51 protein-coding genes and 1 pseudogene (2 of these 52 running past the window's edge) are annotated in these 57,671 nt (G+C 62.0%); 33 read left to right on the top strand and 19 right to left on the bottom strand.

The genetic code is table 11. The features are described 5' to 3' along the window. Positions 1-213, top strand: the end of a protein-coding gene (locus tag ACERJA_RS14745; protein ID WP_373609019.1) for an AAA family ATPase. Its footprint begins 792 nt before the window's first position; only the last 213 of its 1,005 coding nucleotides appear in the window; its start codon lies off the left edge, out of view; its stop codon occupies positions 211-213. A gap of 84 nt (positions 214-297) precedes the next feature. After that, positions 298-741 (top strand): acyl-CoA thioesterase, encoded by a 444-nt coding sequence (locus tag ACERJA_RS14740; RefSeq protein ID WP_373609018.1) that lies wholly within the window; start codon positions 298-300, stop codon positions 739-741. Positions 742-749: 8 nt separating this feature from the next. On the opposite strand, the gene ACERJA_RS14735 is transcribed toward ACERJA_RS14740, so the two are convergent. Then, on the bottom strand, positions 750-2,147 hold the full coding sequence (locus ACERJA_RS14735; protein WP_373609017.1) for a hemolysin family protein: 1,398 nt from the start codon (positions 2,145-2,147) through the stop codon (positions 750-752). A 100-nt stretch (positions 2,148-2,247) separates the two neighbouring features. On the opposite strand from ACERJA_RS14735, the gene ACERJA_RS14730 reads away from it, so the two are divergent. The 3 genes from ACERJA_RS14730 to ACERJA_RS14720 are packed head-to-tail and all read left to right on the top strand — an operon-like array spanning position 2,248 to position 3,719. Then, positions 2,248-2,568 (top strand): glutaredoxin family protein, encoded by a 321-nt coding sequence (locus tag ACERJA_RS14730; RefSeq protein ID WP_373609016.1) that lies wholly within the window; start codon positions 2,248-2,250, stop codon positions 2,566-2,568. After that, positions 2,568-3,077 (top strand): redoxin domain-containing protein, encoded by a 510-nt coding sequence (locus tag ACERJA_RS14725; protein ID WP_373609015.1) that lies wholly within the window; start codon positions 2,568-2,570, stop codon positions 3,075-3,077. The genes ACERJA_RS14730 and ACERJA_RS14725 overlap by 1 nt, the downstream gene beginning before the upstream one ends. Before the next feature lie 54 nt (positions 3,078-3,131). Then, positions 3,132-3,719: an L-threonylcarbamoyladenylate synthase gene (locus tag ACERJA_RS14720; RefSeq protein WP_373609014.1), complete on the top strand. Its 588-nt coding sequence runs from the start codon at positions 3,132-3,134 to the stop codon at positions 3,717-3,719. Here the strand turns inward: ACERJA_RS14720 and ACERJA_RS14715 are convergent. Further along, complete coding sequence (locus tag ACERJA_RS14715; RefSeq protein WP_373609013.1) at positions 3,716-4,396, bottom strand: hypothetical protein; 681 nt, start codon at positions 4,394-4,396, stop codon at positions 3,716-3,718. The two genes, ACERJA_RS14720 and ACERJA_RS14715, sit on opposite strands and share 4 nt — an antisense overlap. 126 nt (positions 4,397-4,522) lie before the next feature. Then, entirely contained in the window at positions 4,523-5,113 is a 591-nt protein-coding gene (locus tag ACERJA_RS14710; RefSeq protein ID WP_373609012.1) for a conditioned medium-induced protein 4, read from the bottom strand. Between the two features lie 182 nt (positions 5,114-5,295). Between ACERJA_RS14710 and ACERJA_RS14705 the strand changes: the two genes are divergently transcribed. Then, positions 5,296-7,494, top strand: coding sequence for a heterodisulfide reductase-related iron-sulfur binding cluster (locus ACERJA_RS14705; RefSeq protein ID WP_373609011.1), 2,199 nt, complete (start codon positions 5,296-5,298; stop codon positions 7,492-7,494). Positions 7,495-7,615: 121 nt separating this feature from the next. Here the strand turns inward: ACERJA_RS14705 and ACERJA_RS14700 are convergent, their stop codons facing one another. Both ACERJA_RS14700 and ACERJA_RS14695 read right to left on the bottom strand, forming a co-directional pair. Then, entirely contained in the window at positions 7,616-8,350 is a 735-nt protein-coding gene (locus ACERJA_RS14700) for a type 1 glutamine amidotransferase (RefSeq protein ID WP_373609010.1), read from the bottom strand. A 197-nt stretch (positions 8,351-8,547) separates the two neighbouring features. Further along, the gene (locus ACERJA_RS14695) at positions 8,548-8,832 is read right to left on the bottom strand and encodes a hypothetical protein (protein WP_373609009.1); all 285 of its coding nucleotides are present in this window, start codon (positions 8,830-8,832) and stop codon (positions 8,548-8,550) included. 395 nt (positions 8,833-9,227) lie between these two features. Here ACERJA_RS14695 and ACERJA_RS14690 point away from each other — a divergent pair, with 395 nt between their 5' ends. Then, entirely contained in the window at positions 9,228-10,385 is a 1,158-nt protein-coding gene (locus tag ACERJA_RS14690) for an MFS transporter (protein WP_373609008.1), read from the top strand. An 8-nt stretch (positions 10,386-10,393) separates the two neighbouring features. Here the strand turns inward: ACERJA_RS14690 and ACERJA_RS14685 are convergent, their stop codons facing one another. The 5 genes from ACERJA_RS14685 to ACERJA_RS14665 all read right to left on the bottom strand — a co-directional run bounded on the left by ACERJA_RS14685 (position 10,394) and on the right by ACERJA_RS14665 (position 16,364). Continuing rightward, positions 10,394-11,167 (bottom strand): alpha/beta fold hydrolase, encoded by a 774-nt coding sequence (locus ACERJA_RS14685; protein ID WP_373609007.1) that lies wholly within the window; start codon positions 11,165-11,167, stop codon positions 10,394-10,396. Between the two features lie 85 nt (positions 11,168-11,252). Further along, positions 11,253-12,521 (bottom strand): ArgE/DapE family deacylase, encoded by a 1,269-nt coding sequence (locus ACERJA_RS14680; protein WP_373609006.1) that lies wholly within the window; start codon positions 12,519-12,521, stop codon positions 11,253-11,255. 173 nt (positions 12,522-12,694) lie between these two features. Continuing rightward, positions 12,695-14,209, bottom strand: coding sequence for a tripartite tricarboxylate transporter permease (locus ACERJA_RS14675; protein WP_373609005.1), 1,515 nt, complete (start codon positions 14,207-14,209; stop codon positions 12,695-12,697). After that, on the bottom strand, positions 14,206-15,123 hold the full coding sequence (locus tag ACERJA_RS14670; RefSeq protein ID WP_373609004.1) for a hypothetical protein: 918 nt from the start codon (positions 15,121-15,123) through the stop codon (positions 14,206-14,208). Before ACERJA_RS14670 ends, ACERJA_RS14675 begins: the two co-directional genes overlap by 4 nt. 224 nt (positions 15,124-15,347) lie before the next feature. Beyond that, positions 15,348-16,364, bottom strand: coding sequence for a Bug family tripartite tricarboxylate transporter substrate binding protein (locus ACERJA_RS14665; protein WP_373609003.1), 1,017 nt, complete (start codon positions 16,362-16,364; stop codon positions 15,348-15,350). A gap of 219 nt (positions 16,365-16,583) precedes the next feature. On the opposite strand from ACERJA_RS14665, the gene ACERJA_RS14660 reads away from it, so the two are divergent. Continuing rightward, positions 16,584-17,888 (top strand): ArgE/DapE family deacylase, encoded by a 1,305-nt coding sequence (locus ACERJA_RS14660; RefSeq protein ID WP_373609002.1) that lies wholly within the window; start codon positions 16,584-16,586, stop codon positions 17,886-17,888. A gap of 103 nt (positions 17,889-17,991) precedes the next feature. On the opposite strand, the gene alaS is transcribed toward ACERJA_RS14660, so the two are convergent. Next, a complete protein-coding gene (gene alaS, locus ACERJA_RS14655; RefSeq protein ID WP_373609001.1) occupies positions 17,992-20,766 on the bottom strand; it encodes an alanine--tRNA ligase in 2,775 nt (924 codons plus the stop codon). Between the two features lie 215 nt (positions 20,767-20,981). On the opposite strand from alaS, the gene ACERJA_RS14650 reads away from it, so the two are divergent. Next, positions 20,982-22,427 (top strand): sensor histidine kinase, encoded by a 1,446-nt coding sequence (locus ACERJA_RS14650; protein ID WP_373609000.1) that lies wholly within the window; start codon positions 20,982-20,984, stop codon positions 22,425-22,427. A gap of 26 nt (positions 22,428-22,453) precedes the next feature. On the opposite strand, the gene ACERJA_RS14645 is transcribed toward ACERJA_RS14650, so the two are convergent. Next, positions 22,454-25,543 (bottom strand): replication factor C small subunit, encoded by a 3,090-nt coding sequence (locus ACERJA_RS14645; RefSeq protein WP_373608999.1) that lies wholly within the window; start codon positions 25,541-25,543, stop codon positions 22,454-22,456. Between the two features lie 269 nt (positions 25,544-25,812). Here ACERJA_RS14645 and ACERJA_RS14640 point away from each other — a divergent pair, with 269 nt between their 5' ends. From ACERJA_RS14640 to ACERJA_RS14620, 5 genes are all read left to right on the top strand, one after another. Continuing rightward, on the top strand, positions 25,813-26,889 hold the full coding sequence (locus ACERJA_RS14640; protein ID WP_373608998.1) for a polymer-forming cytoskeletal protein: 1,077 nt from the start codon (positions 25,813-25,815) through the stop codon (positions 26,887-26,889). A 69-nt stretch (positions 26,890-26,958) separates the two neighbouring features. Then, entirely contained in the window at positions 26,959-27,207 is a 249-nt protein-coding gene (locus ACERJA_RS14635; protein WP_373608997.1) for a ubiquitin-like small modifier protein 2, read from the top strand. A gap of 40 nt (positions 27,208-27,247) precedes the next feature. Beyond that, positions 27,248-27,784 (top strand): redoxin domain-containing protein, encoded by a 537-nt coding sequence (locus ACERJA_RS14630; RefSeq protein WP_373608996.1) that lies wholly within the window; start codon positions 27,248-27,250, stop codon positions 27,782-27,784. A 3-nt stretch (positions 27,785-27,787) separates the two neighbouring features. Continuing rightward, a complete protein-coding gene (locus ACERJA_RS14625; protein ID WP_373608995.1) occupies positions 27,788-28,201 on the top strand; it encodes a GNAT family N-acetyltransferase in 414 nt (137 codons plus the stop codon). A gap of 66 nt (positions 28,202-28,267) precedes the next feature. Continuing rightward, positions 28,268-28,627 (top strand): hypothetical protein, encoded by a 360-nt coding sequence (locus ACERJA_RS14620; protein ID WP_373608994.1) that lies wholly within the window; start codon positions 28,268-28,270, stop codon positions 28,625-28,627. A gap of 5 nt (positions 28,628-28,632) precedes the next feature. Here ACERJA_RS14620 and ACERJA_RS14615 read toward each other — a convergent pair whose 3' ends face one another. The 3 genes from ACERJA_RS14615 to ACERJA_RS14605 all read right to left on the bottom strand — a co-directional run bounded on the left by ACERJA_RS14615 (position 28,633) and on the right by ACERJA_RS14605 (position 31,967). Next, positions 28,633-29,979, bottom strand: coding sequence for a tryptophanase (locus ACERJA_RS14615; RefSeq protein WP_373608993.1), 1,347 nt, complete (start codon positions 29,977-29,979; stop codon positions 28,633-28,635). Positions 29,980-30,107: 128 nt separating this feature from the next. Beyond that, positions 30,108-30,644: a hypothetical protein gene (locus tag ACERJA_RS14610; RefSeq protein ID WP_373608992.1), complete on the bottom strand. Its 537-nt coding sequence runs from the start codon at positions 30,642-30,644 to the stop codon at positions 30,108-30,110. Positions 30,645-30,788: 144 nt separating this feature from the next. Beyond that, positions 30,789-31,967 (bottom strand): aspartate kinase, encoded by a 1,179-nt coding sequence (locus ACERJA_RS14605; protein WP_373608991.1) that lies wholly within the window; start codon positions 31,965-31,967, stop codon positions 30,789-30,791. Positions 31,968-32,124: 157 nt separating this feature from the next. On the opposite strand from ACERJA_RS14605, the gene ACERJA_RS14600 reads away from it, so the two are divergent. The 16 genes and pseudogenes from ACERJA_RS14600 (at position 32,125) to ACERJA_RS14525 (ending at position 49,562) form a co-directional block, all read left to right on the top strand. Beyond that, on the top strand, positions 32,125-32,562 hold the full coding sequence (locus ACERJA_RS14600) for a hypothetical protein (RefSeq protein ID WP_006065350.1): 438 nt from the start codon (positions 32,125-32,127) through the stop codon (positions 32,560-32,562). Between the two features lie 260 nt (positions 32,563-32,822). Then, positions 32,823-33,305, top strand: coding sequence for a ubiD operon protein (locus ACERJA_RS14595; RefSeq protein ID WP_373608990.1), 483 nt, complete (start codon positions 32,823-32,825; stop codon positions 33,303-33,305). Further along, on the top strand, positions 33,306-34,814 hold the full coding sequence (locus ACERJA_RS14590; RefSeq protein WP_373608989.1) for a UbiD family decarboxylase: 1,509 nt from the start codon (positions 33,306-33,308) through the stop codon (positions 34,812-34,814). Next, positions 34,811-36,202, top strand: coding sequence for a prenyl carboxy-lyase (locus ACERJA_RS14585; RefSeq protein ID WP_373608988.1), 1,392 nt, complete (start codon positions 34,811-34,813; stop codon positions 36,200-36,202). The genes ACERJA_RS14590 and ACERJA_RS14585 overlap by 4 nt, the downstream gene beginning before the upstream one ends. 4 nt (positions 36,203-36,206) lie before the next feature. Beyond that, a pseudogene (locus ACERJA_RS14580) lies at positions 36,207-36,869 on the top strand (M48 family metalloprotease); the annotation flags it as partial. A gap of 260 nt (positions 36,870-37,129) precedes the next feature. Then, positions 37,130-38,812: an acyl-CoA synthetase gene (locus ACERJA_RS14575; RefSeq protein WP_373608987.1), complete on the top strand. Its 1,683-nt coding sequence runs from the start codon at positions 37,130-37,132 to the stop codon at positions 38,810-38,812. A gap of 87 nt (positions 38,813-38,899) precedes the next feature. After that, positions 38,900-40,066: an acyl-CoA dehydrogenase family protein gene (locus ACERJA_RS14570; protein ID WP_373608986.1), complete on the top strand. Its 1,167-nt coding sequence runs from the start codon at positions 38,900-38,902 to the stop codon at positions 40,064-40,066. Between the two features lie 2 nt (positions 40,067-40,068). Continuing rightward, a complete protein-coding gene (locus tag ACERJA_RS14565) occupies positions 40,069-41,853 on the top strand; it encodes an acetyl-CoA carboxylase biotin carboxylase subunit (protein WP_373608985.1) in 1,785 nt (594 codons plus the stop codon). 2 nt (positions 41,854-41,855) lie between these two features. Beyond that, positions 41,856-43,637 (top strand): acyl-CoA carboxylase subunit beta, encoded by a 1,782-nt coding sequence (locus ACERJA_RS14560; RefSeq protein ID WP_373608984.1) that lies wholly within the window; start codon positions 41,856-41,858, stop codon positions 43,635-43,637. Between the two features lie 38 nt (positions 43,638-43,675). Next, positions 43,676-44,143 carry a MaoC family dehydratase gene (locus ACERJA_RS14555; protein ID WP_373608983.1) on the top strand — a complete coding sequence of 156 codons (468 nt, stop codon included), beginning with the start codon at positions 43,676-43,678 and terminating at the stop codon, positions 44,141-44,143. Positions 44,144-44,398: 255 nt separating this feature from the next. Continuing rightward, positions 44,399-45,724: an ABC transporter substrate-binding protein gene (locus ACERJA_RS14550; protein WP_373608982.1), complete on the top strand. Its 1,326-nt coding sequence runs from the start codon at positions 44,399-44,401 to the stop codon at positions 45,722-45,724. Positions 45,725-45,737: 13 nt separating this feature from the next. Beyond that, on the top strand, positions 45,738-46,664 hold the full coding sequence (locus ACERJA_RS14545) for a branched-chain amino acid ABC transporter permease (protein WP_373608981.1): 927 nt from the start codon (positions 45,738-45,740) through the stop codon (positions 46,662-46,664). After that, complete coding sequence (locus tag ACERJA_RS14540; RefSeq protein ID WP_006065362.1) at positions 46,661-47,689, top strand: branched-chain amino acid ABC transporter permease; 1,029 nt, start codon at positions 46,661-46,663, stop codon at positions 47,687-47,689. Before ACERJA_RS14545 ends, ACERJA_RS14540 begins: the two co-directional genes overlap by 4 nt. Then, positions 47,686-48,444, top strand: coding sequence for an ABC transporter ATP-binding protein (locus ACERJA_RS14535; protein ID WP_373608980.1), 759 nt, complete (start codon positions 47,686-47,688; stop codon positions 48,442-48,444). The genes ACERJA_RS14540 and ACERJA_RS14535 overlap by 4 nt, the downstream gene beginning before the upstream one ends. 1 nt (position 48,445) lies before the next feature. Further along, complete coding sequence (locus tag ACERJA_RS14530; protein WP_373608979.1) at positions 48,446-49,174, top strand: ABC transporter ATP-binding protein; 729 nt, start codon at positions 48,446-48,448, stop codon at positions 49,172-49,174. 1 nt (position 49,175) lies between these two features. Next, a complete protein-coding gene (locus tag ACERJA_RS14525) occupies positions 49,176-49,562 on the top strand; it encodes a MaoC family dehydratase N-terminal domain-containing protein (RefSeq protein WP_373608978.1) in 387 nt (128 codons plus the stop codon). Positions 49,563-49,696: 134 nt separating this feature from the next. Here ACERJA_RS14525 and ACERJA_RS14520 read toward each other — a convergent pair whose 3' ends face one another. Further along, positions 49,697-50,602 carry an amidohydrolase family protein gene (locus ACERJA_RS14520; protein WP_373608977.1) on the bottom strand — a complete coding sequence of 302 codons (906 nt, stop codon included), beginning with the start codon at positions 50,600-50,602 and terminating at the stop codon, positions 49,697-49,699. Positions 50,603-50,721: 119 nt separating this feature from the next. Next, on the bottom strand, positions 50,722-52,290 hold the full coding sequence (locus ACERJA_RS14515; RefSeq protein ID WP_373608976.1) for a DNA-directed DNA polymerase II small subunit: 1,569 nt from the start codon (positions 52,288-52,290) through the stop codon (positions 50,722-50,724). Between the two features lie 141 nt (positions 52,291-52,431). Here ACERJA_RS14515 and ACERJA_RS14510 point away from each other — a divergent pair, with 141 nt between their 5' ends. Beyond that, positions 52,432-53,418 carry a S26 family signal peptidase gene (locus tag ACERJA_RS14510; protein WP_373608975.1) on the top strand — a complete coding sequence of 329 codons (987 nt, stop codon included), beginning with the start codon at positions 52,432-52,434 and terminating at the stop codon, positions 53,416-53,418. 280 nt (positions 53,419-53,698) lie between these two features. Here the strand turns inward: ACERJA_RS14510 and ACERJA_RS14505 are convergent, their stop codons facing one another. Beyond that, on the bottom strand, positions 53,699-54,154 hold the full coding sequence (locus ACERJA_RS14505; protein WP_006065369.1) for a hypothetical protein: 456 nt from the start codon (positions 54,152-54,154) through the stop codon (positions 53,699-53,701). Between the two features lie 81 nt (positions 54,155-54,235). After that, the gene (locus tag ACERJA_RS14500) at positions 54,236-55,840 is read right to left on the bottom strand and encodes a Cdc6/Cdc18 family protein (protein WP_373608974.1); all 1,605 of its coding nucleotides are present in this window, start codon (positions 55,838-55,840) and stop codon (positions 54,236-54,238) included. A gap of 1,085 nt (positions 55,841-56,925) precedes the next feature. On the opposite strand from ACERJA_RS14500, the gene ACERJA_RS14495 reads away from it, so the two are divergent. Together ACERJA_RS14495 and ACERJA_RS14490 are read left to right on the top strand one after the other, a co-directional pair. Then, positions 56,926-57,564, top strand: a complete 639-nt coding sequence (locus ACERJA_RS14495; protein ID WP_373608973.1) for a GTP-binding protein — start codon at positions 56,926-56,928, stop codon at positions 57,562-57,564. 6 nt (positions 57,565-57,570) lie between these two features. Then, positions 57,571-57,671, top strand: partial view of a DUF2073 domain-containing protein gene (locus ACERJA_RS14490; RefSeq protein ID WP_373608972.1) — the start only. 301 nt of this gene lie beyond the right edge of the window; 101 of the gene's 402 nt are visible here — the first part of the coding sequence; the start codon lies at positions 57,571-57,573; its stop codon lies off the right edge, out of view.

Below are 57,671 nucleotides of genomic sequence, written 5' to 3'. Positions count from 1 at the left end.
AGAAAAGCCCTAGACGACCTGCTCGTCGACGAGGGATTAGACGGCGAGGAAGTCCTCGATGCGATCCTCGAGGTGGCTCGCAAACGATATCAGGGCGACAAGCTGGCTCGCATGCACCGCCTCGCAGCTGATGTCGAGTTTGAGATGCACGAGGGCTCGAGCGACCGGATTCACGTCTCGCATCTGTTGGCGGAGCTGGGCCGGGACGCCTGAGAGGCGGTCGATCGGTGACGACTCGCTTGCGGAGCTACAACTCGAGTAGGTGTTTTCTTGATGCTCTCCTGTGAAGAGGTGGCTATGCCAACTATCCTGGAAACACATATCCAGAATCGATTCCGTGTCCAGCCGAATCACGCGAACAACAACGACACGCTCCACGGTGGCAACCTTATGAAGTGGTTAGACGAGGTCGGCGCGATGTCGGCGATGCGCTTTGCCGGCGAGACCTGTGTCACCGCCCGCGTCAACGAACTTGACTTCGAGCGCCCGATCGGGATCGGCGATACGGCATTAGTTGAGGCGTTCGTCTACGACGCCGGGCGAACGAGCGTCCACGTCGGCCTTCGAGCCTGGCGTGAAGAGCCCAGAAGCGGTGAAATGGAACGTACGACCGAGTCATCGTTTACCTTTGTCGCGATTAACGAAGACGGCTCCGCGGTCCCGGTTCCGGAGCTCACTGTCGAGTCCGACCGGGGACGAGAGCTGCAAGCGCGGATGCTCGAAGTCGAAGACAGCTCATGAACGCGCGGTCAGTCTCGAGTCACTGATCCCTCATCAGCGTCGGGGTCCCCGTCGGCCGCTGGCTCGGGTGGCTCCTCGAGTTTCCGCAGTCGGGCTTTCATGATTCGGGTGTTCTCGACGGTTTCAACGGTGATGCGGACGCCGTCGTAGGTGATCTCCTCGCCTTCCTCGACGAGCCGTCCCGCACGGTTGAAGATGAAGCCGGCGATGGTCTCGAACTCCTGCCCTTCGGGGAGATCGATATCGAGCGCCTCGTTGACGTCTTCGATGTTGACTTCGCCACGGACGATAACGGTCCGCTCGTCGAGTTGCTCGACCGGTTCTTCCTCGCCGGTTTTCAGGATCTCGCCGACGATCTCCTCGATCATGTCCTCGACGGTCACCAGCCCTTCGGTCGTCCCGAACTCGTCGATGACGATCGCCATATGCATCCGATTTTCGCGCATCTCGGTCAGCAGTTCGTCGACGTTTTTCGACTCGGGGACGTGCAGCGTCGGCTGGATGAGATCCTCGAGGCACAGGTCTTCGGCCTCAGTTTCGCCATAGTTGAGATCACGCACGAGATCTCGGATGTGGACAACCCCCTGAACGTTGTCGAGGCTCCCCTCGTAGACCGGCACGCGGGCGTGGCCGCTCTGGATACAGGTCTCGATCGCTTCGTCGATCCCGGCGTCTTTGGGGACCGCCGTCATGTCCAGTCGGGGGGTCATCACCTCCTTGACGATCGTGTTGTTAAACCGAAAGATGCGTGTGAGCATCTCGTGTTCCTCCTCTTCCAAGACGCCCTCGCGCTCGCCGGATTCGATCATCTCCTGGATCTCATCGCGGGTAACGTAGGGGGATTCGATCGCCCCTGTCGAGCCAGTGAGTTTGTTGACCTGCCGGGTGAGGTAATCAAAGAGGACGATCAGCGGGTAGAGCAGATACTCCGTGGCTTTCAGCGGTTTCGAGATTCGAACTGCCCACGACTCGGTGTTCTCGACCGCGTACGACTTGGGTACGCTCTCACCGAAAAGGAGCACGAGCGCGGTGATCCCGAACGTCGCCAGCAACACCCCGACCAGTCCGCCGAAATGGAGCGACAGGATCGCCGTCGCGATCGAGGACATCGCGATGTTGACGATGTTGTTGCCGACCAGAATCGTCACCAGCAGTCTGTGGGGATCGTCTTTGAGCGATTTTACCAGCTCTGCCCCCGCCACACCGTCCTCAACCATTCCCTCGAGGCGGTGTTTCGGCAGATTAAACATCGCGATCTCCGAAGAGGAGAAGAATCCGGAGAGACCAATAAGAACCGCCACCGCGATCGCACCGAAAACCGTCACTGTCGACCGATCGAACTCGAGGCCCACGACTGGAACCTCGTAGACGGCAACCACGACCTCGAGGAGCGGAGATAACGCCATTGATATCGTGCCTTGTAGCCGAATCGGTTAACAGTTTACCATTATCCCTCGAACTCGCCGACGACGACACGCTTACCCGCCTGTTTGCCCAATGAATGGTATGGGAGCACTCGACAGCGCAGCCAGCGACGCGCCGATCACATTCTACCGACTGCAGGCCTGTCCGTACTGCGAACGTGTGACCCGGCTGCTCGAGGCGTACGACCTCGACTACACGTCTCGGTTCGTCGAACCACTCCACTCAGATCGAGACGTCGTCAAACGCGTCGCTGGCGTCCGCACCGTGCCCGTCATCGTCGATGCGCGGACTGGTGTGACGATGGCCGAAAGTGGGAATATCGTCGACTATCTCGAGACGACCTACGGCGAGGGAACGGCCATCGCCGAGACAGTGGCCGTTGCCAACGGCGGTGATGAGTAATGCCGGAGTTCGAGGCCGTCGATCTCGGCCCCACCGACCATCCAACGGCCGGAGACGAGGCGCCCGAGTTCACTCGGCCACTGGTCACCGACGAGTTCTGGCAGGATCAAACGCTCTCTGAACTCGTCGCCAACGGACGGACGATTCTCGTGTTCACGCCGATGATCGGCTCGTTCGTCGGCAAGTACGTCTGGGACGAACTCACCGAACGGGGGTGGGCCGACTGCGACGAGCAGGTCGTCGGCGTGACGGCGTCGACACCGTATGCGATTTCGAGGTTCATCGACGAGAACGACGCCCCGTTCACGCTCTTTGCAGATCCCGCCAACGGGGTCGCCGACGACTACGGCATCGCCCACGCGCTCGACGGGATGACCGGAATCAGCGAGCCTCGCGTGGCGTTCTTCGCGGTCGGCGAAGACTGCACTGTCGAGGCCGCGTGGGTCGCAACCGAGTGGCCCGAGTTCCCCGATTACGACGCCCTCGAGGAGCGTCTCGGCCTCATATAACTGTCTCGAGCGGTCGCGATACGCTTTTGTCGGTGACCGGCCGATCTGTACCAAATGAATGCTCTCGAGCGTGCAGCAGCCGCGATCAACGACGGGAAACTCGTTGTCTACCCCACGGAGACGGTCTATGGGCTCGGGGCAGATGCGCTCGATCCCGACGCAGTCGACGCCGTCTTCGAGGTGAAAGGACGGGACCGATCAAAGCCGATCTCGTTTGCCGTGCCCTCGGTGCCGTCGGCACTGAGATACGTCCGCGCGACCGACCGCGAACGCCAGTTCATGGCCCGGTTCCTCCCCGGACCGGTAACGGTACTCTGTCGTCGTCGAGAGTCCATTCCAGCTGAACTTACGGCCGGCCGTGACCGAGTCGGCGTTCGAGTGCCGGATCACGACCTCGCGCTCGCGCTCTGTGAACGCGCCGGCACCCCGATCACCGCGACGAGTGCGAACGTCAGCGGACAGGGGAGCGTTCGCACACCCGAGGCCCTCGATCCGGCAATTCGCGAAGCCGCCAGCGTGGTTCTCGAGGCGGGCGAAACCCGGGGTACCGAAAGCACCGTCGTCGATCTCTCGACGGCGACGATCCACCGCCGCGGAGCGATGGCCGACGAAATCGAGGCATGGCTCGAGCGCCGGTGTTAGAACCCAAGCAACGACCGGAGCGTCCGTGTTCGAACGCCACACTCGCTGGCGAACTCACAGGCGTCACATTTCGAACGGTTGCTGGTCCGCGCCGGTGGCCCATCGAGTTCCCGAACCGTCCGGAGCGCTCGCCGGTACCGTGCTTTCCGGCGTGTCGTCAGGTCGACCGACCGAACAACGCCGTAAGCAGGATACTCGAGCCAGACACGCTCGACCGATTGCTGGTGTTCCCAGGCGATCGCTTTCGCGGCCGCGACGGCATAGACTGACTGTGGCTCCCAGACACCCTGTTCGGGTGGCTTCCCAGCCGAAATCAGGGCTGGCTCGAGGGGGTCTGTGAGGACCTTGTGGACGATGCCACGACAGCGGCGTCCAGTTGCGAGGACGTTCCGATCGCGAGGGGTACAGAGTCGTTCCCAGTGGCCACCGTCGGTGAGGCGCTGGCGAGTCGTCTCGAGTTGCTCGCGATACCGGACGGCGCTGACGGCGATCGGTTCGGACTCGAGTGCGCTGGCTGGTGTCCCGAGTAACGCCTCATAGCGCGTCGCAAGGTCGCGAATCGCCTCGACTTCCGGCGGTGGCTCGCGGTCGGCGTCGCGTGTTCGCTGGTAGTAACACTTTCGCGGACAGTACGCGGCCGTCCGGAGGTCGCTAAACGAGATCTGGGCTCGAGACACGGGCCGTCTGGCCGCCCGATTAGATAAAAACTCTCGTGTCCGACGGCAGCCGGTGTCTCCAGAAAGCGCCAACGACTGTCTCGAGTGGGCCAGCGGTGCACGCAGCCGGTTTCGAAAATCAGCGAGCTAGAACTCGACGTCCGTTTCCATGCCCTCGGTGGCGTCCTCAAGGCCGTCCTCGCGGACGTCGGTCGCCATTCGCTCGGAGAGGTCGGCATCCGCGAGAATGCTGTCGAACTCGTCGCGGTAGCGGTCGTTTGCCGCTCGCGATTCGTCCTGGGCCATGGCGACACGCCGATAGCGTCGAATTTTGGCTTCGCTGACGTTGTACTCGTCGGCAAGCGTGGCATTGTCTTCCTCGCGGTCACGGATTGCCGCGAGGTCGACCTCGTCGGCATCTGCCTCGTCGATGAGGTGGAGTGAGAGCCGTGCCTCGAAAATTTCGTCGGCGTCGACACCGATGTCGGCGGCGATTTCGTCGTCGCTTTCGTCCTCGTAGAAGGCTTTGGCGACCGTAATGAGGTCGTCGTCCGACAACGGCGTCTCGAACTCGTATCGGTCTCGCATCTGTGCGACGATGTTCTCGAGACGTTCCGCGGTCGTTCGCTCGTCTCGCTCGAGCGAGCCGCGGGTGTCTTCCTGTGATTCAGTGACCGTTTCCTCGCCGTCGGTGACGTCAGTGAAGATATCGCGGAGTTGCTCAGTTTTTTCGTTCATGGGTGGACACTCCCGGTGGGTGGCTATTTAAGCCTGTTGCCAGATAGCGTGGGGGGTAGCGAACCAGACATTGAAAACAATTATAAACTTGAAACTATAGACAGGTTTTCGCAAGAAGGCGTAGTGATTGGCTACCGAAGGGTGTGACAAGAACTAAGTCACATCCCACCACGTCATTGTATATGAACATCATAGCACAGACAGAGGTGGGGAGAGAAACCTACCTGGGGATCGGAAGCACCGGCTATGCGGTGTTCTATCTCCTCGTCGCAATCACACTTGCCGTCTTCGCCTACGGTATCTACCGGCGGTTCAGTCGGTACACCGACGGTGATGACGACCCGTTCGCACGACTCGACGAGTTGCCGTCTCGAATCGTCAGCGCAGCCAAGATCGTCCTCTCGAACGAGAAGCAGTTCAACCGGGATCTCTACGGCGGTCTAATGCACTCGTTTATTCTCTGGGGATTCCTGACCCTGCTGATCGCGACGACGATCATCGCCGTCGAACAGTACGGCACGGAACTGCTCTTCGGCATCGCGTTCTGGCAGGGCGACTTCTATCTCGCCTACCAGTTCATGGTCGACGCGATGGGACTGCTGTTTGTCGTCGGGATCGGGATGGCGATCTATCGTCGCTACTGGGTCCGAAATAAGCGTCTCTGGGGCCGTCACACCTCCAGCGAAGACGACATCTTCATCTGGACGCTGTTCGGCCTCGGTGTTGGTGGCTTCCTCCTCGAGGGGCTTCGCATCTACATCACGGGGATGCCCGAACACGAAGTGGTCAGCTTCGTCGGCTACGGGCTGGCGTTGCTGTTCGGTGCGGTTGGCCTGCCGACGACGGAGGCCGCGCTGAGTGCGAACTACACGGCGACGGAGAATCTCGCGTTCAACGCCGAGACGCTCCACTGGCTCTCCTGGTGGTCGCACTCGCTGCTCGCGCTGTTCTTTATTGCGTGGATCCCCTACGCCAAGCCGTTCCACATGCTCTCTTCGTTTGCGAACGTCGTCGTTCGCGACGAGAAAGCCGGCGCTCGGCTGCCGAACGTCCCCGCCGATCTGGACGCGACCAACGCCGAATCCATCGACGATTTCACCTGGAAGGAACTGCTCGATCAGGACGCCTGTACCAAGTGTGGCCGCTGTTCGTCGGTCTGTCCGGCCAAGGCCTCCGACCGGCCGCTTGATCCACGTGACGTCATCCTCGACCTGAAAAAGTACCGCGAAGAGCTCGACGCCGGCGGCGAGGAACAGCCGATCATCGCCGACGGCGGCACGAGCGTCATCAATACGGAGACGATGGAGTCCTGTATGGCCTGTATGGCCTGTATGGACGCCTGTCCCGTCGAGATCGAACACCTCCAGTCGTTTACCCGACTCAACCGTCAGGCGACCGACCAGGGAGATATCTCGAGTTCGATGCAGGACGTCTTCCAGAACGTCATGCAAAACGGCAACACGTTCGGGGACTCGCCGCGTAACCGTGGCGACTGGACCGACGACCTCGAGTTCGACGTGGCCGACGCCCGCGAAGAGACGGTCGACTACCTCTGGTACGTCGGCGACTTCCCGAGCTACGACGAGCGCAACAAGCAGGTCGCCCGCTCGCTGGCGACGATTCTCAAGGAAGCTGATGTCAGCTTCGGGATCCTCTTCGACGACGAGAAGTACGACGGCAACGACATCCGCCGTGTCGGCGAAGAGTTCCTCTACGTCGAACTCGCTGGCCACCACGTTGAGACGTGGGACGACTGTGAGTTCGACACGATCGTCTGTACCGATCCTCACTCCTACAACACGTTCAAAAACGAGTATCCGGAGGTCGACTTCGAGGAGTTCGCCGACGACCCGATGATGCCCTTCGAGTACGAGGAGTTCTGGAACGACGACGGCGAGATCGAGGTCTACCACTGGACCCAAGCGGTCGAAGAGCTCGTCGCCGACGGCAACCTCGAACTCACCGGGACTGAACTCGACTACACCGTCACCTACCACGATCCGTGTCACCTTGGCCGATACAACGACGAGTACGAGGCCCCGCGTGAGCTGATCAAAGCGACGGGCTGTACGCTCGATGAGATGCCCCGCAACCGCGCCAACGCCTTCTGCTGTGGCGGTGGTGGTGGTGGCCTCTGGATGGACTTCGAAGAGGAACCGAAGCCGAGCGAGGAACGCATCCGGGAGGCACTCGAGGACACCGACGCCGGCCCCGACGTCGAGAAGTTCGTCGTCGCCTGTCCGATGTGCATGACGATGTACGAAGACGGTCGTAAAACGGGCGGCTACGAGGACGAGATCGAGATCGTTGACGTCGCCGAACTCATCATCGAAGCGATCGGCAAAGCCGACGAGGCAAGCGTCGAAGTTGCAGCCGACTGAGACGGTCTGACTCGGGTTTCACTGCCGCTGTTGCTCGTTTTGTCGACTCGGTTCGAGAACACCTCACCCAGCGTCGACGTCACAGAACCGCCGCCGGCTGCGACTCAGGAAAAAGTGCCCGCTAGTCGGACGAACCAACGGACGGGGACTGCACATCCGACTCGGCGGCCACATCGGCTGTATTCACTTCGCGAACGAACTCGAGGAAGTTCTCGAAGACGAGTTTCGCCTCGCAAGCTTGTTGGTAGTTATCCTGGGTAATCTCCTCGAGGACGGAGTCGCGGCGCTCGTCGGAGAGCTCTTTGCGGTGGACGAGTTCGCGGGCCGTCTTCGGGTCGTATTCGGGATGGAACTGGACACCAAAGACGCGATCCTTTCGGAAGCCGTGGTTGGAGTACTGGTTCGTCGCGAGCGGCTCTGCACCGGGGGGAAGCTGTGAGACTTCGTCGGAGTGGCTCGTGAAGGCCGTGAACGACTCGTCGATGCCGTCGAACAGCCGCGACTCGCCGAAGTGTTCGATCTCGCTGTACCCGACCTCGTAAACACCCATATCCTCGACGGTGCCGCCGAGAACGTCCGCAAGCAGCTGGTGTCCCCAACAGACGCCGAGAAACGGTATATCGCGCTCGATTGCGTCACCGACCCATTCTTTCGTGGCCTGAATCCACGCTTCATCCCAGTACACCGACGATCGAGAGCCGGTGACGACGGCTCCATCGTACTCGAAGCCGTGTGGCACCTCGCCCTCGGTTGCGTTGAACTCCGACAGCGAGGCGTCGAGTTCGCGCCGGAAGTTCCGTGTTGTGTTCTGATCCTGATGAGCTGCGTTCAGGACAGCGATACGGAGCTGACTCATTGCTCTGTACTGGCAACTCAGGATGGATAGGCTTTCTGCCACGAGCCGACGTTGCCGCAACCACGAACAGCACAATGAGTCCGTCCTCGAGTCGACTCTCGAATTCGAGACAATAGTAATAACACGACAGACGGACTTTCGTCCGTCGGGTCCGGCGCGACGAGCGTCACACCGGGCATTCGGGATAAGAGCCCGTCTCAGTCAGCACTGGACGTGAGCGGACTGCAGGTGGGACACGTCTGTGGATCCTCACAGTCGAGCGTCGCGGGGTCCTCGGCTTCGGGCGGCGCAGTTGTGGCGTGTTCGTGGTCCATCGGTCTCTGTCCCGCGGCGTAGGTGCTCGTTCCGGGCTGGGTGTTGGTTATCGAGTAGAGCCCATCTCTCGACCGGGTATCAGCATAGATGCCGTGCTGGACCGGTTCTTCCGTGCGGTTCGACAGTGTGTCGAACAACGCTCTAACGTACTCTGATAGCCCAGTCATTTGTGTTCATAGTACGATTGAGTCTCTATTCAACTAAATGCTTCGGTCGCATGTCGGCCCAGTCGACTGTCTGCGCCCATCTATCGTGACAGAACCCTCCTCGATGGCCGTACGCCCAAATCTATCCACACAGAGACGTCAGCCGCTGTGCAGCCCTGGTTGAACGACCTCAAAAATGAGAGCGCGAAATGACGGTCGAATACTCGAATTCGAGACGGTATCACGTGCGTGTAGCCGTCGATCTCTCATCGGAGATAGCGTCCAGCGGCTGCGAGCGGAACTTTGGGGCGTGGACTCGAGAACACAGCGCTGGCACATCGCCTCGAGTCGTCTCCAAACGCACAGGTTCGGTTCAGTTTCGGAACGCTTGAGAGCCACTGTTTAAAATAGCAGTCGTGGCCCGCGCCCGACTCCTCGCATCCCTCTGTGGACTCGTCTTTCTCGTCAACCTCGCCAGAATCATCTTCGCGCCGCTTTTGGACGTCTTCATCAGCGAGTTCGCGATCGGTGAGGGGACCGCTGGCCTCATCGTGACCCTCGCCTGGATCGGGAGCGCCTCGCTGCGGCTTCCGACCGGCTGGTTGCTCACGAAAGTCCCGCGCCATCAGGTCGTACTCAGCTCCGGCGTGATCCTCGCGGTGTCGTCCGCGTTCGCTGCGACCGCGACAACCGTGCCACACCTCATGGCTGGGGCCTTCTTTATGGGAATCGCCTCGGGTGTCTACTTCGTCTCAGCGAACCCGCTGTTGAGCGAGCTGTACCCATCCCGGATCGGACAGGTCATGGGCATCCACGGGGCGGCTAACCAGATCGCCGCGGTGATCGCTGCCCCGTTCGTCGTGCTCACGTTGGTCATCGACTGGCGACTCTCGCTGTGGGCGATCGCCGTCGGAGCAGCAGTGGTGACGGCCTACACGTGGTTTGCCGCGCGAGGAACCGAGATGCCGGCGGCGGGTGCGGACGACCGCGATTTCGTCGCCGGCGCGCTGTCGGAGTGGCGGCTCATCGTGACCGCACTGGTGATCGTCGGCGCGGCGTCGTTCGTCTGGCAGGGGCTGTTCAACTTCTATGAGCTGTACATGCAATCGAAAGGGCTCTCGGACCGAATGGCGGGGACGATGCTCACGATCGTCTTCGCCGCCGGCGTCCCCGCGTTCTATTTCGGCGGCGACCTGGCCGATCGACTCCCGCACGTTCCGTACCTGCTCGGCATCGTCGGGGCGTTCTCCGCGAGCATGTTCGCGTTGACGATGGTCGACGGCCTGCTTCCGTTGCTCGTCCTCACCAGCATCATCGGATTCGTCATCCATACCCTGTTTCCCGCGACGGATACGTACCTGCTCGACACGCTCCCGGACTCGACACGAGGCAGCGCCTACGCCGTCTTTAGCTCGAGTTGGATGCTCATGCAGGCGCTTGGCTCGTGGGTCGTCGGACTGCTCATCGAGTCCGGGCTGACGTACGATGCGGTGTTCGGCGGCGCTGCTGCCCTCCTCGGCGCGTCAGTCGTCGTCCTCGTCGTCCTCGAGCGAACGAACCGGCTTCCGAGCTGACGGACCGACTACTCGTCCGTCGCCACCCATCCCACGAGTCGGTCGTTGACCGTCCGCGAGCGCTCGATGAAGCAGAGATGGCCCGCCCCCTCGAGTTCGGTGTACTCCCCGCGGGGCAAGCCACGCGCGAGAGCCTGCCCGGCCGCAGGGTCGACCAGTTGGTCCTCGCTGCCGTGGATCACCCGTGTCGGCTGGGTTACCTCGACCAGCCAGTCGTTGGCGTCGAAGCCCTCGAGTGCGTCGATCTGTGCCTCCCAGCCCTCTCGGTCGGCATCGCCATCGGCACGCCAGTCGACGATTCCATCGAGCACGTCGGGTTGGGCCTCGAGAAAGGCATCCGAGAGCCCGGCCGAAAGCGATTCCCGCAGCGCTTCGTGGTCATCCGGCGGGGCGAACAGTGGTTCGAGGGCGTAGTCGTCGCCGCTTTTTGCGGTGCCAAAAAGCGTCAGCGTCTCGACGCGGCTGGAGTCTCGAGCAGCACAAAGCGCGACCGCCCCACCGAGGCCACAGCCGACGAGGTGGGCTTTTCGGATCTCACAGTCGGCCAGCACCGTTTCGAGGTCGTCGACGAGCGTCTCGAGTGAGTATGGGCCGGGCGGCGCGTCAGAGCGGCCCGTCCCGCGCAGGTCCCAGACGACGACCTCGGTGGGGCCAGCGAGGGCGGCGTGTTGCCAGCCCCACGACCAGCCGCCAAGACCGGCTTCGGAGACGAAAACGACAGGATCACCCTCACCATCGCGGTCGTAGTACAACGAGACGGATCCGTTCGAGGCTATCGGCATACAGAGACTGGATGGGCCGAGCAAGGCGACCGTTTCGGTTCGGGACGACGCCTCGGGGACGGCTCGAGAGCGCCAGCAACCGAGGTCAGTTCGTCAGAAACACGCTCGCTGCAGTCGCGATCGTCTCACCGGCCGTCAACACGTCGTCCCACTCGATCGACTCCTCGGGGAAATGTGCCTGCTGGATGTCACCGGGACCGAACACCACTGTCGGGATCCCTGCGTGCACGTAGTGACGGCTGTCGGCACCGTAGGTCGCCCCTCGAGGCTCGGTCGCTGTCAACCCGACCGACGCCATCGCGTCCTGGACCGCCCGAACGATCGGCTCGTCCGCATCGATCTCGGCGGGTTCAAACTGAATCGAAAACCGCTCGAAGTCGGGCGAGTTCGAGTCGAAAAACGGATCGTCTGCAACGAGCGTTGACAGTCGCTGCTCGAACTCTCGTTCGACCTCGTCGACCGTCTCGCCCGGCGCAACGCCGATTCGAAGCTCCGCCGTGAGCTCGTCCGGGACCGACGACGCCCAGTTCCCGGCCTCAACGCGGCCGACACAAACGGGCCACGGGATCGGGAACTCCTCGTACAACGGATGCGTGACCCGCTCGCCGCGTTCGGCCTCGAGATCGTCGAACGCGCGACGGATCCGCTCGAACGGCGGCAGGACCGACTGGCCGTGCCAGCGCGTCGCCGCGTGTGCCGACCGCCCCTCGAGACGGAGACGCTTCATCAGACTTCCTTCGGTTGCGATCACCGGCCGACACTGGGTCGGTTCGGCGACGATCGCCGCATCTCGCGAGAAGGGATACGGGTTCTCGAGCGCCGCGGCCGCCGCGCCGATGCCGCCTTCCTCCTCACCGACCACGCTCTCGACGACGAGCCGGCCGTCGATGGCAGGCTCCGCCGACGCGAGGTGTCGTGCCGCGAACACACACGCTGCTAGTCCGCACTTCATATCGGTCGCGCCACGAGCGGTCAGCGTCTCGCCTGTCTCGCCATCGCCATCGGTCCAGCGCGGCTCGAACGGGTCTGCGTCCCAGCCGTTGCCGGCCGGAACGACGTCGACGTGTCCGTTCAACACGAGCGTCTGCCCCGCATCGGGGTTGCCAAACTCGAGGACACCACCCACGTTCGGTCGGGCTGCCGTCTCGATGGCGGTTGGATCGTCGGGGAACGAGGGGTGGTTCGCGAGGACCTCGGGATCTGCCTCCCACTGGTAGGTCTCGAACCCCCACTCCTCGAGGGTATCGGCGAGCCAGCGCTGGGCGGCCTGCTCGTTCCCGGCGGTCGTCTCGAACCGACACAGTTCGTCGGCGAACGACCGTAGCGCGTCGTTCCAGGTCGTCGAAAACTCCATACGCGACTCTGGGGAGGGGACGGCAAAATACCAGCGGGAGTCGGTTCGTGTTCGAGTTGCACTCGGATGTGGCCAGTCGGAAACGTATAGACTCGAATGCGAACGAACAGGAGAATCGATCGTCCGAAGAAACGAAGACAAGAGGAGACGAGTGCGCTATCTGTGGTGTCGTCTCATGCCGACTGTCTGTTCTCGAGCCATCGTTTCACGTACGGTCCGAAGACGAGGAGGACGATCAGGACACTCAGCACGAACGACAGCCAGCGGCCGTACTCGAACGGATTGATGAAGATCATGTACGAGCCGTCCGAGATCTGGAGAGCGGTGTAGAGGTTCCCTTCGGCGATGTCACCGAGGACGACCCCGAGGACGAACGCGATCACCGAGTAGTTGTACCGGACCATGTAGAAGCCGATCACCCCGAACAGGATGATCGTCAGTACGTCGACCGGGTTCCCGCGCAATGCGTACGTCCCCAGGAACGAAAGCACGACGACCATCGGAATGATGTAGTTCGTGTCGATCTTCGTCAGGTAGCTGAGCCGGGTGACCATCGACAGGCCAACGATGAGGATAACGACGTTTCCGACGAGCAACGCCAACAACAGCGTGTACGTCAGCTGAAGCTCGCCGGAGGCATCGAACATGTTTGGACCCGGTCGAAGGCCGTGCATGAGCAAGCCGCCGATCAGGACGGCAGTCGAGGAACTCCCTGGAATGCCGAACGAGATCGCGGGAACGAGCGAGCCGGCCACGGTTCCGTTGTTGGACGCTTCCGAGGCGATCACACCGACCTCGTTGCCGGAGCCGAACGAGTCGGGATCGTTCGAGGAGCGGACTGCCTCCGTGTACGCAACGAAGTTCGACACGGTTGCACCCGCACCGGGAATCGCACCGACGATCATTCCGATGTTCGCGGATTTGAAGACCGTCATCGGGTGTTTGAGCGTCGACACGACCCCCTCTTTGATTCCTGCCTTATCGATTTTGACATCACCGTCGGCGATGCCACCTTTCTGTCCGGCGAGTTTCATCATCTCAGCGATCGCGAACAGCCCGATGAGCACCGCGACGAAGTCGATGCCGTCGTAGAGGTACAGCGATTCAGCGTACCGGCGATCGAGTGAGATCGGTTGGGCGACGCCGACCGTCGTGACCAGCAGCCCCGCGACGCCTGCAAGCAGTCCTTTCGCGGCCGATCCTTTCGTGACGACAGTGATCATCGCCAACCCAAGGATCGCAACGAGGAAGCGTTCAGGGGTCCCAACCGCGAGGACCATCTGAATCAAGCCCGGCGAGAACAGGATCAACGCCGTGATGGTAAACAGTCCAGCGATGGCCGAGGCAGTAGCCGAAATCGCCAGCGCTGTGGCTGCTCGCCCTTGCTTTGACATCGGGTAGCCGTCGAACATCGTCGCTGCCGACGAGGAAACCCCCGGCGTGTTGATCAACACCGCAGCGATCGAGCCGCCGTACATCGAGCCGCTGTAGACCCCTACGAGCAGGATGATCGCACTCGAGGCCTCCATCGGAAGCGTCAACGGCAGGATGATCGCCATCCCGAGCGGCGGTCCGAGACCGGGGAGTCCGCCAACGATGATCCCGATAATGATGCCTGCGAGCAGCCAGATCATCGTCTCGAGGGTTAGTAGCGTTTCAACCGCACCAACGAACGATTCCAACGTCATACGATCACACCCCACTGGAGCACGGCAACGGCGTGTGCCAGTCCGTCGGTCGCGTGTGGCAACACGGTGTTACCTGGCGATGAGAGCGCGAGCAAATCGATTGGCGTCGGCGGCTGCCAACCGGTGAGCCACCCTCTGGCAACGTCCCGCTCGACGAAGTCATAGAAGAGCAAGGCGATGACGAAGCTACCGACGGTCATCGCGACTGCTCTGATCGTGTCCATCCGAACCCAGAGTGTCCAGAGCGCGACGAAGATCGGTGTCGCATACAGCATCCCGATCGAAAACGTCAGCAGCATGTATACCACACAGAGCGCTCCGGTGACGACGGGTCCTCGTGGATCATCAATGTCGTAGACGTACATCGCAGCCGATCCGTTCTCGTCTTCGGTCTCCGACTCGGTGTCGGCTTCCGGACTGTCCTCGTCTGTCTGCGGGGGCTTGTCGACGTCGTCGCCACCCATCACCTGGACGGGCTCCGCGACGAACGACTCGACGGCAGCGCCGAACCGTTCGCGGAAGACGACAGCTGCGCCCAAGAGGACGAGGCCCGGAATCAGGTATCCAAGTCCGTCTCCGGTGTCGAGGAACGCGCTCCCGCCGACGTAGACGAGGTAGCCTCCCAAGAGGACACCGAACACTGGACCGGCGACGGTGAGATAGTTGCGGACAAGCAAGAGCACCGAGAACACGACCGTTGCACCGGCCATGATTCGGGGGAACGTCTGTGCTGACGGCGCGAACTCAGATGCGCCCTGATACATGTATACGCCGACAACGAGGAACAACAGAAGCAATACGTGTTCCATCGTCGGTCGCTCGCCCAACACTCTCTCACCGCCATCTGCCAGGGTTGTGAGGGCGGGAGCAACGCGGTGACGGACTGTGTCGATCAGCGTGTGTTCCTGATCCATGATAGCTTTCGGTCGACGGCTCCGAGTTCGAAGACGGCGCGTTCGATGCCGGCCACCCGTATTCCCTGCAGCGTCGCGGGTCGGCGCGTACGAATACAAGTTGCAGTACTGCGTTCAGTGTGTAACATTTCTGGTAGTGAGTCTGTCTGAGTCCTGATTCATATCCCCATCACTTTATGTAAACGAAGAGGGCGTAGAGAGTGAGTTGTGTGTTGTCGAGAGGGTTACTCGTCTTCCTCGGCCTCCTCAGCCATGGCCTGGAATTCGTCGAAGCCACCGATCGCTTCATCGACGTTTGCTTCGATCGTGTCAACGCTGCCGATGTACTGGTCTGCAGCGTCATCCATATCGCCGTACTCGACGATGTTGCCGGTCTCTTCCATCCACTCCTGTGTCTCCTCGTGTTCACACGCGTACTGAATCGCCTCCGAGATCTCCTGTCGCGCGTCTTCAGGCGTCTCCGGTGGAGCGACCTGCACCTGGTAGAACTCGGTGAGCCAGGCCAGGCTGTCACCGTAATTCGTGATTGAATCGATACCCGGGAACGTATCGGTGAGGTCAATGTCCATGAGATTGACAACAGCAGACGCCTCACCCGACTCCTCGGCCGAGACTGCAGACGTATTCGTCGCGAACCCGGCACCGACCTCGTCGGAGATAACGGCCTCCTGCACCGGCCCACCGCCGTCGTACGGAACGGCATTGTCGTAGTTAAGGTCGTACTCGTCTCTGAGAAGCAGCGTTGCCAGATGACTGTCGCTGCCAGCACCCTGGTAGCCAAAGCCAGTGATGTCGCCGTCTTCGTACGCGTCACGGAGACCGTCGAAGCTCTCGATTTCGTACTCGTCGTTCACGATGAGCGTGTACCCGAAAATACCGGAGTAAGCGATTGGCTCGAAATCATCGGGATGCCAGTCATCGATTCCCGACGCCCGCCAGGTGAAACTCCAGCCGGCAGGGTTCACCGTCCCGAACACGCTTCCATCGTTTTCCTGACCGTGAAGCCATTCGCTGCCGATCATGCTGCCGGCTCCTTCACGGTTTTCAATCTCGATTGAGCCGTCAAGTTCCTCCTCTGCAAGCGGTTGCATCTGGCGGGCGTACGTGTCAGTTCCGCCGCCTTCTCCCCACGGGATCATCCAGGTTCGCGTGTCACCATCGCCGCCAAGACAGCCAGCGAGGCCGGTCATTCCAACTGCACTCGCAACACCAACGGATTTAACGAAAGTTCGTCTGTCCATGCCAATTGGCCACAAGAATCAGGAACTGATAACCTTTTCGCCAGATATCGTTCATGAGAATCGTTAATTTAGAATAGGATTAGGGTTCCCAAGATCATATTTTGTTCGCACAACATCATCTTTCCTTTTGTTTCTGGTCAGTGGTGGCCCACAAATGAGTTATTATCTCTGTTACGGGCAGACGAATATGTATATCCCTGAGAAGCTCCATCACCCAGCATGGACACGCAGACCGCAAAAACACGAGTTGAACAAACTATCGCCGCGAGCGAGCGTGAGCTGCTCGAAACCCTCGAACGCCTCGTCGCCGCGAAATCGATCACCGGAAACGAATACTGTGGACAGGCAGTGATGCTCGAGGAGTTCGACAGGCTCGGACTCGAGGTCGACACATGGGAGCCGAGTGTCGACGCACTCGAGGACCACCCCGGCTTTTTCCGGACGTCGTCGTACGACGAACACGGATACGAGGGACGGGAGAACGCGGTGGCGACAGTCCCCGGAGCAGGCGACGGACCGACGCTCGCGCTCTCAGGGCACATCGACGTCGTTCCCGCGGACCCCGAATCAGCGTGGGAGTCCGATCCGTGGACACTCCGTCGCGACGGCGACGAGATTTACGGCCGTGGCGTCTCGGACATGAAAGGCGGACTTGCCGCAATACTGCTCGCCGTCGACGTACTCGCCGAGGAGGGTATCGACCTCGCAGGCGACCTCTACGTTCAGAGTACGATCGAAGAGGAAGCTGGTGGTGTCGGTGGCCTTCTCTCGGTCCTCGAGCGAGGGTACGTTCCGGATGCCGCGATTGTTCCCGAGCCGTTTGGCCTTCCGAACGTCGGCATCGCCAGCGCTGGCGTGATGTTCTTCGACGTGACAGTTCCGGGGAAGAAAGCCCATGCAGCCTGGGGACACCAGGGTGTCAGCGCCTTCGACAAGGCAAGCCACATCGCGTCGGCGTTGAACGAGCTCAACGACCAGCGACAAGCGACCATCGACTTCCCACCTGCCTACGGGGCCGATCCCTCGCTCGAGGGTCACGTGACGAACATCAATATCGGCGTCGTCGAGGGTGGCGACTGGCCAGCGTCGGTTCCAGCCGAGATGCTCATGAAGGGACGCGTCGGTTGGCCACCGGGCGAGAGCCGTGCCGACGTTCGCGACGCAATCGAAAGCGCGATCGAGAACGCAGCCAGCGAAGACGAATGGCTTGCCGAGAACCCGCCGACCATCGAGTGGACCGGCTGGAACGCCGCTCCGCACGAAGTCCCTCGAGATGCCGAGATCGTCGAGATCGTCACCCAAAACGCCGAGTCGATCATCGGCGAGGACGGAACGTTCGTCGGCGGCAACGCCGCACTCGACGAACGGTTCTACAAGCGATACTACGACGTCCCCGTCGTCACGGCGGGGCCGTACGGCCCGAACCTCCACGGCGTCGACGAGTACACGACGGTCACATCACTGCTCGAGACCGCACAGACGCTCGCAACGTCGGCGATCGACTACTGCGGAATCGCAGAGTGAACGCAGGCGAGTGTCGACCCCCGAGCCCGAGGCTCACCAGGGGGTGGTCACGAGCAAAAACCGTTTTTTCACGATTCGGCCGAGAACGCAGAGCGAAGCGAGTTTATGCGTCTTGGACCTGCCGCAACACGTCCGGCGCGTCCTCGAGTGCGTCGTCGAGATCGTCGACGTTCGGGCCGCCACCCTGTGCGAAGTCCGGTGGACCGCCACCGCCGCCGCCGACGCGACCGGCGAGTTCGCCGACGACTTCACCGGCGTTGACACCCGAATCGTCCGGGACGGCGACGACGAACTGGGCACCGCTTTCACCGCTGCCGAGGACAGCGATTTTGCCGTCCTCGACGAGTGCGTTCGCGGTCGCGCGCAGCTCACCCATGTCGGCGTCGATTCGGTCGATGACGGCAGTCGTCTCACCGACGTCGACTTCCTCGCCACCGCCACCGCCACCGGCGCGAGCCGCAGCGAGCTGTTCTTTCAGGTCCTCGATCTCCTTGCCGCGCCCTTTCCACTCCTCGAAGAAGCGTTCGGCCGTGTCGGGCACGTCCGCCGGTGCAACGTCGAGGATGTCTGCAGCCTCATAGAGTGCGTCTTCGGTGCGCTGGCTGGACTCGATCGCGGCGTCGCCGGCAGCGAACGTGATTCGCTCGACACCGTCCTGAACGCGTTCGGTGTTCAACACTTTGATCGCGCCGATGTCGCCAGTGCGGGCGACGTGGGTGCCACCGCAGGCCTGGACGTCTTCATCGACGTGAATCAGTCGGATCTGTTCGCCCGGCGGGATCCCTCCTTGATAGAGGTCGAAGCCGTGTTCGGACTCTGCATCGTGGCGGTCGGGCCACTCCTGTGTCACGGCGGTGTTGTCCATCACGATATCGTTGGCGAGTGACTCGATCTGCTTGACGTCCTCGCGGCTGATGCGGTCGTAGTGGCGCATATCGATCCGGGAGGCGTCGACGCCTTTCTGGGCGCCTGCCTGCCGAATGTGCTCGCCGAGGACCTGTCGAGCCGCGTGGATGACGATGTGTGTCGCCGTGTGGTGGCGCATGAGTTGTCGCCGGCGGGTGCCGTCGACCTGTCCGTTGACGAACCCGCCTTTACCGGGGTTCTCGTCCGTTCGGTGGAGGATGACGCCGTCTTCGATCTGGACGTCTTCGACTTCGACGGTCGTGTCGTCCGTCGAGAGCGTCCCTCGGTCTGCGGGCTGGCCACCGCCCTCGGGGTAGAACATGGTCTGGTCCAGCACGACGTCGTAGCCCTCCTCGCGCTCGAAGACGTCGAGGACGACAGCTTCGAACTGCGTTCGCTGTTGGTCGTCGTAGTACAGTTTCTCCGTCTCGGGAAGATCCGCGAAGCGTTCGTCTTCGCTTTCCACAGCCGTCTCAGCGGTCTCAGGCGTCTCGTGGCGCTTTGCGACGAGACTGTAGAAGTCGTCTGGCACGTCGACGTCGGCTCCCGCATCCGCGGCGATCTCTTCGACCATATCGGGCTGGAGGCCATGCGAGTCGTAGAGTTCGATCAGTTCCTCGACCGGGATCGGCTCACCCTTCTCGGCGTACTCCTCGGCCATCGTCTCGACCCGGCGACCGCCGCGCTCGAGTGTCTCGCGATACTTTTCGACCTCGGTGCGGACGATGTCACGAATCGTATCACGGTTTTCGTACTCGAGGCGCTCGGCCTGCATGTCGACGAGTTCGTCGAGCGGTGCGTCGACACCGACAGTGTCACAGAGCCGTTTGGTTCGGCGAAGCACCATTCGGGTGAGATAGCCCGTCCCGACGTTCGAGGGGACGATGCCGTCGCCGAGCATGTAGGCGAGGGTCCGACAGTGATCTGCGATCGCATAAATGTCCTCGAGCGGCTCCATCAGCGCCTCGAGTTCGCCGGCGTCAACATCGAGTTGGGCGGCAATCTCGCCGCGGGCGGTCTCCATGTCTTCGGCTTCGTCGATATCCATGTGGCCCGCCAGCTTGGCGGTGCGATGGATCAGCTGTTCTTCGTCGGCGGTGTGCTCGAGCTCTGCGTTGTCTTTGAGGAACTCGATCATATCGGGGTAGACCGCCTCGTAAACCGTCGGCGTCCCCTGGGAGACCCACGTCCAGCGCTCTAACCCGTAGCCCGTGTCGACAATGTAGGTGTCCATCGGGCTGTAACGGTTCCCGTCTTTCATCTCGTACTCGCCGTCGGGGTCTTGCTCCATCGACATGAAGACGAGCGTCGCGAGTTCGACGCCGCGGAAGATGACTTCCATCGCGGGTCCGGCGTTGCCGCCACCGACCCATGGATCTTCGATGTAGATAATCTCGTCCAGATCGACGCCCAGCGACTCGAAGAAGCCATCACAGAGTTCGACGGTCTTGTCCTTCCAGTAGACTTCGCCTTCGTAGGCGTACTCGTCAGGCGCGTCCTCGCGCGTGTTGAACGCATGATGGGCCATCATCTCGAAGGCCATCGTGTGTCGTCCCGTCTTCCCGACGTTGTCGATGTCCTGCATCCGGATACAGGGCTGGCTGATCGTCAACGGGTTCGCCGGCGGCGGCGTCTCCCCGCTGGTCACGAGTGGCTGGAAGTCGTAGATCGACGCCTGCGTCAGCAGCACGTCGTCACGCCAGCGGTTCGCCGCGACCGGGTAGGGGTCGATTCGCTCGTGGCCGTGGTCCTCGAAGAACGAGAGAAACGCCTCACGCATCTCCTCGAGGCTGTGCTCGCTGTCGAAACCGGGGTTCTCGATGAAGCCATACTCTTCACAGGGGGGCTCACCGCAGGTTTCCCGGTCGTGATCGCGAGTCCAGAAATGCGCACCACAGCTCGGACACTCCTTGCGCTCGAAACCTTCCTCCTCGAAGTACTCGAGGCGGTATTCGTCCGCCAGTTCGCTCATTACACGTGTGTTCGCTAGCCAGCGCCTAAAACAGTTCCGCAACGTTTATTTCGAAATGTGTAGGTGATCTGTGCCGGACAGCGAGTCGCTGTGCGAGCCGATTTCGTCCGCGCCGATCCGACAGGTGACTGTGTTGATAGGAGATTGTATCTGGATTCGGTGTATCTTTATCAAGGTGGAGATTCCGTACCAGAACAGACGAACCACCTGCTGCCATGACCCACACATCGCGGCCACAGACAGTGCTCTACCTTGCGGGGAGCGAAGCGACAGCCCGCGACGGAGCCACTGCACTCGAGGCCGTCCCGTCGGGCCGGGAGCGGACGGTCTACCCACTGTCGACGGCGTCGGCCGGAAGGCCGAGTACGTGGGTGGTCGACGTCGACTGCGTCGTCTTCGCCGAAACCCCGACGACGGCCTCTGGGGCCAGCTTACTCGAGGTGAGCGAAGCCTGCGAGGAGACGCCGCTGGTGCTCTTTACCGACGCCGCCTACGCGCCGAGGACGGCACATGCCACCGAGGGCGTCGACGGCTACGTCCGAAAGGGGACCGAAGACGCCATCTCACATCTCGCAGACGAGATCGAGTGGGTCTGTCAGGACGCGGCCGACTCGGAACCCAGCGATGCGTTTCGGGCCGCTTTCGAGGCCCTTCCCGAGCCGGCGCTGCAATACGAACGTGTCGACGATCGCCTCCTCGTGCGTGCAGTCTCCGACAGCTTCGTCGACGTCTTCGCCATCGATCGCGAGACGCTCGTCGACAGCCCAATCGATGGCGACGAGGGAGTCGTCCCGCCCGGAGTCGCGGGACAACGCGCAGTCCTGTCCGAGGTCGCCCGCTCGGCCGAGTGCCGACAGTTCACCAGCCGCCACGACACTGCAACTGGCGTTCGTACGTTCCAACTGACCGTCGTCCCCTGCCCGCTCGAGGCGACCGACCGTCGGTCAGACGGACTCGTCATCTACAGCGACGTCACCGGAAAAACACAGCAGGCACGAACACTGGCTGCCACTCAGTCGCGGCTCGAAACGGTCGCTGACGGGCTCGAGGATGACGTCCAGACGCTGTTGCACATCGCCGGCAGCTATCTCGAAGCTGCCGACCGAACCGGCACTCGAGCGCAGTTCGCGGCGGTCGAGAAGGCACAGACCCGGCTTCGGGAGCGCGTCGACGAGCTGGCCTCGATCGCCCGTCGAGACGAGGACGTCGGCGAACTCGAGCCCGTCGCCGTCCACGACATCGCACGGCGGGCCTGGGCTTCTGTCGCGACCGGCGACGCCCGACTCGTCACCCCCGAGGCCACCGATCGAATCCTCGAGGCGGACAAGCGACGCCTCCAAGAGCTGTTCGAACAGCTCTTTCGGACGGTCCTCGAACACGAACGAGACGGTGAGACACAGCACAGAGCCGTCGTCGTCCGCAGCACCGACGACGGGTTCGCCATCAGCAGCCACGACACGAGCTGTGTGCCCGCAGTCGGCGATGGGGGCCTCGAGACGGTTCCGATCCCCGAATCGCTGGCCACAGCAGACGGGACCGGGATCGACAGCGGCCCGGTCGAACGCATCGCCGACGCGTATGGCTGGACGGTTGCCAGTACCAGCGACGAAAAGGGGACAACAGTCGTGGTCTCCGGCGTCGACGACGCCGAACTCACGTAACAACTCCGTCAGCAGCTGGCTCGAGCCTACTCGTTTTCGAGTGCCAGCGACGCCAGCATCGCCTCGAGCTGTAGCCGTTCGTTCGCGCCCTCGGAGATCCGGTAATCGACTTCGCCGAGTCGCTCGAGCAGCCGCACAGTCGCTTGTTCGGGAATATCGAACTCCCAGGCCGAGCGGTGGAGTTGGTCGATAACGTCGCCCCCAGCGAGGCCACGCTCCATCAGGAGGTCCTCCAAGGCGGCGCGGGCGGCGGTGAAGTCGCCGTCGATGGCGTGGTCGACCATCGCCTCGACCTCTTCGGGGCGGGCCGTCGATGTAATCGCGAAAACGGTCTCTTCGTCGACGACGTCGCCCATGACGGCAGCGGCCTGCAGTCCGTTGATCGCCTTTCGCATGTCGCCGTCGCCCGCATACACCAGCGCATCGACGCCGTCGTCAGTCACGTCGATCCCTTCGATCGCGGCGATCTCGCGAATCTGGGCCTCGAGGGCGTCCGCCGAGAGTTCGGTAAACCGGAAGACGGCACAGCGTGACTGGATCGGGTCGATGATCTGACTCGAGTAGTTACACGAGAGAATAAAGCGCGTGTTGTTGGAGAACTGCTCCATCGTCCGGCGCAGCGCGGACTGGGCGTCGCTGGTGAGTGCGTCAGCCTCGTCGAGAAAGATGATACGGTGGTCGTAGCCACCGAAACTCGAGCGCGCGAAGTCCTTGATCCGGTCGCGGACGACGTCGATCCCCCGCTGGTCGGAGGCGTTCAACTCGAGGAAGTTCTCGCGCCAGTCATCGTCGTAGACTTCGCGGGCGATAGCTTGCGCTGCAGTGGTGTTGTGCATGACCGTCGGCACGTCACCCGCGACGTAATTTCGCGTTCCAGGCACCGTGAGGTCGTACACGCGTCGCTCGTCTTGTATCTGCTCGACAGCCGTCACGCGGTCGAAGTACAGTGTCCCGCGAGCAAGTCGATCCAAGTCGACCAGTTGCTCGATGACTGCCATCGAACACATCTCGTCGGCCACGTCGAGGAGCCGATCGGCGACGGTCTCGAACCGGGGCAGGGACGCGAGATCGTGATCGTCGTTCTCGACGAGTTGGCGAACGTCCCTGCCGAGCAGTTCCGTTCCCTCGGCGATCCGGTTGTCCGAGACACCGAGTGCGTCGATCGCTTCTCGGAGCGATTGCTGTACAGCGGCGGTTTCCGGTGTTTCGACGCGCGACTCGAGGGTGACGAGCAACTCGCCCGCACGGCTCGCAGTTGGGGACCGTCGCCCGTCCGCGTACTCGAGCAACCGGTCCGTCCGAATTCCCGTCGTGGATTCGACTTCTTTTCGCGCTTCAAGCGGTTCCAGCGCGTCTCGGCGATCGACCCACTCCGTCGGGACGGCGCTTACGGATCGGATGTCGGACCGGACCCGCTCGATCACTCGTTTGACCTGCTGTGCCGCCTCAAGCCGGTCAGACGCTGCCTCGAGAACGCGGTCGATATCCTCGAGCGCGGATTCGCGGCCGGGGGTGTCGGGATTCAGCGTTTCGGTCACCAGCGGCTCTTTTGGCAGCGCGAGCGTCCGACACAAGTCATCGATGGCAGCCTGTGCGGGCATCGTGTCGTGATTCGGATTCCCGGCCCCTCCAGTCGCGTCGGCGAGCCGTTCGCGTTTGTAATCGATACTGAATCCGATGGCGTCTTCAAATCGCGAGAGCGCCGAGACACCTGAGAGATACAGTGCATGATACTGACGTTTCGGCCCGGAGCCGTTCGTTGCCGTCTTCTCGAGACGCTTCCGTCTCGTCGGAACACCGAACGAGGCGAGCAGGTACGAACAGAGCGTAATCAGTGATTCGTCTTTCTGTGACAGTTCGATCGTTCCCTGCTCTGCGACGGACGCTTCGGAATCGAAGACGGCCCGCAGGAACGCCGCTCGAACGTCGTCTGGAGCGTGAACGAGCGTCGAACCGATGGCCGATGTCGACGAGTCGCCGAAGACGTCGAAACAGGACTCGAGGAAGTGATGCAGTGACTTCGTCCGAAGTTCGACGTAGGGGACGCCTTGTTGCACACCCCGGGTCGTCTCAACGTCGAACAGTTCCCGTGCGGTCCGTTCGAACGCCTCACGAAGCGCGTCGTCCGTGTTGTAGAACTTGATCCGGCCGTTCTCGATTCGGGCTTCGCTAATCGCGAGTCCGAGGAAGCGTGCGAGGTCCGGCGTGAGGCCCCACGGCGGCGTAATCGGACTGGATCGATTGTTGTACGAGGTGACGTATTGCACGGATTTGACGTGATCCCGAAGCTCCGACTCCGCGACGTCAAGCGATCGGAGATACGACAGCGAGCAGGTCGTCGACGACTCCTCGAGATCGATCGAAATTCCTCGTGCGTAGTTCCCCGCCGTGTTCCGAGAGGTGTCGTACTCGGAAGCGATCTCGTCGATCGTATAGCCGCGGCGGAGATAGCCAAGCACTGTTTTCTTCTGCCCAACGTAGTTCTCCTCGGCTGGAATGTCGTGGCGCTGGGCGAACGATTCAGAGACCGTCACGAACGTCCGGTCGCCATCCATCGACGCAACCCAGTCGAGCGATGTGGACGAATCAGCGGCGGCGATCGGCGTTTCCAACGGGCGAACGATACGTTCGTCGCCGGACAGGGTTCCGGCCGCTCGCCACTCGAGTCCCGTCTTGTCGGCCACGAGGAGTTTGTGTTCGGGCGTGACCGTGAACTCGTTTCCGTCTCGCGTCTCGATCGAGACGAGGTCAGTCGCCTCCTTCGAGAAAACGTGTGAAGGAGCGACGTATTCGAACGAGCCGTCGGTGTCGTAGGTCAGAATTTCGAGATTGTCATCCGGTGTCTCGAATCCGTCGACATCGCCGACTACGGTCGAGATCGGAGCAACGCCGTCATTCGTCAATACGGGTGTCTCTCCAGTAACACATTTTCCGGTTCCGGCCGGCCCCGCAAACATGAGGTGCGGCAGGTCGTCCTGCTCGACGTAGCGTTGTAGTCGCGGGACGATATTCTCGTGGCCCTTGATTTCGTCGAGCCGTTCCGGCCGATACTTCTCGATCCAGACTTCGGTCTTGCCGGGAGTCGGCTCCGCCGCCTCGGCGTCGGCCTCGCTCATACCGCTCGAAAGGGGTGGCCGGCAGATAAAACGACCGAACGCCGCCGTTGCCCTCGAGACAGGTGTGCGGTGCGATCATACGGTATAGTATAGAAGCCACTGAAAGTCAATGCATATCAGATCGCATGACGGCTATGCGATCTGTGTGTGAATCGTTTCAGTCGTTACTACAGATTTGAATCGGGCCGTGACGATCACGGGCCTGAGACCGTTTTCCTCGCCGAAATCACTGTTGTACGTTTTTATCGTCAGCGACCCAACAATAGCGCATGAGCAGGAATCGGTTCTCGCAAGCGGTCGTCATCGTCGCCGTGGTCGCTCTCGTCCTCGTCGGGACGATCCCAGCCCCAGTCGTCGCCCAGTCAGACGCCCAAACCGGTGGCACAGTCGTCGTTGAGGAAGGCGAGACAGTCGATGAACTCGAGGCGTTCGGTGGAACGGTCATCGTCGAAGGCACGGTCACTGGTGACGTCAACGCGGTCGCCGGCGAGGTGCGGATCGAGGGCGATGTCGGCGGCAACGTCGAAGCCGCCGCGGGAAGCGTCACGATCGACGGCACGGTCGACGGCAACGTCGAGACCGCGGCCGGGAGCTTCACGCTGGCCGAAGACGCCACCGTCGGTGGCAACGTCGCCATCGGTGCCGGAACCGCCGTCATAGATGGAACGATCGAGGGCAGTGCAGAGATCGGTGCCGAGACGATCACACTCGGAGAGAACGCGGCGATTGCGGGCGATCTGCGCTATGGCGGCACCCTCGAGGGGAACACCGACGCCGTCGCCGGCGAGATCGAACAGGATCCCTCGATCGGCGTCGATCTCACGCCGACGATCCAGCCGATCGCGTCGTGGCTGTTCTCGCTGTACGTGCTCGCGTTGAACCTGCTGCTTGGCGCTGCGTTGCTTGCCCTGTTCCCGCGGTTTTCCGACCGCGTCGCGGGACGAGTCGCAAGCGCGCCCATCAAGTCCGGGCTGACTGGACTCGGTGTCCTCGTGGCCGTCCCGATACTGCTGATCGCACTGGCGATCACGGTCGTCGGCATTCCGTTCGCGATCGTCGGCGCGTTCGGGTTCGCGCTCATGATCTGGATCGGGGTCATCTACGGCCGCTACGCCGTCGCCGCGTGGCTGCTCTCGGCGGTCGGCGTCGGCAACCGCTGGCTCGCACTCGTCGTCGGACTGGTCGGCGGCGCGGCCCTCGCCCAGCTGCCGTACGTCGGCGACCTGCTCAATCTGCTCATTTTCCTGCTCGGACTCGGCGCGCTCACGTACGGGCTGTATAGCCACCGACGGGCGGGCCGAGACGAGCCACGTGGAGTCACTGCAGAGGGGCCAGCGTCCGACTAACTCATCGAGTCCCATCCGTTTGGCGCGCTCGAGCGACGCGCTCAAGTCTGTGCCCTCGTAACGGCGCGTATGCACGTCACCGTCGACGTCAAAGGCGAGACCACCCACGAGTTCGATCTCGAGGCGGTCCCTACTACGGAGGCCACGACCGGGGAGCCGACCTACGCGGATCTACTTCGTGAGATCGATCTCAGCCCACACGAGGTGAGCGTGCTCGTCGACGGCCGTCCGGTGCCGGAAGATCAGCCAGTCGACAGCGAGCACGTGACGGTGTTGCGGCTGATCAAAGGTGGGTCATGGAACAGGTGCGACCATTGAAAGCCAGAGCGTTTTGATGGGGCGTCCCGCAGTAAGAAACATGACCGGTGTTGTCGATGACATAGTGCTCTCGAACGTCGGCCCAGGGCCGGACCCGCTCGCGCTCGCCGATCTCACAGTGCCGGTTGCGCCCGCGGACCCAACGACAACCGACGCCGTCGAGCCGGCCCACGACGCACTCGTCCTGTTGCTCCACCGCGATCACCACGCCGGCCAGTGTCGACGACAGGTTCGGGCCGTCGCCGACCGCTACGACGAGTTCCGTGAGCGGGGCTGTCAGATCGTCTCAGTCGTTCCCGAACCCCGCAGCCGAGTTCAGGAGTGGCAAGACCGATACGAACTCCCGTTTCCCCTCTGTGCAGACCCGGACACAACGGTCGGCGACCACTTCGAGCAACCGATTCGGCTCGGCACGCTCGGCGAGCAGTTCGACCTCGTCGGCCGGATGCCCACCGCGATCGTCTTCGATGTTCCCCGTGTCAACGAACTCGAGGTCGTCGCCACCTATCGCGGCCGAACGACGATGGATCGCCCCGAAATCGACGCGTTGTTAGCCACGGTCGAGCAACGGACGTGACGAATGGACGGCCACGTGCGGGCGGCGACCGCTGACGACACCCTCGAGGTCCGGCGCATCCTCGATGCCGCCATGCTCGAGCCCGGAAATGTCGAGGGCCGGATCGACGCCGGTGACGTCCTCGTCGCGGGCGACCAGCGCGGCGGAAGCAGCGGCGGTCGCGAGCGAATCCTTGGAACGGTCGTTCTCGAGTCCCTCGAGGACGACCCCGGCGCCCACATTGCGGCCATCGGCGTTCGCCGTCGCCACCGCGGTCGCGGGATCGGCCGGACGCTGATCGAGCATGCACTCGAGCGACGGGGTCGACTCACGGCACGCTTCGACACGGGCGTTCGACCGTTCTACGACGCGCTCGGGTTCTCGGTCGAGCCGATCGACGACCGCCGGTATCGGGGCGTCGTCTCCGCGCTCGAGTGAGCCGAACGGCAATGCAGGCGTGTTCCAGCGGAAGTTTATACGGAAGAACGTGGTACGTCGCGTCGCATGCCACTCGGACAGCTACTCCGCGGTGACCCATCGAAGAACTCGAAACTCTATCTCGCGATCGGCGGCCTCTCGCTCGTCAAGGCGATTGCGATTCGCAAAGACAGAGAGCGGTTCCGTCGGGAACTGCTCGACGCCGGGCTGTTCATCGGCGTCGGACTCGCGTTACGACAGTACAGCCAGCTCAAAGCGGAGAAACAGGCAGAGCTCGAACAACAGGTGCCCGACTGGGCAGTCAACATCGCGACCTCCGAACCGGCAAAACAGCGGGTTCGAACCATGGCCCAGCAGCGTCTGAGCAGCCAGCCCGAACCGGAGCCAACGCTTCGAGAGCGCGCTCGCGCGATGCTCTCGATGTAGGCCGATCAGGACGACAGCGGCTCGAGCTCGGCCGTGAAGTGGCGAATCTCCGGCATTTCGGGCTCGGAGACGAGCTCGAGGCCGGGAATCGATTCGGACTCCTCGAGGACGGCCACAGCGGTCTCGACGACGTGCTCGAGATGCTCCGTGTGGTAGGTGCGACGCGGAATTGCAAGCCGAACCAGCTCCGGTCGGTCGGTATCGGGGAACGCGAAGCTCCCGAGTTCGACCCCACGGACGCCGCCCTCCTGGTAGAGTGCACAGACCATCGCCTGCCCCGGAAACGCCTCGGGCGGAAGATGAGAGAGGGCCGTCCCCGCGTCGAGGTAGACCGCGTGGCCGCCGGCCGGGGTGTAGATCGGCACGCCGGCGTCCTCGAGCATTGTGGCGAGGCGACGGACTTGCTCGATGCGATCCGTGACGTAGGCCTCCTCGACGGCTTCGCTGAGGCCGGCGGCCATCGCGGCGACGTCACGACCCGCCATCCCGCCGTAGGTGGGAAACCCTTCATAGAGGATCGCACGCTGCTTGCACTGTTCGAAGAGCGCGTCGTCGTCGGTCGCGACGAACCCGCCGGCGTTGACCAGCCCGTCCTTTTTGCCGCTCATCACGAGCGCGTCGGCGTAGCCGAGTTGCTCGCGGGCGATGTCGTCGATCTCGGTATCGGCGAACTCGGCTTCGCGCCGGGCGACGAAGGCGGCGTTTTCGGCGAACCGACAGGCATCGATGACGAACGTCGCGTCGATCTCATCCGCGAACGCCGCGACGTCGCGTGTGTTCTCGACGCAGACCGGCTGGCCCGCCGCCGAGTTGTTCGTAACGGTCTGGATCACAACCGAAACGCGCTCAGCGCCGACGTCGTCGACGACCGCCCGGGCAGCCTCGAGCGAGAAATTTCCCTTGAACGGCTCGTCGGCCGTCGGATCGTGTGCCGACTCGACCGGACAGTCGACCGGCTCAGCACCCTGATTGGCGACATGGGCGCGGGTCGTATCGAAGTGGGTGTTGTTGAGCACGACGTCGCCATCCGAAAGCAGGCTGCCGTAGAGGACGTTCTCGGCCCCACGGCCCTGGTGGGTCGGGACGACGTTCGAAAACCCCATCACCGCTTCGACGGCTGCTTCGAGGTCATCGAAACTTCGCGAGCCAGCATACGACTCGTCGCCTCGAACGAGTGCTGCCCACTGCGCGTCGCTCATCGCCCCAGTGCCGCTGTCGGTCAAGAGATCGATGAAGACCTCCTCGGCGGCGAGATTGAAGACGTTGTAGCCGGCGTCCTCGAGCGCCTGTTCGCGTCGCGTTCGGGAGGGGAGATGGATCCGTTCGACGACCTTCGATTTGTAGGCGACCATACGCGCTTCACGCGACCGCGCGTGTTCAGTCTAGCTGGAAGGTCGTGTCTGCTGGTGTCTCAGGGTGTTCGCTCTCGGACGAATCAGCGCATCGATGGGCGAAAGCGGTATCGGAGCGGTCGGCGGAGCTACCGGCCGTCGGCGCTAGCGCTGTTGAAGCGCTCGTTGGCGACCCGCGTCGGCGTCGGCTCGGGTCCGACGAGGGTCAGGTCGGCCGTGGTGTCGGTATTGGGACCCGTCTGCGCCGACGGGTCCGGTTCAGCGTCGGTCGCCGCAGCCGTGGCTGTGGCCGTAAGCGCACGGAGGTCGGCCGCCGTCTCATCGATCACGTCGCCGTCGTCGCGAACCGTCACAGCCGCATCGCCGATGAACTCGAACTCGAGGTCGTCGTCGGCCTGCGCGGTCGATTCGTCGGTGTCATCGCTCGAACTCGGGTCGCCGCCATCGGCCGCGGCGACCGGCTGTGGCTCCGGATCGACGTCCTGCAGGGTGGCGAACAGGTCGGCCGCCGTCGTGTCGTCGGCATCGAGGTGCTCGTCGCGTGTTGGGTCGTGGGCACCGTCGGCTGCGGCGAGTTCATCGGGCGAATCGATGCCGAACGCGGCCAGAACTGCGTCAGGGTCGGGGTCGACCTCCGGGAAGGCGTCCGTTGGCTCCGTGCTCATGGCCTCGAGTGGCTCACGCCCGGCCTTCGTTACGACCCTGTTACCGAACGTTCACGAGTTGCTACCAGTTTCTACGCGCCGCCTTCGATCAGTAGACGACACGCTCGAGGAGTGGTCGAGAACGGCAGGACCACCGGTCGGTGGTTAGAAGAGGTCCTGAGTCAGCTCGAGGGTATCCTCACGGTCGTCCCATTCGACGAACAGCGCGACGCTGGTCGCGCTCGTGATGATATCCTGGAGGTGGATTCGGGCGTCGGCGATCGGGTTGACGATCTCGCTGATGATCCCCGGCTGGTTGGGGAGTTCGCCGCCAGTGACGCGGATGACCGCGATCGGTGAGTCGACGGTGACACTCGAGAGTTCGTCGCGAGCGATGACCTCACGGTGGAGGATGTTCTCGGCACGTTCGGCCTCGTCTTCGTCGATGTAGAACGTGACCGTGTCCATCCCGCTGGCGACAGCGTCGATGTTGATTTCGTTTTCCGAAAGCGACTCCGAGAGATGGTGGAAGACGCCGGGCTGGTTACGGATCGCACGACCAGCGACGGTCAGGCAGGCAAGGGGCTTTTCGCGCAGGTCGACGAGGTTCTTGAACTCGCCTTCGATGCTCGTCCCACCGGAGAGCAGGTCACCGTGCTGATAGTGGACGACGCGGACGTCGAGGCCGCCGTCTTTGTACGACAGCGCGGAGGGGGCGACGACTTCGGCCCCGCGGAACGAGAGGTTCCGCAGCTCGTCGACGGAGATCTCGCCGACGTTGCGAGCGCCTTCGACGACGTTCGGGTCGCCGGTCATGACGCCTTCGACGTCGGTGACGATGACGACCTCGTCGGCGTCCATGTACTTGCCCATCATGACCGCCGTAGTGTCGCTGCCACCACGGCCTAGCGTCGTGATCGAGCCATCCGTTCCTTCCGCGAGGAAGCCGGTGAGCACCGGCACCGTGTTCTCGAGGTCATCGGCGACCTCGAGGGCGCGTCGCTGGGTCTCTTCGACGTCGACCTCGCCGAACTCGTCGGTGATGACGGGCCAGCCGTCTTTGCCGGGCTCGAGGAACGTCGCGTTGATGCCACGAGCCGACAGGGCGGCCTTGAGCATCCGGACGGACGTTCGCTCGCCCATACTGACGATCTGGGCACGGTCGGCGTCGCCCGTCTCGAAGGTGATCTCGTCTAAGAGATCGTCCGTGGTCGATCCCATCGCACTGGCGACGACAGCGATCTCGTGGCCGTCCTCGACGGCGGCTGCGATCGAATCTGCAGCACGATTGATTCGGTCACCGCTGCCGAGACTCGTGCCGCCGAATTTGGCTACAACGCGCATACTGCCACCTCATCTGCCGCTCGAATGACGATAACTTCGCACATATGCCACACCGTTACCAGAGCGAGCAGATAACTGTGTCCCATCTGGTGCGCTTTTATCAGGCCCTCGACGCGCAGGCGGGATTTATGTTCATGCATAGCATTACCACACGACGATGAACGTACGGGACGCTCTCGAGGCAGACGCAGACGCGCTCGCGTCGATCGCTGACTCGCCGACCGACGTGATGCGGAATCTCGTCCACGATCGGACGGTGCGCGTCGCCGAAGACGGGACACACGATCCGAACGCGGATATCGATGGCCCACAGTACAACGGCTCTGATCCCGAGGATCTACTGGGTTTCATTAGCTTTGATGCCAAAGCAGACACGGTTCACGTAACCCAACTCGACGGGACCAATGAGGCGTGCGAGCGGCTCCTCGCCGAGCCAGTTCGGTTCGCCGAACGCGAATCGATGGCCGTCGAGGTGTTGGTCTCACCGGAGACGGAACCAGTCGAGGACGCCGCCAAAGAACTCGGCTTCGAGCGGCATGGTCGTGGGCCGCAGTTTGATGGCTCACCGACGGTCCGATTCCGGCTCGAGCCATAGTCGTCACAGCCATCGTCGGCACGTGTGGTGAGACAGACCGTTGTCAGTCAGTGCTGGCACGACCGCGAGCCGTCCTGCGGTCGCGCCGGAACATCGGGACAGCAGTCCGTATGAGACAATCGGCGACTCCAGATCTGATCCGCGGTCGGTAGCCACTGCCGTGCAAAAACATTATAGTCTTCGCATCGAGTGTTGATACACTGGCACGTGCGGGTCGCAGACACACAGCGAATCTGGGAACGAGTTCGGTGCTTGAGGGTATGTCAAACACGTATATCACTGCTGAAAAGCATCTTCCGAACGGTGAGGGGGCGGAGACAGTGCTGCAGATACGCGATGCTGAGACGAAAGAGATCTTTCACTCCCGGGCGCGCGTTTCGAAAGATCCGGCACAGCTCGAGCAGCCGGAGCCGCTCTCGGTTGTCAAAGGGCCCCACGAAACCACGACAGAACAGTGGTATATCGAGTTCGTCGACGAAACGAGAGATATCGAAGACCGACTCGAGGAACTGCTCGAGGACCAACAGGAGCGATCGAACGTCATCAATACGAGATCGAGCGATCTGAACGTCCTGTTGCAGTATCTCGTCGACGCTGGGGAGTACGACTCGACAGCAGATGCGGCTCGAGCGCTCCTGTATGCCGGCCTCGCCGACGAGCATCCGTCGGTGCTCGAGACGTACGTCGAGGTCAAACGCGAACACGAAACCGACCCGCTTCGAGAGGCACTCGAGGGTCACTGAATGGCTGTTGAATCGTTTCGGGCGTTTCTCGACGTCCTCGAGGATGAAGACGCGCTCACGCGGATCACTGACGAGGTGTCCTGGGATCTCGAGGCGAGCGCGATCACGATGCTGGCAAACGAGACGGACGACAAGATCCCGGTCTTCGAGTCGGTCCAGTCTCGGTGTGGTGAGACTGCTGCGCGGCTCGTCGGCGATCCCTACCGCGGCCCCCAGCACCGACCCTGGGAGTGGTTCGCTCGGGCGTTCGACCTCCCGGTCGACTCCGGCCCAGCCTACTACGAGGGGATGATCGATCGGCTCTCCGAGCCGGTCGAACCGCAGGTCGTCTCCGACGCCGAGGCCCCCTGCAAGGAGGTCGTCCGGACGGGAGCGGATGCGAGCTTGCTCGAGTTTCCCTGGCCGTACATTCATCAGGGCGACGGCGGCCGATACGCGACACTCGCGACGGTCGTCGCGCCCGATCCCGACAGCGAGTGGGGAAGCTGGTCGCGCCACCGGGCGATGATTCACGACGACTCACAGGCGAGCCTGCTCTTTTTGGCAGGTGAACAGGTGCCGAACCGCTACTACTTCGAGTACGAACGCAACGATGAGCCGATGCCCATCGCGCTGACGATCGGTGCCGGACCGGCCATCGAGTCTACCGCCGAGGTGTGGATCCCGGTGGGGCGAAGCGAGGTCTCGTTCGCTGGTGGGCTCCAGCAGTCGCCGGTCGGCCTCGTTGACTGTGAGACGAACGATCTCTCCGTCCCCGCATCGGCCGAGATCGTCATCGAGGGGCGTGTGATGCCGGAGGAACGTCTCGACGAGGGCCCCTTCGGCGACTACTTCGGCTATATGAACGGCCCCCGTCGTTCGATGCCCGTACTCGAGGTCGACGCCATTACCCACCGCAAACAGCCGTACGTCCCCTTCTGTGTCGAAGGCAGCGGTGTCGGCTACGGGGAGAACTCCACGAGTACGTTCGCCCTCGCGGCGGGTGGACCGGACGCCACGCTGGGGTTGCGGGTTGCCGGCTTCGACGTCGAGTTGGCCGTTCCATGGCCGTTTACCTCTCAGACGGTCTGGGTCATCGCGACCGAGCGGCCGTACCCCGGCTCGCTACACGAACTCGCGAACTTCATCTTTACAACCTGGGGCATGCTGCACATCGATTTCTTCGTCTTCGTCGACAGCGACGTCAACCCGCTTTCGCCCCGTGCAGTGATCGAGGCGATCGCTCTCCACGCCGATCCTGCCACGGACTTTCATCAGTTCGGTGTCGAGCGCATGCCGAAAGTGCCGCTCAACATCTACCAGACGCCCGACGAAAAGGGGAGCGCAAGCGTCGGAACGTCGAAGACTAAGACGGCAAAAGCGTACATCGATGCCCGCGCCGACGGCGACCGGCTGCCCCAGTCGATCGGCGACCGAGCTGCCCGCGAGCAGGCCCGCGACCTGCTCGCTCGAGCCGGCATTCCCGAATCGGCGTTCGAACCTCCTCACACGATCGAGCCGGACCAATGACGGCGTTTCGAACCCACCTCGAGTTCCTGCGAAAGACCGACGACTGCTGCTCGCTCGAGCGCCCTGATTCGCCGTCGCCACAGGTCATCGCCAGCGAGGCGCTCCGGGCTGATGGACCAGCAGTGCGGTTGACAGCGGCCGACGACCGCGTCAACCTCGTCAGCGGGGTCTACGGCGGGATCGACCAGCTGAGTCGCCAGGAGCGATACCCCTGGACCCGACTCGGAATCGGCCTTGGCGTCGACCGAGACCCCGAGTACGTCGATGTCCTCGAGACGATTGCCGGACTCGGCGAGCGGATCGACAAACGCGACGTCACGTACGTCGAACGCGCGGCGACCGCCACCGATCGAACGGTGCGGGAACTCGGCTTTCCGACGCCGCCAGGAGAGACCTGGCCGCATATGACACTCGGCCTGCTGTCGGTCGGAACTGACGAGGGTACATACTGGGCGCCACTTCATGGGACGGTTATCGATAGTAATACCATTCGCGCCCGCGTGCCCGATGCGATAACCGATCGGTTCGCTCGTGGCGAGGCAGTGACCGTGGCACTGGGTGTCCCCTCCGAAGCGCTTGCATCGACGACGCTCCTGACGGTGACCGACCGGCTCGGAGAGCCGATCGAGGACCGACGCGTCGGCTCGACAGTGCCAGTGATCCCGACCGCCGGCGGGGTCGTCCCGAGTTCGACTGAGGTCGTTCTCGAGGCCAAAATCGCCGACAAACAGCCGGATACGCGGTCGGAAAAGCGAGCGTTCTGGGAGCAACTCGTCGATGGGTCGACGTTGACACTCGACGTCACCAGCGTGTTCACCCGCGAGAACGCTATCGTTCCGTTTACGCCACTTGGCGTGCCACTCGCCGACGACCTGCAACTCGTCGGGCTCGCACTGGCAGCACAGCTCTACGATCGAGTCAACAACTACTGGGGCGTCTCGCCCGTCGAGTGGCTCTTGCTCCCGGCGGCGGGCCGGCTCGGCATCTGCGTCATCTCGACGGAGATCCTGTACGCTGGCTTCGAGTGGCAGCTGTCGAACTTCCTGTTTTTCTTTTCAGACTGTTTCGATACGGTCGTGCTCGTCGACGAGGACACCAGCCCGCGCGACCTCGGGCAGGTCTTCGGCGATATCTGGGTGAAAGCTCATCCCGCTCGAGACTGGCTGTTCAGCGAACCCAACGCCCCAGTTGCCCGGCTGCCAACCTACAGCCGGGACGACACCGGTGCTCGCCTCTACATCGACGCGACGTGGGACCCACGCTGGGAAGAGGCGTATATCGCGCCGCGGGTCTCGGTGACCGAGTCGTACCCGCCCACGCTTCGGGCAGCCATTCAGGGCTCGTGGGGCGAGTTCGGGTTCGACGCCGACCTCGACGACGTGCTGTAGCGAGGCGCTCGCACACGAGGTCGCCCATATCGCGAACCGCGACCTCCCGGTCGTCACCGCCGTCGCCGCGATCGTCGCGGTCGGCGACCGGCTGCTCGAGCGCGAACGGTGGCTGCGGCGCGTGCTCTGGGCCACCCTGTGGCTGGCGATCATCACCGGCATTGGGATCATCGTCCTCGGGCTGGGCTATCTCGTCTTGAGCGCCGTCGCGCGGGGCCTACTCGGCGTGAACGCGATCGCGCTCGGTCTGTTCTCGAAGGGTCGCGAGTACGCTGCCGATCGTGGTGCGGTCCAACTCACCGGAAACCCAGCCGCGCTGGCCGCTTCCCTCGAGACGCTCGAGGGCGTACGCCCGGCGCGAGACGCCCGGGTCGACGCCAGCGCGACGCTCGGCATCGTCGCCCAACCGCTGGCACTCGAGGCGCGTGAGGACGACGAGGACGAGCACTGGGTCGACCGATGGGCCCCGAAACTCACACCCGAGTTCACGGATCCGGATGTCGTGGATCGGGCCGTACTCTACGTTGGCCGGTGGCTTCGCGAGTGGATCATCACACCGGTGTCGACACGCGTTCGTCGCCTGCTCGCGTGGCGGCCGCAGACCCATCCGGCGACCGAGGCCCGGACCGAGCGGTTGCGAACGCTCGAGCGACGGCGACGGAACTGAGACGGACGGTCTGACTGTCGTTTTCTGGCGGTGTGGACGTCGCTCGATTGATTCCACCAACTGCCACGTCTCGAGGAACTCGAGTCGCGCATTCGCTGACGACCCCTCCAAATCGACTTGAATGGTGTTTTCGAAACTGTTTACGCAAGCCGGCGTCGGGTTTTGGACCGCGACGGACGGAACCATTCGTTTCTATTTTACTCATGGATGTTGAAAACATCCGGTGCAGTTATTACTGAGAATGGGACCAGCAGTGGTGTATGCCATCGAGCCACAATCTTCCGGATTACGAGCAGGTTCGCGAGGAATTTAGCTGGGACGACCTCTACAATGCGGCTGACTGGGACGCACCGGGTGAACTGAACATCGCCCACGAGGTCTGTGATCGACACGCCGAGAACAAGGAGAAAGTCGCCCTCTATCAGGTGGGCGAGGACGGTGAGTTGACGACGCTGACGTTCTGGGAGTTGGCCAACCAGACGAGTCAGTTCGCGAACGTCCTCGAGGATCTCGGTATCGACCAGGGCGATCGGGTCTTCTCCTACATGCCCCGAATCCCCGAACACTACGTCGCGCTGGTGGGGACGCTCAAACGCGGGGCCGTCTTCGGCGGCATCAACGAGCGCTTCGGCCCCGACGGCATCTCCTATCGGCTGGACGACTGTGATGCGAAAGCGATCGTCACCACCGCCGACAACCGCGACACCGTCGAAGCGGCCCTCGAGGACGCCCCGTCGGTCGAACACGTCATCATCGTCAGCGACGACGGGACGGGCATTCGACGCGGCGACGTCAGCTACTACAGCGAGATGGAGACGGCGAGTCGCGAGTACGAGCCGGCGGCGACGGGCGGCGAGGACGACGCCTTGCTCTACTACACCAGCGGCACAACGGGGCTGGCGAAAGGTGTCCGACACAAACACCGGTGGGTTACCGGTGTCGCCGCCACCCAGAAGTACGCTGTCGACCTCCAGGAGGGCGACTGCTACTGGTCGACGGGCGATCTGGGCTGGCTGACCGGCCCGATCAACACGCTCGGGGCCTGGTTCTGGGGCACTGCCCTGTTCACCTACGAGGGCGAGTTCGACCCCGAAACGTGGGCCGATTTGCTCGATGAATTCCCCATCACGGTGTTGTTCTCGGTGCCGACGGCCTACCGGATGCTGCGCGAACACGAGGAGGTCCTCGAGGACGTCACGCTTGATCTGCGACACGCGCTGTCGATCGGCGAACCACTCTCGGCGGGCGTCGTCGAATGGGGCGAGGAGACGCTTGGGGTGACGATCCACGACACCTACGGCCAGACCGAGACGGGCAACATGATTATCAACAACTATCCGACGATGGAGCTCCGGCCGGGCTCGATGGGCAAGCCGCTGCCCGGGGTCGAGGCCGATATCGTCGATCCGGAGACGGGCGAAGTCCTCGAGGCCGGCGAAACGGGCGAGATTGCCCAACGCGGGGACTACCCCTGCTTCTTCGCGGAGTACTGGCAGAAACCAGAGAAGACCGCGGAGTGTTTCATCGATGGTCCCGACGGCGAGTGGTATCTCTCGGGCGACCTCGCCCACAAAGACGAGGACGGCTACCTCTGGTTCGAGGGTCGGGCTGACGACGTCATCCTCTCGTCGGGCTACCGGATCGGCCCCTTCGAGGTCGAGAGTTCACTCGGCGAACACGAGGCCGTCGCCGAGTCCGCCGTCGTGCCCAAACCCCACCGCGAGCGGGGCAACATCGTGAAAGCCTACATCGTGCCAAGCGAGGGGACGACGACCTCCGACGACCTCAAAGAGGAGATCAAAGCCCACGTGCGAGACGAGCTCTCGGCCCACGAGTACCCCCGTGAGATCGAGTTCCGCGAGGAACTGCCAAAGACGGTCACCGGGAAGATCCGCCGGACGGAGCTCCAAGACGAGGTCGAAGAGGAAGTCGAGGCGGCCTGATCAGATCCGAACGCCTCGAGTAGAGCGATCGAACGACGCGAGAGCAGCAATCCGGGATGTCCCGGACGATACGATACGAATCCACCGATGAACTTCGAAGACACACACGAACGGTCGATGATCCGCCAGACAGCGGCGGAGATCGCCGAGCAGTATGGACCGGAACACTGGCGCGAGAAAGAAGAAAACGGCGAGTTCTCCACGGAATTCTGGAACGAACTCGGCGAGGCCGGCTTCCACGGTCTCCTCGTCCCCGAGGAGTACGACGGCGCTGGCATGGGAATGCAGGAGATGGGGTTGGCCATGGAAACCCTCTGTGCAGAGGGCTGTGGCATGGCTGGCACGTGGTATCTCGTGTTGACCGCCGGGATGGCCGCCGTCGGCATCCGCGAAAACGGCACCGAGGCACAGAAAGAACGCTACCTGCCCGACATCGCAACCGGCGCGCGTAACTTCTCGATCGGGATCACCGAGCCCGAGGCGGGGACGAACACGCTCAACGTGGCCACTCGAGCCGAAAAGGATGGCGACGAGTACGTGCTCAACGGGAAGAAGGCGTGGATCACGTTCGCGGATCGAGCCGACAACATGATCCTCGTCACGCGGACGACCCCTCGAGAGGACGTCGACCGCGGCACCGACGGGATCAGCCTCTTCGTCGTCGATATGGACGACCCGAACATCGACGTCTCCCCAATTCCCAAACACGCGATGAACTACTCGAAGTCGTGTGAGGTCTTCCTCGAGAACGTCCGCGTGCCCGAGGAGAACCTGCTGGGCGAGGAAGACGACGGCTGGTGGGTGCTGGTCGACATGCTGAACCCCGAGCGCATCGGCTTTGCGGCCGCCGGCACCGGGATCGGCAAACTCGCCTCGAACGCAGCGATCCAGTACGCCAACGACCGCGAGATCTTCGGCGCACCGATCGGCACCCATCAGGCCGTCTCGTTCCCGATCACGGAAGCCTACGCGAAGATGGAGACGGCCGCACTCATGCGCGAGAAGGCCGCCTGGCTCTACGATCAGGGCGAGGAGTGTGGCTACGAGACCAACGTCGCGAAGGCGACGGCCGTCGACGCCGGCATCGAGGCAGTCAAACACTCGATGCAGGCCTTTGGCGGCTGGGGGTACGCCACGGAGTACGACGTCGAACGCTGGTGGCGCGAGATCAACCTCACGCGACTCGCACCCGTCTCCCAGCAGATGGCGTACAACCACATCGGCCAACAGCTCGGCTTCCCCAAATCCTACTGACCATGTTTGAGAAACTACTGGTCGCGAACCGCGGCGAAATCGCCGTCCGCGTCATGAGCGCCTGTGAAGAACTCGACATTGCAACGGTCGCCGTCTACAGCGACGCCGACCGCGACGCCGGCCACGTCGACTACGCCGACGAAGCGTACAACGTCGGCCCCGCGCCGGCGAGCGAGTCGTATCTCGACGGCGAGACGATCATCGAGGTCGCCAACCGGGCGGGAGCCGACGCGATCCACCCCGGCTACGGCTTCCTCGCGGAAAACGCCGCGTTCGCAAGCCAGGTCGAGGACGCCGAAGGGATCACCTGGGTCGGTCCCTCGAGCGACGCCATGACGGCCTTAGGCGAGAAGACCAACGCTCGCCGGATCATGCAGGCAGCCGACGTCCCGGTCGTGCCGGGGACGACCGACTCCGTCGAGTCGGCCGCCGAGGTGCGCGAGCTGGGCGCAGACTTTGGCTACCCGATCGCCATCAAGGCCGAAGGCGGTGGTGGCGGCCGCGGCATGAAGATCGTCCACGGCGACGACGAGGTCGAAGACGCCTTCGAGAGCGCCAAACGCGAAGGCGAGGCCTACTTCGACAACGACTCGGTCTACGTCGAGAAGTTCCTCGAGGCCCCGAAACACGTCGAGGTCCAGATTCTCGCGGACGAACACGACACGGCGCTGCATCTCGGTGAACGAGACTGCTCGCTTCAGCGTCGCCATCAGAAGGTGATCGAGGAAGCGCCGAGCCCGGCCCTCGATTCGGGGCTTCGCGAGGCGATCGGCGACGCGGCCCGCCGGGGCGTCCGCGAGGCCGACTACACGAACGCGGGCACGGTGGAGTTCCTTGTCGAAGATGGGGAGTTCTACTTCATGGAGGTCAACACCCGGATTCAGGTTGAACACACCGTCAGCGAGGAGGTAACTGGCATCGACATCGTCCGCGAACAGCTCCGCATCGCAGCCGGCGAGGAACTCCCCTACACGCAAGACGACATCGAGATCGATGGCCACGCGATGGAGTTCCGGATCAACGCCGAAAACCCCGCGAACGGGTTCGCGCCGACGCCGGGCACGTTGTCTACCTACGACCCGCCGGGTGGCCTCGGCGTCCGGATCGACGACGCGATCGAAAAGGGCGACGTGATCGCCGGCGACTACGACTCGATGATCGCGAAGCTGATCGTTCGCGCGCCGACTCGAGAGCGCTGTCTCGAGCGCTCCCGACGAGCACTCACCCACTTCGACGTCGGCGTCGAGACGACGATTCCGTTCCACCGGCTGATGCTCGATGACGAGACGTTCCGCGCGGGCGCACACACGACGAACTATCTTGACGAGACGGTCAGCGACGATGACCTCGCAGCCGCCGTCGAACGCTGGAGTACGGCCGTCGACGACGACGGCGCGACCGGCAGCGACTCGACGAACGACCTTGTCGTCGAGGTCGAGGGACAGCGGTTCGACGTCGCCGTCACTGGGGACATCCCGCGGGCAGCCAGCAGTAACGGCGGGGCCGACGCGGGCGGCTCCGCAACGGGATCGACGGCCTCGAGCACCGGCAGTGCCGGTGGACAGGTCACCACGAGCGACGCAGTGACAGCCGAGATGCAGGGCACCGTGCTCTCCGTGAACGTCTCCCCCGGCGAACGAGTCGCACAGGGTGAGGTCGTCTGCGTCCTCGAGGCGATGAAGATGGAAAACGACGTGGTGGCACCGGCCGCCGGCACCGTCGCGGACGTTGCCGTGACGGACGGTGACACAGTTGATATGGGCGACCCACTGGTCGTCTTAGAGTAACGATGGAACTGAGAATCAACACGACGGCAACCGAGCAGGAAGCACAGGCGATCGCGAAGGCACTCGCCTCGCACTTCGGCGAGGACGTCGAGCTGTACGCCCAACGGGGTGACGACCTCCTTGCGAGTGCCTCGCCCAAGGCGAGCGCAGGCGACGCGACGACCGGCGAAACGGCGACCGGCGACGGCGGCAGTGCGGAGCCGCTTGGCCCGACCGCCCGCGAGGAGACGCTGCAAGCCGAGATCGACGACATCCTCGAGGGCGGCCCCGAGAAGTACCGCGAGCGCCTCTCCGACCAGGGGAAGCTGTTCGTCCGCGACCGGCTCGATCTCTGGTTCGGCGAGGACGGCCTCTCGTTCGAAGACGGCAAGTTCGCCAACTTCGACGCGTGGCATCCGAGCGGCCAGGACAGCGACCCCGAGTCGGACGATCGACTGCCCGCGGACGGGCTGATCACCGGCGCTGCCGAGTTCGAGGGTCGAGATCTGCATTTCATGGCCAACGACTTCACCGTCAAGGCGGGGTCGATGGCCGAGAAAGGCGTCGAGAAGTTCCTCCGGATGCAACAGCGGGCGCTGAAAACCGGTCGGCCGGTGCTGTACCTGATGGACTCCTCGGGCGGCCGGATCGACCAGCAAAGCGGGTTCTTCGCGAACCGTGAAGGGATCGGGAAATACTACTACAACCACTCGATGCTGTCGGGCCGCGTGCCACAGATCTGCGTGCTCTACGGCCCCTGTATCGCCGGAGCCGCCTACACACCGGTATTTGCCGACTTCACCGTCATGGTTCGAGACGTCTCGGCGATGGCGATCGCCTCCCCGCGGATGGTCGAGATGGTCACCGGCGAGGAGATCGACCTGCAGGATCTCGGTGGTCCGGACGTCCACGCCCGGCATTCGGGCAGCGCGGACCTGATCGCCGAAGACGAGGAACACGCCCGCGAACTCGTCGCGAAACTCATCGGCTACCTGCCGGACAACGCAGACGAGGAGCCACCGCAGACCGAGGGGACGGCTCCCGCACGGGCCCCCGAGGGGATCGATTCAGTCGTCCCACAGGAACCGAACCGTGGCTACGACATGAACGACGTCATCGAGCGCGTCGTCGACGCCGGCTCGACACTCGAGCTCCGGCCGGAGTACGGCCCGGAGATCATCACGTCCTTCGCTCGTATCGACGGCCGGCCGATCGGGATCGTCGCCAACCAGCCAAACCACCGCGCTGGTGCGATCTTCCCCGACGCCGCCGAAAAGGCCGCGGGGTTCATCTGGACCTGCGACGCCTACGATATCCCGCTGTTGTACCTGTGTGACACGCCCGGCTTCATGGCCGGCTCACAGGTCGAGAAAGACGGCATCTTAGAGCAGGGCAAGAAGATGATCTACGCGACGTCCTCGGCGACGGTGCCCAAACAGTCCGTCGTCGTCCGCAAAGCCTACGGCGCGGGGATCTACGCCATGTCGGGGCCGGCCTACGATCCGGAAGGCGTGATCGGCCTGCCGAGCGGCGAGATCGCCATTATGGGCCCCGAAGCGGCGATCAACGCCGTCTACGCGAACAAGCTGGCCGCGATCGACGACCCGGACGAACGCGCCGAAAAAGAGCAGCAACTGCGAGAGGAGTACCGCGAGGATATCAACGTCCACCGGATGGCCAGCGAGGTCGTCATCGACGAGATCGTGGCGCCGAGTTCGCTTCGGGAGGAACTCGAGGCCCGCTTTGCGTTCTACGAGACCGTCGAGAAAGACCTGCCGGACAAGAAACACGGGACGATCCTCTAAGCACGAACTACAAGAACAATCATATAACAGACATATTTATGACTGGACTGTACTACGAGGAGTTCGACGTTGGGGAAACGATCGCCCACGAGCGCCGACGGACGATCAGCGAGAGCGACAACCAGCGGTTCTGTGATATGACGATGAACCAGCAGCCGTTGCATCTCGACGCGGCGTTTGCGTCCGAGACGGCGTTCGGCGAACGGCTGGTCAACGGCCTCTACACGATGTCGCTCGCGGTCGGTATCACGATTCCCGAGACGACTGACGGCACCATCGTCGCCAACCTCTCGTATGACGACGTCGAGCATCCGGAACCGGTCTTTCACGGCGACACGATCCGCGCACAGTCAACGGTGACGGAGAAACGAGAAACCAGCGACGGCGAACGGGGCATCGTCACCATGCACGTCGAGGTGTTCAAAGTCAACGACCCGGAGGAGCCGCTGGTCTGTGAGTTCGACCGTACCATCCTTTCGATAAAACGAGCCAATGATGAACCGTAACCAACAGCACCAACCGATTCGATGGCAGCCTCCGGCCACCGCTTGGCCGTTGGCGACCACACTGCGGTGGCCGTCGGTGCGATACCCGACGGGCACCCCACCAAGGACTCGAGAGTCCAAGCCACCACCCGCGCGGGCAGCGGCGATCGACGGTCGGCAAGGGGACTCGCTGAGGCGGATTTCAGACACACGGACAGCCACACAGGGCAGTACAATGAACGACGTAAATAACACGCAGCTGAGGGGAAACGGAGTATGAGAGAATCACGACTATCACGCCGAACGTATCTGAAAGGGGCAGCGGCACTGTCGGGCGTCAGCATGACAGCCGGCTGTGCGCTCTTAGACGAGGATCTGGGACAGGAGACCATCGAAGGCATTCCGGACGAACCGTTCCGGATCGCACAGATCCTGTTCGAATCCGGACCGGCCGCGTTCTACGGCGAACAGGCGATGAACGCGACCGATATGCTCGTCGACCAGATCAACGAGGAGGGTGGCCTCCTCGGCGAGCGCGAGATCGAAATCGTCGACAGACTCGACGAAGGTGCTGGTCTGGACTCGCTCATCAGCGAAGTGCAGGCGATCGCTCAAGAGGGAGAGGTCGACATGCTCTTTAGCATCATCTCGAGTGCGCACGTGCTTGGGGTTGCACCGGCGGCAAACGATCAGCAGATGCCGTTTCTGGTGACGATGCCCGGGACGTACCAGCTGTTCGAGGAGAACCCGGAGATGGACCACGTCGTCCGCACAGCCGGCTCGAACGCTGCGGGCGCGATCGGGGCCGTCCGGATGGCCGAGCAGATGGACGACGTTGAGACGGTCGTGACGATCGATCCCGACTACGCCTGGGGCCACGACCATCAGGAGATGTTCGAGACGGCTCTTGGGAACGTCAGGCCGGATATCGACGTCGTCGAATCGCGCTACCCCGATCTGGGTGAGACCGACTACAGCGCCCACGTGAGCGCGATCGCCAGCGAGGAGCCAGATCTCCTGTTCTCGAGTCTATGGGGCGGAGATACGGCGACATTCGTCTCGCAGGGCGTCGACGGCGGGCTGTTCGACCAGATCGGTGAAGCGCTGCTCATCGGGGACACCGGAGCACCGTTGCTTCGCTCTCTCGGCGGCGATATGCCAGAGAATGTCTGGCTTGGTGGGCGGGCTGGCTACCAACCCACCTACCGTTACGACGAGGATGAGGATCATCAGCAGTTCGTCGACGACTACTATGACCGGTACGGTGAGTACCCAGGCTGGGGAGCTTACCACGACTGGGCCGGCCTGAAGACGCTCCAGGAGGGCGTCGAACGAGCCGTCTCGATCATCGGCGACTGGCCGACCGGCGAACAGCTCATGGCGTCGATGAACGACATCTCAGTCGAGATGCCACACGGTCAACACACGATGCGTGGCCCTCAGGCGGCCGCGCCTGCCGTCTTCGGGCGGCCAACGGAGGACCACGACTTCCCCGTTGACCACCCGCTGACGACCGATTTCGAGTTCATCGCCGCGACGGAAGTGAACCCGCCCACAGATGTCCCAACGATGGAGTGGGTTGAGGAAATCGAGCCGCTCTAATGGAGGACGACCAATGATACCAGAAACACTCCTAGGACAGCCGTTCGTGCTGGGACATACGTTCAACGGGCTCTACTTCGCAGCCCTGTTGTTTTTCGCCTCGGTCGGGTTGACGCTCGTGTTCGGCATTCTCAACCTGCTGAACATGGCCCACGCCGCGTTCTACGGGCTGGGGGCGTACGTCGCCGTCTGGACGCTCAACAACATCGGCGACATCACGACGACGATGGCCGCGCTACTGTTCGTGCTCGTCTTCGTGATCCCGATCGTGGTGTTCGTGTTAGCTGCAGCCCTCGACAAGACGGTGTTCGCACCGCTGTACGAGATCGAGCCGGTGTATCAGCTCCTGGCCACGTTCGGTGTGATCCTCATGCTCGATGATATCATCAAGTATCTCTGGGGGGCGACACCGATCAGCGTCGACGCCGCAACTAATCCATCACGACAGTTGGGAACGGTCGACGTTCTCGGGGCATCGATCTCGACCTACCGATCGTTCGTCATCCTGGTCGCTGTTCTCTGTGCCGTCGGACTCTACCTGATGTTCGTCAAAACGAAGATCGGGAAGATCTCCCAGGCGATGTCCGAGGACTACGAGATGGTCCAGATGCTCGGGATCAACGTCACCCGAGTTCGCGTGCTCATCTTCAGCCTCTCGATCGCAATCGCCGCCCTCGGTGGGGCCCTGTTCGTGCCGTTTGCCGTGGCCACGCCAGCCGTGACACTCGAGTACGTGTTGCTCTCGTTCGCCGTCATCGTCATCGGCGGACTCGGGAGCCTCAAGGGTGTCGTCGTCGCCTCGCTCATCATCGGGATGGTGCGAAGCTTCGGTATTGCGTACGTCCCAGCGATCGAGTTGGCGATCGTCTTCGCGTTAATGGTGGTCGTCATCATCGTCAGACCAGAGGGGCTGTTCGGCGATGAGGGGGTGGTCGAATGAGCACCCGCTTGCCGACGTTCCAGAACGTCGAACTGGCAGAGACACTCCAGGACTGGCGGCTCCTCTCGGGTATCATCCTGTTTGTCGTGCTTGCTCTGTACCCGGCTCTGACGGGGAACGCCTACCACACGCGACTGCTGACGTGGATCATGTGTTTTGCCATCGCAGCAATCGGCTTCAACATCGTCCTCGGCTACACAGGGCTGTTGTCGTTCGGTCACGCGGCGTTTTTCGGCACCGGAATGTACACCGTCGTGCTCATGATGGGGCGAGTCGGGATCAACGATCTCGTGTTGTTGATGCTGCTTGCAATGCTCACGTCCGGGATTGTCGGTGCCATCATCGGCGCACTGACCGTCAAAACACACGAGATCTACTTCGCACTGTTGACGTTGGCACTGGCACAGCTCCTGTATATCCTTGCCATCCGGGACATCGGCGGTCTCACACGCGGGACGGATGGGATCGGTCTCAGCCGCCCCGACTTCTTCGGGATCCCGATCAGTGAGCTCCCAGCACAGATCTACCTGATGGGGTTTTACTACCACTTCGTGTTAGTGTTCCTGACCGCGACCATCATCCTGCTCTGGTTCATCCTTCGGTCGCCGTTCGGGCTCACGCTGAAGATGATCCGTGAAAACGAGATGCGAGCGGAGATGACAGGCGTTCCAGTCCTTCGATACCGCGTCTACTCGATGGTCCTGTCGGCGATGATCGTCGGTCTCGGTGGCGCACTGTACGCCGTCCTGATCGGCCACATCACCCCGGAGTATCTCGACTGGACGATGTCGGGCGAGATCGTCTTCATGGCACTGCTCGGTGGCATCGGCACCTTCCTCGGTCCGGTTGTCGGTGCCGGTGGCTTCATCGTGCTCCAAGAGTTGGCGCTGTCGTACACCGAGTACTGGCACTTTACGATGGGGCTCGTGCTGTTCGTCGTCGTCCTGACGCTGCGCGAGAAAGGCATCTGGGGCGGTGCCAAGATGCTCGTAGAGCGACTCAACGACCGGCGAGGTGAACAATGAGTACAGAGCCAATCCTCAGAACGGAAAACGTTCGCAAAGACTTCGGGAGTATCGTCGCCGTCGATGGCGTTAGCGTCGATTTTTACGACGACGAGATCGTCGGCATCATCGGCCCAAACGGAGCCGGCAAGACCACGTTCACGAACCTCATCTCAGGTGCGCTGCCACTGACTGACGGCACCATCATCTTCGACGGTGAGGACATTTCCGGCCTGCAGAAGTACAAGCGAGTCCGCAGAGGACTCGTCCGTTCGTTTCAGATCCCACAGATATACGACGAGATGACGGTGTTCGAGAACATGCAGGCGAGCGTACTCTCGCGAAAACAGGAGAACAACCGCCTGTTCATGCCAACCATCCGAGATAGCGCCTCCGTCAGCGAGACGGAACGGCTTCTCGAGTTGTTCAACCTCGAGGCCCACGCCGACGATCACACCGAGCATCTCCCACACGGGGTTCGAAAGGTACTCGACGTGGCGATGTCGTTCGCACTCGAGCCGGAGATCATGATTCTCGATGAGCCGACAAGCGGCGTCGGCTCACGTGAGAAAAACGCCGTCATGGAGACGATCACCGAGGCAGCGGTCGAACAGAACATCGGCCTGATATTCATCGAACACGACATGGAACTCATTCGTGATTACTCCGATCGGATCATCGCCCTCCACGAGGGGCGCGTGCTCGCCGACGACGATGTCGCAGCCGTAATGGAGTCAGAAGAGGTCAACCAGTTCATCCTCGAGGGGGGTGTTTGAGATGAGCCAAGAGCCACTGCTCGAGATCGAAGACATCACGGTGACACTCGACAAGGCGACCGTCCTCGAGGACGTCTCGATCCGGATCGAGCCGGGCGAGACGGTCGCGCTGATCGGCCGTAACGGAGCCGGCAAGACGACGACGTTCCGGACGGTGATGGGACAGACGTCGATTCAGAACGGCTCGATCCGTGTACGGGGCACCGATCTGACGGACCAGCCCTCGCGGACGCGGATTCAACACGGGATCGGGTTCGCCCCGGAGGATCGACGGCTGTTTACGACGCTTACCGTCGAGGACAACATCCAGATGTCAACCTGGGGCAGCAGTTCGATCAGCGACGAGGAGTTTCAGACGCGTCGCGACCAGATTCTCGACATCTTCCCGGAGATGGAAGAGTTCTTAGATCGGCCTGCCGGTCAGCTCAGCGGCGGCGAACAGAAGATGGTCACGGTCGGCCGGGCGCTCGCTTCGGACCCGGATATCGTGTTGCTCGACGAACCGTTCGAAGGGCTTGCGCCGTCGGTACGAGAGCGCTTCCGTGAGGGTGTCGAGCGTATCAAAGACCTCGGTATCGCGATCGTCGTCGCAGAGTCGAACGTCCGCCATGCGGGAGAGATCGCCGACCGCGGATACGTGATCGAACGCGGTGAGATCGTCACCAGTATCGACGAGGGCGAACCGATCGTCGACAACACAGAGATCAAGCGCATCTTCGAAGGCAGCTAGCATGGAGGGGCCAATCGAAGGGGAGACACACACGTTCGAACGAACGTTCACGACCGACGATGTCGAACGGTTCGCAGCGCTGTCGGGCGACAGACAGGATCAGCATACAGAACCCGACAAGGACGGGCGACTGCTGGTCCACGGTCTGCTGACCGCGACGCTGCCGACGAAAATCGGCGGGGATCTCGAGGTCCTCGCAACGGAGATGACGTTCCAGTTCCGCCAGCCGGTCTACACTGGCGAGCAGATCACCTGTCTGTGGACGTTCGACACCGTCGACGAACAGGGCGACCGCTACGCCGTCACCGTCGATGTCGAGTGTACGAACAGCAATGGGGAGTCCGTTCTCACCGGCGATATCGAGGGCCTCATCTGGAAGACATCCTGATACTGCCAGACAGCAGTCAGTGCCCGCCCGATCACGTCTCACGGCTTGTCGCCGAAGGCGACGATCGTTCGCGTACGACCGGTGCGTGAATGGTGTTTTCTGGCATATAAGCGGGCGACAGCGCTATCGAACGATCAGAGTGCAGACTCGAGTCCGCCTTCGACGTCGAGTCCGAGGTAGTCCGCAGCCGTCCGATAGAAGAGGTCTCGAGTCGTCTCTCGAGGGAGGTCACGAGCCAGCAACCCGGCCCGTTCGTTGCGGTAGGGGTAGGGGATGTTCGGGAAGTCCGAGCCGTACATGATGGAGTCCGAGAGCTCGATAAGGGTGTCGTCCGAGATCGTCGAGGGATCGAATCCCATGGTCTCCTCGGCCGAGGTCGACATCGCGAACGTCGTATCGAGGTAGACGGTCTCGTGCTCGCGGGCGAACGCGAGAAACCGGTCGACCTCGTAGGTGCCCATATGCGCACAGCAGACTCGCACATCCGGGTAGGAGTCGATCAGTTCGGCAAAAGCGTCGGCACCGACGAACTCGGTGCCCTCGAACATCGGTGCCGTCCCGCCGTGATAAGTGATCGGCCGATCGTGCGCTGCCGCGACCTCGAGCGCTGGTTCGAGTCGTGCGTCTGCGGGGCGACACTCTTGGACAGGACAGTGAATTTTTAGGCCTCGAGCGCCCGCGTCGAACGCGTCTCTGGCGATTTCGCTGACAGCCTCGTCATCAGGGTGAACCGTCGCGAACGGAAGCATCATGTCGGAGTCGGCGGCGTGCTCGAGCAGCCAGTCGTTCAACCCGCGGGCGATGCCAGCCTTGTGTGCATACGGGAGGGCGACGTAGGCCTCGACGCCCGCCGCACGGAGGACAGTCTCGATACCCGGACGCGTCGTCGGACTCGAGAACTCCCAGCCGGCCTCGTCACTGAGCGACCGACGAATCGCAGCGGCGAGGCGCTGGGGAAACAGGTGCGTGTGGGCATCGATCGCCGGGGTGAAAGCGGCCGATTGCTCCTCGGATGGCGTCTGTGACTCGGAGGGTGACATGGGAAACAACAGCGGTCGTGTGTACCATGCTCACGAGGCTGTTAGATAGGTGTACTGCAACCGGCGAGACATGAACGGAGTCAGACGCTCGAGTCTAGGTCAGTGTGGATTCGAACGGTTTAGCTGAACTTCTGGACGGTCACATCGAGCGTATCGAGATCGACGATCGGGGCGTAGCCGGCGTCAGGATCGATGTTGACGCTTTTCTGGAAGTCGGTCTGGGACTGCCAGCAGCCGGAGTTGATGGCGAGGACGTTGTGGTACTTGCCGAAGCCGAGTTTGTGGACGTGGCCGGTGTGGAAGATGTCAGGAACGTCTTCCATGATGAGATAATCCTGCTCTTCGGGTGCCAGTCGGGTGTGGCCCCCGAACTGAGGAGCGACGTGGCGCTTTTTGAGCAGTTGGTACATCGCCTTGTGTGGCTCCTCGTAGCTCGCTTTCTCCTCGGGGAGTTCGGCGATGACCTCGTCCAAACTGACGCCGTGGTACATCAACACGGAGACGCCCTCGAGCGTCACTGTCGAGGGGTTGCTCACGATTCGTGGATCGTGGGCCGACATGATCGCTCGAAGATCCTCGTTGAATCCGGGCTGGGGCTCTGCGAGACGGACAGCGTCGTGGTTGCCCGGGATCATGACGATCTCGATGTCGCCGGGCACCTGCTTGAGATACTCGTTGAACACCTCGTACTGCTCGTAGATGTCGATAATGTCGAGTTCTTCGTCCTGATCGGGATAGATCCCGACGCCCTCGACCATGTCGCCCGCGATCAACAGATACTCGACGTGTTGGGCCTGTTTCGTGTGCAGCCAGTCGGTAAACCGGTTCCAGGCGTCGTGCATGAACTCCTGGCTGCCGACGTGGACGTCGCTGATCAGCGCCGCCTGCACGTGGCGGTCGGCCGTCGATGGCTCGTGCGTTCGCGGGATGTCGGGAAAGTACATCGAGTCGACGAACGCGATCCCAGAGTCATCAGCGAGCGTCCCTTCCATCGCTAACACCTCATCGCAGAGCAACTCGCCGACCAGATCGGCGTACTCTCGGTCTTTCATCACCAGCCACGGGAACGTTCCCGTCGCGTCCTCGAGTTCGACCAGCCAGTGGCCGCTCGCGGTCGATCGAATATCGTTGACCAACCCAACCATCCCGACCTCACCGCCACCGGGCATGTTCTGTATCGCCGTTGCCGGCCGGTGGTTGATCCGCCCTCGTAGTTTCGAGCCGAGTCGCTCGAGACGGTCTCGAAAGACGGAGACGAAGTCGCTGTACTCGCCGGTCCCCGTGCTTTCGCCGGTCATATCACCGATAATCTCGAGCGATCGGAGATCGGGGTTGGCCGACCGTCCGGCGTCCGAAGACCCCCCCGTTTCGACTGGAGTCGCACCATCCGTGGCTGCCGGATTCGGTGCCGACGTTCCAGTCGAAACGGAGGGGTCGTCAGCGTCGTGTCCGGGCGACGGTTCCCGGCCGCCAGCCGTCGAGTTCGCATCCGAGCCAGTCGCCGCAAGCGCTGCTTGGACGTGTTCGGTTCGAACCACTAGGGTATCATCAGACACCGCCTCCATAACGCGCTCGAGGGCTGCGTGCGGATCGTCTGCCGACGAGAGCTGTGTAACCGCCTCGCGTTCGGCATTGTACCCACGGCTTGTGAGTTCGCTGACGATCCGGGCTGACGCCTCGAGTGGCACACCTCTCGCATTCGTGAGCGAAAAGAAAAGGATACCGCAATACGGCGATCGGTGGCCGAGCCGACAGCGCACTCGTGGACAGTTTCAGTTCTGGTGGTGCGAACAGAAGGTTGATTGTGAGCCCCAGCAAAACGGGTGACGATGAGCGGCCCTAGCCCCGGTGGCCCACCTGACGATTCTGGAGATTCCACAGACGACTCTGGTGGTCGGTCCACCGACGATCGTACTCGACAGGACGACCGCGATCGTGACCGGCAGGACCGACCCAATACTGACGACTGGACACCACCGGAGGCGTCATCCGAACCGCCCGAGAAAGCCGCCGGCACCGACAGCGTAACGATCGAAGACGACGGCGTCGTCCGCTGGCTTCTGAAATCCGAAAACGAGAGCGTCGTCCTCGCTCGAGACGTTGCAAGCAGCGTCGCCATCGTCGCAGTCATCGGCTTGCTTCTCTTTGGCCTCAGCGGAGTTTGGCCGCCACTGGTCGCCGTCGAAAGCGGCAGTATGGAGCCGAACATGCACCGGGGCGATCTCATCTTCGTCGTTGATGATGATCGATACGCCGGCGATTATCCCGTCGAAGGCACCGGCGTCGTCCCCCTCGAGCATGGCGAAGCAAGCGGGCACGAGAAGTTCGGTGAGGCTGGCGACGTCATCGTCTTCCGACCAAACGGCGACCCGGGCGAGACACCGGTGATACACCGTGCTCACTTCTGGGTCGAAGAGGGCGAGAACTGGGTCGAAACCAAAGCCGACGAGGATATCATCGGCGATACGACCTGCGCTGACATCCAAACCTGTCCCGCAAATCACGACGGGTTCATCACGAAAGGCGATGCGAACAGCGGCTACGACCAGCATCAGGGTGGTGCCCAAACAGACGTTGTCAGAACTGAGTGGGTCACTGGAAAAGCGATGTTCCGCGTCCCGTGGCTCGGCCACGTTCGGCTGACGTTCGACGCGATTCTGGGCGGGATGCTCGCCCCGACTCCGGTCATCGGGAGCGCGTCGGCAACAGCCATCGGTTCCAGTGCAACCGCGGCCCAGGCTAGCGTCGCCGGTGTGACCGGAGTGGCCGGAGCCACCGCCAGCGTCGCCGTCGCTATCGGTCGACGGCGGAGCTAAATCGCCAGTCCGCAGTTGAATGTCGCCAGCCTGTCGTTGGATTTTGACGGTGGGATGATTGCCGGTGAAGCGATCCTCGAGTCGAAACGACGGCGTTGACTATAGTAGCCACTGGAAAGCAATGCACACCCGATTGCAGGACGACATTGCGATCGATGTGTAAAGCAGGACGACATCGTGGTGGATGTGCAAATCGTTTCAGTAGCGGATATAGCGACCGCTCATGTCCAGCCACCCGTCACTCGCAACAACTACTCGCTGGTCACGCTGGTCGCAGCGACTACGCTCCGGTCGTAATCTCGAGTCGAAGCGAATCCCCGTCCCGAACGGCATGCTCGGTCGGATCGACCTGCTCGTCGTCGACGAAAAATGTGAGTTCAGTGTCGTCCTCGCGGCCGTCGTACTCCGTGTCGTCGATAGTGACGGCGTGTTCGCCATCGGCTTCTTCGTAGGCAAACTCCGGAAGCAGATCGATCCCCTCGGCGAACGTGATCCGCTCTCCGCTCTCGGGGTAGTCGTTGTACCAGTGGTCGTCCATCTCGTGGAGGTGGAAGTTCATTGAGTAGTCATCGGCGTGTTCTGACTGGAAGCGATCCGCCGAGAGGTCGAACTCGTCGCCGTCGATCACGATCTCGATGTCGCCGCGCTCGTACTCGTGGTCGGGGCCGTCGTCGGAGAGACAGCCAGCCATCGAGACGAGTCCTGCCGTGCTAGCGAGTACTGCCCGTCGGTTCATATCGAGTCGAAACAACTCGAGGACTATCAGCCCGTCGGCTTAGATCCGGAAAATCGGTGGTACAGCTCTCGAATCGGTGGTTCAGTTCTCGAATCGCGCCTGAACGAACGGCTGGACGTCGTCGATACTGCTCAATCGAGAATCCGAGAGCAAAACGGCCTCCGTCTCTTCGAGTGGGACCGAGAGGCTGATCTCTTTCGTCCGGCCGTATCTGCCCTTCGAGACGACGACAGCGTTGACGATGCCGAGCATGTCGAGTTCGCTAATGAGATCTGTCACTCGTCGCTGGGTCAGGACGTCGGCATCGATCTCCTCACAGAGACGTTTGTAGATATTGAACACCTCGCCCGTGTTGATGCTATGTACGCCGTTTTTCTCGAGGAGGATGATCGCAAAGAGGACGAGCTTGCTCTGTGTCGGCAGTGTGCGGACGACCTCAACGACGCGATCGAGTTCGATCTTGTCCTGAGCCTGCCGGACGTGTTCTTCGACGATCGTCTCCGTCTGAGAGCGTTCGGCCAGTTCTCCTGCGGTTCGAAGCAGGTCCAACGCGCGACGCGCGTCGCCGTGTTCCTGGGCAGCGAACGCTGCACACAGAGGGATCACGTCGTCCGACAGCGCACTCTCCTTGAACGCGACCTCCGACCGATGCTCGAGGATATCCCGGAGCTGGTTGGCGTCGTAGGGTGGAAAGACGATCTCCTCTTCGCCCAGCGAGGACTTGACACGCGGATCGAGAAAGTCAGTGAACTTCAGATCGTTCGAGATGCCGATGATCGACACGCGAGAGTTCTTGAGTTCGGAGTTCATCCGTGAGAGATTGTAGAGCGTGTCGTCGCCGCTTTTCTCGACGAGTTTGTCAATCTCGTCTAACATGATGACGACGACGCGCTCGTCGTAATCGACGGCATCGAAAAAGACGCTGTAGACGCGGTCGGTCGGCCACCCGGTCATCGGCACCTCCTCGAATGAGTCCTTGTCTTCCTCGAGGTGTTCGATGCGCGCGTCGATCTCGCTGCGATCGGTAAACGGTGTCGACTCGAGGGGGTGGGTCGATGTGGGTTCGCCAGTCGCGTTGGCTGCAGGCTCGTCTGTGGTACTGGATACGGACGGAGCGTCGGTGTCGTTTCGAGTCGAACCAGCAGTGGTGTCAGACGAGGTGGCTGCTCCATGTTCGTCGACGGCGTCGAGTAGGGCCTCGAGTTCTTCGATCCGGTCGTCGATCCGGGCCTTGTTTTTTTCGATGAACTTGTTTGCCAGCTGTGCGAGCACGCGATACTGCGTGTCGGTGACCTCACAGTTGATGTACTCGACATCACACGGAACGCTGTACTTCTGAGAGGTGCTCTCGAGTTCCTTGCTGACGAACTTCGCACTCGCCGTCTTCCCCGTTCCGGTCTTGCCGTAGATCAGGATGTTCGACGGCGTTTCACCACGCAGTGCGGCGACGAGAATCGTCGCCATCTTGTTGATCTGGTCGCTTCGGTGCGGGAGTTCGTGTGGCGTATAGGATGGCCGAAGGACTTCCTTGTTCTCAAAGATCGGTTCGCCACTGAGTAAGTCGTCGAACAGTCCCTGACTCGACTCCTCACCGCCGAGATCAGTTCCCTCGAGGTTCGAAAATCCGCGTGTCTCGTCGATATCGGCTTGCTCGGACCCCGTCGGCTCTGAATCATCGTCTGACATCCGTCGTATACATACCCCCTCATTTCGAGTGGAATCTCGGATCCGAAGACAGGAATACCGGAACGGGGATGGCCCAGCGAGGCCGACCTCCGCTGTTGCGTTCCTGGCTCGAGTCCAGTTGATGCAAACGAAACAGAGGAAAAGCACGGTATTAAATTCTTCCCTTCAATCAGTGGCTACCAGCGAACCGAGAGTTATTCGGCCGTCTACCGGCCATAACAGGCCAGTTCAGCGGTAGTAGATATCTATTCTAAATGACAGGTGCTCGAGACACGTCCGTTTCGGGTCCGCTGGGTCAAGCGCAACTCGGGGTCGTGAGCTTTGGTAGAGCACCCGACTCCGAGAGAAAGCTACATTTCAAGGAGCTATCACGAGTGGCTGTCCAAGCTGTGCGTAACTGTGGCAGCATTGCTCCTGTGTATAAGAGAGATTATGAGAGGGTCGCGAGAGTAGTATGCAGATAGCACGAGAATGAATGTGGATTAAGGAGATAATGACAAGAGATGCTAACAGTAGCCACGATCAGTCCAGAAAGCGGCCCAACCCCCCACCCCTTCGTTTCAGGTGGAACCTTCCGAGAGAGGGGGTGGGGGAGGGGGAGTCTCTATAACGAGAAGTTTTATGTAGATGGGTGAGAAACACGGTCCGTAGCACTAGCAAAACAAGAATTTTACTAGGTAGAGTTGTTTTGGTTACTAGGAACTCCTAGAATGGCCTCTCTTAGCAGCTCGAGTTACTAGAACCTCCACTCTTGTTGAATACGGACAGCTAAGCCCTTTTCCGCCGCGATATCGCCGGTTTTGGCTGATTTTCACCCCGCAGTGAGCCCGATACACCCCAGTGGGGGGCCACCGTTTCGGCAGTCTCCAGTCGAAACGAAGGGGTGGGGGTTGGCTCAACGAAGGATAGAACTGCCACCATACATCATGACACCAGACACCGACTAACACGTCTATTAATATCACTAGTATCCTCGGTGCTGACAACTCATACTTATTGAACAGTCTACACGTCTGACGTAGGCTTAAGTGAGTCCAGTTTGTAGTACGCGCAGATGCACCCCGCGGTGCTGGAGGGCCCCACAGATGGGACTGTTCACAGAACTTAAAGATAGTATCTCTCGGGTTACGGACCGCCTGTTTGCGGAAGAGGAACCCAAACGAATCGGTATCTACGGTCCACCGAACGCCGGAAAAACAACGCTTGCCAATCGAATCGCTCGAGACTGGACTGGTGACGCCATCGGTGCGGAGAGCCACGTTCCACACGAAACACGTCGCGCGCGAAGAAAAGAGGACGTCGAGATCGAACGAAATGGAAAATCGGTGACAATTGATATCGTCGACACGCCCGGTGTGACGACCAAAGTCGACTACGAGGAGTTCACCGATGAAATGGATAAAGACGACGCGATTCGCCGTTCTCGCGAAGCCACCGAAGGCGTCGCGGAAGCGATGCACTGGCTTCGTGAGGACGTCGATGGCGTCATCTACGTCCTCGACAGCGCGGAGGATCCGATCACGCAGGTCAACACGATGTTGATCGGTATTATCGAATCCCGTGATCTTCCGGTGTTGATCTTCGCGAACAAGATTGACCTCGATGACTCGAGTGTCAAGCGGATCGAGGACGCCTTCCCACAGCACAAGACAGTGCCGCTGTCGGCCAAAGAAGGCGAGAACATGGACGAAGTCTACGAGAACATCGCGGAGTACTTCGGGTGAGAATCAATGCCAAAAGCAACCAACACCGATGACCCGGACGCGTCCGACGGTGTCCAGATCGACCTGATTAGTGGCGAACGTATGGATGGAATGGCGACCATGGAGAA

This window comes from Natronorubrum sp. A-ect3, assembly GCF_041821125.1.
In the GTDB taxonomy this organism is placed as follows: Archaea; Halobacteriota; Halobacteria; order Halobacteriales; family Natrialbaceae; genus Natronorubrum; species Natronorubrum bangense.
The sequence above is the reverse complement of the archived record's forward strand: the minus strand, read 5'-3'. Positions and strand labels throughout refer to the sequence as shown.

Coding starts and splice junctions, on each gene's coding strand:
- ACERJA_RS14705 (WP_373609011.1), top strand. CDS start 5,296: ATGAACATCATAGCACAGACAGAGGTGGGGAGAGAAACCTACCTGGGG.
- ACERJA_RS14600 (WP_006065350.1), top strand. CDS start 32,125: ATGAACGTACGGGACGCTCTCGAGGCAGACGCAGACGCGCTCGCGTCG.
- ACERJA_RS14505 (WP_006065369.1), bottom strand. CDS start 54,154: ATGAACCGACGGGCAGTACTCGCTAGCACGGCAGGACTCGTCTCGATG.
- ACERJA_RS14700 (WP_373609010.1), bottom strand. CDS start 8,350: ATGAGTCAGCTCCGTATCGCTGTCCTGAACGCAGCTCATCAGGATCAG.
- ACERJA_RS14680 (WP_373609006.1), bottom strand. CDS start 12,521: ATGGAGTTTTCGACGACCTGGAACGACGCGCTACGGTCGTTCGCCGAC.
- ACERJA_RS14720 (WP_373609014.1), top strand. CDS start 3,132: ATGAATGCTCTCGAGCGTGCAGCAGCCGCGATCAACGACGGGAAACTC.
- ACERJA_RS14595 (WP_373608990.1), top strand. CDS start 32,823: ATGTCAAACACGTATATCACTGCTGAAAAGCATCTTCCGAACGGTGAG.
- ACERJA_RS14660 (WP_373609002.1), top strand. CDS start 16,584: ATGGACACGCAGACCGCAAAAACACGAGTTGAACAAACTATCGCCGCG.
- ACERJA_RS14530 (WP_373608979.1), top strand. CDS start 48,446: ATGAGCCAAGAGCCACTGCTCGAGATCGAAGACATCACGGTGACACTC.
- ACERJA_RS14560 (WP_373608984.1), top strand. CDS start 41,856: ATGGAACTGAGAATCAACACGACGGCAACCGAGCAGGAAGCACAGGCG.
- ACERJA_RS14520 (WP_373608977.1), bottom strand. CDS start 50,602: ATGTCACCCTCCGAGTCACAGACGCCATCCGAGGAGCAATCGGCCGCT.
- ACERJA_RS14495 (WP_373608973.1), top strand. CDS start 56,926: ATGGGACTGTTCACAGAACTTAAAGATAGTATCTCTCGGGTTACGGAC.
- ACERJA_RS14685 (WP_373609007.1), bottom strand. CDS start 11,167: ATGCCGATAGCCTCGAACGGATCCGTCTCGTTGTACTACGACCGCGAT.
- ACERJA_RS14535 (WP_373608980.1), top strand. CDS start 47,686: ATGAGTACAGAGCCAATCCTCAGAACGGAAAACGTTCGCAAAGACTTC.
- ACERJA_RS14740 (WP_373609018.1), top strand. CDS start 298: ATGCCAACTATCCTGGAAACACATATCCAGAATCGATTCCGTGTCCAG.
- ACERJA_RS14585 (WP_373608988.1), top strand. CDS start 34,811: ATGACGGCGTTTCGAACCCACCTCGAGTTCCTGCGAAAGACCGACGAC.
- ACERJA_RS14670 (WP_373609004.1), bottom strand. CDS start 15,123: ATGGATCAGGAACACACGCTGATCGACACAGTCCGTCACCGCGTTGCT.
- ACERJA_RS14575 (WP_373608987.1), top strand. CDS start 37,130: ATGCCATCGAGCCACAATCTTCCGGATTACGAGCAGGTTCGCGAGGAA.
- ACERJA_RS14590 (WP_373608989.1), top strand. CDS start 33,306: ATGGCTGTTGAATCGTTTCGGGCGTTTCTCGACGTCCTCGAGGATGAA.
- ACERJA_RS14500 (WP_373608974.1), bottom strand. CDS start 55,840: ATGTCAGACGATGATTCAGAGCCGACGGGGTCCGAGCAAGCCGATATC.
- alaS (WP_373609001.1), bottom strand. CDS start 20,766: ATGAGCGAACTGGCGGACGAATACCGCCTCGAGTACTTCGAGGAGGAA.
- ACERJA_RS14615 (WP_373608993.1), bottom strand. CDS start 29,979: ATGGTCGCCTACAAATCGAAGGTCGTCGAACGGATCCATCTCCCCTCC.
- ACERJA_RS14645 (WP_373608999.1), bottom strand. CDS start 25,543: ATGAGCGAGGCCGACGCCGAGGCGGCGGAGCCGACTCCCGGCAAGACC.
- ACERJA_RS14555 (WP_373608983.1), top strand. CDS start 43,676: ATGACTGGACTGTACTACGAGGAGTTCGACGTTGGGGAAACGATCGCC.
- ACERJA_RS14695 (WP_373609009.1), bottom strand. CDS start 8,832: ATGACTGGGCTATCAGAGTACGTTAGAGCGTTGTTCGACACACTGTCG.
- ACERJA_RS14540 (WP_006065362.1), top strand. CDS start 46,661: ATGAGCACCCGCTTGCCGACGTTCCAGAACGTCGAACTGGCAGAGACA.
- ACERJA_RS14550 (WP_373608982.1), top strand. CDS start 44,399: ATGAGAGAATCACGACTATCACGCCGAACGTATCTGAAAGGGGCAGCG.
- ACERJA_RS14725 (WP_373609015.1), top strand. CDS start 2,568: ATGCCGGAGTTCGAGGCCGTCGATCTCGGCCCCACCGACCATCCAACG.
- ACERJA_RS14710 (WP_373609012.1), bottom strand. CDS start 5,113: ATGAACGAAAAAACTGAGCAACTCCGCGATATCTTCACTGACGTCACC.
- ACERJA_RS14630 (WP_373608996.1), top strand. CDS start 27,248: ATGACCGGTGTTGTCGATGACATAGTGCTCTCGAACGTCGGCCCAGGG.
- ACERJA_RS14620 (WP_373608994.1), top strand. CDS start 28,268: ATGCCACTCGGACAGCTACTCCGCGGTGACCCATCGAAGAACTCGAAA.
- ACERJA_RS14730 (WP_373609016.1), top strand. CDS start 2,248: ATGGGAGCACTCGACAGCGCAGCCAGCGACGCGCCGATCACATTCTAC.
- ACERJA_RS14510 (WP_373608975.1), top strand. CDS start 52,432: ATGAGCGGCCCTAGCCCCGGTGGCCCACCTGACGATTCTGGAGATTCC.
- ACERJA_RS14675 (WP_373609005.1), bottom strand. CDS start 14,209: ATGACGTTGGAATCGTTCGTTGGTGCGGTTGAAACGCTACTAACCCTC.
- ACERJA_RS14650 (WP_373609000.1), top strand. CDS start 20,982: ATGACCCACACATCGCGGCCACAGACAGTGCTCTACCTTGCGGGGAGC.
- ACERJA_RS14640 (WP_373608998.1), top strand. CDS start 25,813: ATGAGCAGGAATCGGTTCTCGCAAGCGGTCGTCATCGTCGCCGTGGTC.
- ACERJA_RS14625 (WP_373608995.1), top strand. CDS start 27,788: ATGGACGGCCACGTGCGGGCGGCGACCGCTGACGACACCCTCGAGGTC.
- ACERJA_RS14605 (WP_373608991.1), bottom strand. CDS start 31,967: ATGCGCGTTGTAGCCAAATTCGGCGGCACGAGTCTCGGCAGCGGTGAC.
- ACERJA_RS14525 (WP_373608978.1), top strand. CDS start 49,176: ATGGAGGGGCCAATCGAAGGGGAGACACACACGTTCGAACGAACGTTC.
- ACERJA_RS14635 (WP_373608997.1), top strand. CDS start 26,959: ATGCACGTCACCGTCGACGTCAAAGGCGAGACCACCCACGAGTTCGAT.
- ACERJA_RS14735 (WP_373609017.1), bottom strand. CDS start 2,147: ATGGCGTTATCTCCGCTCCTCGAGGTCGTGGTTGCCGTCTACGAGGTT.
- ACERJA_RS14570 (WP_373608986.1), top strand. CDS start 38,900: ATGAACTTCGAAGACACACACGAACGGTCGATGATCCGCCAGACAGCG.
- ACERJA_RS14545 (WP_373608981.1), top strand. CDS start 45,738: ATGATACCAGAAACACTCCTAGGACAGCCGTTCGTGCTGGGACATACG.
- ACERJA_RS14665 (WP_373609003.1), bottom strand. CDS start 16,364: ATGGACAGACGAACTTTCGTTAAATCCGTTGGTGTTGCGAGTGCAGTT.
- ACERJA_RS14610 (WP_373608992.1), bottom strand. CDS start 30,644: ATGAGCACGGAGCCAACGGACGCCTTCCCGGAGGTCGACCCCGACCCT.
- ACERJA_RS14565 (WP_373608985.1), top strand. CDS start 40,069: ATGTTTGAGAAACTACTGGTCGCGAACCGCGGCGAAATCGCCGTCCGC.